At 68.3% G+C, this 56,850-nt stretch carries 48 protein-coding genes, 2 tRNA genes, 3 pseudogenes and 1 other annotated feature (2 of these 54 only partly in view); of the genes and pseudogenes, 30 read left to right on the plus strand and 23 right to left on the minus strand.

Annotation, left to right across the window (positions count from 1 at the left end; all coding sequences use genetic code 11):
* Window positions 1-1,478, plus strand: the 3' portion of a protein-coding gene (locus tag C4T42_RS03865; RefSeq protein WP_020091370.1) for an acyl-CoA dehydrogenase C-terminal domain-containing protein. The gene continues 310 nt to the left of window position 1, outside the view; 1,478 of the gene's 1,788 nt are visible here — the last part of the coding sequence; its start codon lies beyond the left edge, outside the window; its stop codon occupies window positions 1,476-1,478.
* Window positions 1,479-1,606: 128 nt separating this feature from the next.
* On the opposite strand, the gene C4T42_RS03870 is transcribed toward C4T42_RS03865, so the two are convergent.
* From C4T42_RS03870 to C4T42_RS03880, 3 genes are all read right to left on the minus strand, one after another.
* Window positions 1,607-2,887 carry an O-acetylhomoserine aminocarboxypropyltransferase gene (locus C4T42_RS03870; RefSeq protein ID WP_020091369.1) on the minus strand — a complete coding sequence of 427 codons (1,281 nt, stop codon included), beginning with the start codon at window positions 2,885-2,887 and terminating at the stop codon, window positions 1,607-1,609.
* Between the two features lie 101 nt (window positions 2,888-2,988).
* Window positions 2,989-3,204, minus strand: coding sequence for a hypothetical protein (locus tag C4T42_RS03875; RefSeq protein ID WP_056522126.1), 216 nt, complete (start codon window positions 3,202-3,204; stop codon window positions 2,989-2,991).
* Between the two features lie 34 nt (window positions 3,205-3,238).
* Window positions 3,239-3,481 (minus strand): hypothetical protein, encoded by a 243-nt coding sequence (locus tag C4T42_RS03880; protein ID WP_020091367.1) that lies wholly within the window; start codon window positions 3,479-3,481, stop codon window positions 3,239-3,241.
* A 190-nt stretch (window positions 3,482-3,671) separates the two neighbouring features.
* Here C4T42_RS03880 and C4T42_RS03885 point away from each other — a divergent pair, with 190 nt between their 5' ends.
* The 3 genes from C4T42_RS03885 (at window position 3,672) to C4T42_RS03895 (ending at window position 7,686) form a co-directional block, all read left to right on the plus strand.
* Window positions 3,672-3,872, plus strand: coding sequence for a hypothetical protein (locus C4T42_RS03885; protein WP_056522129.1), 201 nt, complete (start codon window positions 3,672-3,674; stop codon window positions 3,870-3,872).
* 290 nt (window positions 3,873-4,162) lie between these two features.
* Window positions 4,163-6,001 (plus strand): ATP-binding protein, encoded by a 1,839-nt coding sequence (locus C4T42_RS03890; protein WP_103984727.1) that lies wholly within the window; start codon window positions 4,163-4,165, stop codon window positions 5,999-6,001.
* Window positions 5,998-7,686, plus strand: a complete 1,689-nt coding sequence (locus C4T42_RS03895) for an EAL domain-containing protein (RefSeq protein ID WP_103984728.1) — start codon at window positions 5,998-6,000, stop codon at window positions 7,684-7,686. The genes C4T42_RS03890 and C4T42_RS03895 overlap by 4 nt, the downstream gene beginning before the upstream one ends.
* 27 nt (window positions 7,687-7,713) lie before the next feature.
* On the opposite strand, the gene C4T42_RS03900 is transcribed toward C4T42_RS03895, so the two are convergent.
* The 8 genes from C4T42_RS03900 to C4T42_RS03935 all read right to left on the minus strand — a co-directional run bounded on the left by C4T42_RS03900 (window position 7,714) and on the right by C4T42_RS03935 (window position 18,778).
* A complete protein-coding gene (locus tag C4T42_RS03900; protein WP_020091363.1) occupies window positions 7,714-9,588 on the minus strand; it encodes a Hint domain-containing protein in 1,875 nt (624 codons plus the stop codon).
* Window positions 9,589-10,345: 757 nt separating this feature from the next.
* Window positions 10,346-12,247, minus strand: a complete 1,902-nt coding sequence (locus tag C4T42_RS03905) for a TRAP transporter large permease subunit (RefSeq protein ID WP_103984729.1) — start codon at window positions 12,245-12,247, stop codon at window positions 10,346-10,348.
* Between the two features lie 12 nt (window positions 12,248-12,259).
* Window positions 12,260-13,276: a TRAP transporter substrate-binding protein gene (locus C4T42_RS03910; RefSeq protein ID WP_103984730.1), complete on the minus strand. Its 1,017-nt coding sequence runs from the start codon at window positions 13,274-13,276 to the stop codon at window positions 12,260-12,262.
* A gap of 303 nt (window positions 13,277-13,579) precedes the next feature.
* The gene (locus tag C4T42_RS03915) at window positions 13,580-14,602 is read right to left on the minus strand and encodes a transketolase family protein (RefSeq protein WP_091678179.1); all 1,023 of its coding nucleotides are present in this window, start codon (window positions 14,600-14,602) and stop codon (window positions 13,580-13,582) included.
* The gene (locus C4T42_RS03920) at window positions 14,599-15,450 is read right to left on the minus strand and encodes a transketolase (RefSeq protein ID WP_056522141.1); all 852 of its coding nucleotides are present in this window, start codon (window positions 15,448-15,450) and stop codon (window positions 14,599-14,601) included. Before C4T42_RS03920 ends, C4T42_RS03915 begins: the two co-directional genes overlap by 4 nt.
* Window positions 15,451-15,463: 13 nt before the next feature.
* Window positions 15,464-16,213 (minus strand): glucose 1-dehydrogenase, encoded by a 750-nt coding sequence (locus C4T42_RS03925; protein WP_056522144.1) that lies wholly within the window; start codon window positions 16,211-16,213, stop codon window positions 15,464-15,466.
* A gap of 219 nt (window positions 16,214-16,432) precedes the next feature.
* Window positions 16,433-17,329: a LysR substrate-binding domain-containing protein gene (locus C4T42_RS03930; RefSeq protein ID WP_103984731.1), complete on the minus strand. Its 897-nt coding sequence runs from the start codon at window positions 17,327-17,329 to the stop codon at window positions 16,433-16,435.
* Window positions 17,330-18,169: 840 nt separating this feature from the next.
* Window positions 18,170-18,778, minus strand: coding sequence for a PAS domain-containing protein (locus C4T42_RS03935; RefSeq protein WP_020091354.1), 609 nt, complete (start codon window positions 18,776-18,778; stop codon window positions 18,170-18,172).
* A 170-nt stretch (window positions 18,779-18,948) separates the two neighbouring features.
* Here C4T42_RS03935 and C4T42_RS03940 point away from each other — a divergent pair, with 170 nt between their 5' ends.
* A complete protein-coding gene (locus C4T42_RS03940) occupies window positions 18,949-19,257 on the plus strand; it encodes a hypothetical protein (RefSeq protein ID WP_020091353.1) in 309 nt (102 codons plus the stop codon).
* A 67-nt stretch (window positions 19,258-19,324) separates the two neighbouring features.
* Here C4T42_RS03940 and C4T42_RS03945 read toward each other — a convergent pair whose 3' ends face one another.
* Window positions 19,325-19,717 (minus strand): Ivy family c-type lysozyme inhibitor, encoded by a 393-nt coding sequence (locus C4T42_RS03945; protein ID WP_081636440.1) that lies wholly within the window; start codon window positions 19,715-19,717, stop codon window positions 19,325-19,327.
* Between the two features lie 220 nt (window positions 19,718-19,937).
* On the opposite strand from C4T42_RS03945, the pseudogene C4T42_RS03950 reads away from it, so the two are divergent.
* Together C4T42_RS03950 and C4T42_RS03955 are read left to right on the plus strand one after the other, a co-directional pair.
* Window positions 19,938-20,390: pseudogene (locus tag C4T42_RS03950) on the plus strand (IS5/IS1182 family transposase); the annotation flags it as partial.
* Window positions 20,391-20,590: 200 nt separating this feature from the next.
* The gene (locus C4T42_RS03955) at window positions 20,591-21,808 is read left to right on the plus strand and encodes a flagellin (RefSeq protein WP_103984732.1); all 1,218 of its coding nucleotides are present in this window, start codon (window positions 20,591-20,593) and stop codon (window positions 21,806-21,808) included.
* Between the two features lie 445 nt (window positions 21,809-22,253).
* Here the strand turns inward: C4T42_RS03955 and C4T42_RS32295 are convergent, their stop codons facing one another.
* Both C4T42_RS32295 and C4T42_RS03970 read right to left on the minus strand, forming a co-directional pair.
* On the minus strand, window positions 22,254-22,430 hold the full coding sequence (locus C4T42_RS32295; RefSeq protein ID WP_020096387.1) for a hypothetical protein: 177 nt from the start codon (window positions 22,428-22,430) through the stop codon (window positions 22,254-22,256).
* A 395-nt stretch (window positions 22,431-22,825) separates the two neighbouring features.
* The gene (locus tag C4T42_RS03970; RefSeq protein ID WP_103984733.1) at window positions 22,826-24,517 is read right to left on the minus strand and encodes a methyl-accepting chemotaxis protein; all 1,692 of its coding nucleotides are present in this window, start codon (window positions 24,515-24,517) and stop codon (window positions 22,826-22,828) included.
* A gap of 1,117 nt (window positions 24,518-25,634) precedes the next feature.
* Here C4T42_RS03970 and C4T42_RS03975 point away from each other — a divergent pair.
* Entirely contained in the window at window positions 25,635-26,084 is a 450-nt protein-coding gene (locus tag C4T42_RS03975) for a MucR family transcriptional regulator (RefSeq protein ID WP_042669594.1), read from the plus strand.
* 417 nt (window positions 26,085-26,501) lie between these two features.
* Here C4T42_RS03975 and C4T42_RS03985 read toward each other — a convergent pair.
* Window positions 26,502-26,591 (minus strand) — tRNA-Ser (locus C4T42_RS03985).
* Window positions 26,592-26,769: 178 nt separating this feature from the next.
* Between C4T42_RS03985 and C4T42_RS03990 the strand changes: the two genes are divergently transcribed.
* The 10 genes from C4T42_RS03990 to C4T42_RS04035 all read left to right on the plus strand — a co-directional run bounded on the left by C4T42_RS03990 (window position 26,770) and on the right by C4T42_RS04035 (window position 37,498).
* A tRNA-Gln gene (locus C4T42_RS03990) sits at window positions 26,770-26,843 on the plus strand.
* Between the two features lie 201 nt (window positions 26,844-27,044).
* On the plus strand, window positions 27,045-27,356 hold the full coding sequence (locus tag C4T42_RS03995) for a hypothetical protein (RefSeq protein ID WP_020096383.1): 312 nt from the start codon (window positions 27,045-27,047) through the stop codon (window positions 27,354-27,356).
* 39 nt (window positions 27,357-27,395) lie between these two features.
* Window positions 27,396-28,772 carry a PepSY domain-containing protein gene (locus tag C4T42_RS04000; protein ID WP_020096382.1) on the plus strand — a complete coding sequence of 459 codons (1,377 nt, stop codon included), beginning with the start codon at window positions 27,396-27,398 and terminating at the stop codon, window positions 28,770-28,772.
* A 25-nt stretch (window positions 28,773-28,797) separates the two neighbouring features.
* On the plus strand, window positions 28,798-29,190 hold the full coding sequence (locus tag C4T42_RS04005) for a DUF2946 family protein (RefSeq protein WP_234081150.1): 393 nt from the start codon (window positions 28,798-28,800) through the stop codon (window positions 29,188-29,190).
* 56 nt (window positions 29,191-29,246) lie between these two features.
* The gene (locus C4T42_RS04010; RefSeq protein ID WP_103984734.1) at window positions 29,247-31,556 is read left to right on the plus strand and encodes a TonB-dependent receptor; all 2,310 of its coding nucleotides are present in this window, start codon (window positions 29,247-29,249) and stop codon (window positions 31,554-31,556) included.
* Between the two features lie 123 nt (window positions 31,557-31,679).
* Window positions 31,680-32,657, plus strand: coding sequence for an ABC transporter substrate-binding protein (locus tag C4T42_RS04015; protein ID WP_026605450.1), 978 nt, complete (start codon window positions 31,680-31,682; stop codon window positions 32,655-32,657).
* Window positions 32,654-34,720, plus strand: a complete 2,067-nt coding sequence (locus C4T42_RS04020; protein WP_103984735.1) for an ATP-binding protein — start codon at window positions 32,654-32,656, stop codon at window positions 34,718-34,720. The genes C4T42_RS04015 and C4T42_RS04020 overlap by 4 nt, the downstream gene beginning before the upstream one ends.
* A complete protein-coding gene (locus C4T42_RS04025; protein ID WP_020096377.1) occupies window positions 34,717-35,115 on the plus strand; it encodes a response regulator in 399 nt (132 codons plus the stop codon). Before C4T42_RS04020 ends, C4T42_RS04025 begins: the two co-directional genes overlap by 4 nt.
* The gene (locus C4T42_RS04030) at window positions 35,112-36,377 is read left to right on the plus strand and encodes an adenylate/guanylate cyclase domain-containing protein (protein ID WP_103984736.1); all 1,266 of its coding nucleotides are present in this window, start codon (window positions 35,112-35,114) and stop codon (window positions 36,375-36,377) included. The genes C4T42_RS04025 and C4T42_RS04030 overlap by 4 nt, the downstream gene beginning before the upstream one ends.
* Before the next feature lie 134 nt (window positions 36,378-36,511).
* On the plus strand, window positions 36,512-37,498 hold the full coding sequence (locus C4T42_RS04035; RefSeq protein ID WP_020096375.1) for an ABC transporter substrate-binding protein: 987 nt from the start codon (window positions 36,512-36,514) through the stop codon (window positions 37,496-37,498).
* A 63-nt stretch (window positions 37,499-37,561) separates the two neighbouring features.
* Here C4T42_RS04035 and C4T42_RS04040 read toward each other — a convergent pair whose 3' ends face one another.
* The 4 genes from C4T42_RS04040 to C4T42_RS04055 form a co-directional block, all read right to left on the minus strand.
* The gene (locus C4T42_RS04040; protein ID WP_026605449.1) at window positions 37,562-38,038 is read right to left on the minus strand and encodes a YidB family protein; all 477 of its coding nucleotides are present in this window, start codon (window positions 38,036-38,038) and stop codon (window positions 37,562-37,564) included.
* A gap of 63 nt (window positions 38,039-38,101) precedes the next feature.
* Entirely contained in the window at window positions 38,102-39,517 is a 1,416-nt protein-coding gene (locus C4T42_RS04045) for a TAXI family TRAP transporter solute-binding subunit (RefSeq protein ID WP_020096373.1), read from the minus strand.
* Between the two features lie 94 nt (window positions 39,518-39,611).
* Entirely contained in the window at window positions 39,612-39,815 is a 204-nt protein-coding gene (locus tag C4T42_RS04050) for a CsbD family protein (RefSeq protein WP_020096372.1), read from the minus strand.
* 216 nt (window positions 39,816-40,031) lie between these two features.
* Window positions 40,032-41,492, minus strand: a complete 1,461-nt coding sequence (locus C4T42_RS04055) for a helix-turn-helix transcriptional regulator (protein WP_103984747.1) — start codon at window positions 41,490-41,492, stop codon at window positions 40,032-40,034.
* Between the two features lie 113 nt (window positions 41,493-41,605).
* Between C4T42_RS04055 and C4T42_RS04060 the strand changes: the two genes are divergently transcribed.
* Window positions 41,606-42,382, plus strand: a complete 777-nt coding sequence (locus tag C4T42_RS04060) for a sigma-70 family RNA polymerase sigma factor (RefSeq protein WP_244603161.1) — start codon at window positions 41,606-41,608, stop codon at window positions 42,380-42,382.
* An 89-nt stretch (window positions 42,383-42,471) separates the two neighbouring features.
* Here C4T42_RS04060 and C4T42_RS04065 read toward each other — a convergent pair whose 3' ends face one another.
* On the minus strand, window positions 42,472-42,969 hold the full coding sequence (locus C4T42_RS04065) for a hypothetical protein (RefSeq protein WP_020096367.1): 498 nt from the start codon (window positions 42,967-42,969) through the stop codon (window positions 42,472-42,474).
* 796 nt (window positions 42,970-43,765) lie between these two features.
* Here C4T42_RS04065 and C4T42_RS04070 point away from each other — a divergent pair.
* A complete protein-coding gene (locus C4T42_RS04070) occupies window positions 43,766-44,053 on the plus strand; it encodes a hypothetical protein (protein ID WP_244603162.1) in 288 nt (95 codons plus the stop codon).
* A gap of 55 nt (window positions 44,054-44,108) precedes the next feature.
* Here C4T42_RS04070 and C4T42_RS04075 read toward each other — a convergent pair whose 3' ends face one another.
* Window positions 44,109-44,306, minus strand: coding sequence for a hypothetical protein (locus C4T42_RS04075; RefSeq protein WP_020096365.1), 198 nt, complete (start codon window positions 44,304-44,306; stop codon window positions 44,109-44,111).
* Window positions 44,307-45,144: 838 nt separating this feature from the next.
* Here C4T42_RS04075 and C4T42_RS04080 point away from each other — a divergent pair.
* The 8 genes and pseudogenes from C4T42_RS04080 (at window position 45,145) to C4T42_RS04115 (ending at window position 51,969) form a co-directional block, all read left to right on the plus strand.
* On the plus strand, window positions 45,145-45,333 hold the full coding sequence (locus tag C4T42_RS04080; protein ID WP_042674851.1) for a hypothetical protein: 189 nt from the start codon (window positions 45,145-45,147) through the stop codon (window positions 45,331-45,333).
* A 338-nt stretch (window positions 45,334-45,671) separates the two neighbouring features.
* Complete coding sequence (locus C4T42_RS04085; RefSeq protein WP_042674849.1) at window positions 45,672-45,932, plus strand: hypothetical protein; 261 nt, start codon at window positions 45,672-45,674, stop codon at window positions 45,930-45,932.
* Window positions 45,929-46,129, plus strand: a complete 201-nt coding sequence (locus tag C4T42_RS04090) for a hypothetical protein (RefSeq protein WP_042674848.1) — start codon at window positions 45,929-45,931, stop codon at window positions 46,127-46,129. The genes C4T42_RS04085 and C4T42_RS04090 overlap by 4 nt, the downstream gene beginning before the upstream one ends.
* A 375-nt stretch (window positions 46,130-46,504) precedes the next feature.
* Window positions 46,505-46,879 (plus strand): response regulator, encoded by a 375-nt coding sequence (locus tag C4T42_RS04095; protein ID WP_103984738.1) that lies wholly within the window; start codon window positions 46,505-46,507, stop codon window positions 46,877-46,879.
* A 1,278-nt stretch (window positions 46,880-48,157) separates the two neighbouring features.
* Window positions 48,158-48,967, plus strand: coding sequence for an IS5 family transposase (locus C4T42_RS04100; RefSeq protein WP_103984748.1), 810 nt, complete (start codon window positions 48,158-48,160; stop codon window positions 48,965-48,967).
* Window positions 48,968-48,973: 6 nt separating this feature from the next.
* Window positions 48,974-50,503 (plus strand): annotated as a pseudogene (locus tag C4T42_RS04105) (methyl-accepting chemotaxis protein); the annotation flags it as partial.
* 7 nt (window positions 50,504-50,510) lie between these two features.
* On the plus strand, window positions 50,511-50,858 hold the full coding sequence (locus tag C4T42_RS04110; RefSeq protein WP_103984739.1) for a hypothetical protein: 348 nt from the start codon (window positions 50,511-50,513) through the stop codon (window positions 50,856-50,858).
* Window positions 50,859-50,916: 58 nt separating this feature from the next.
* Entirely contained in the window at window positions 50,917-51,969 is a 1,053-nt protein-coding gene (locus C4T42_RS04115) for an HD domain-containing phosphohydrolase (RefSeq protein ID WP_244603163.1), read from the plus strand.
* 565 nt (window positions 51,970-52,534) lie between these two features.
* On the opposite strand, the pseudogene C4T42_RS32300 reads toward C4T42_RS04115, so the two are convergent.
* Window positions 52,535-52,786, minus strand: a pseudogene (locus C4T42_RS32300) (aldo/keto reductase); the annotation flags it as partial.
* A gap of 192 nt (window positions 52,787-52,978) precedes the next feature.
* Here C4T42_RS32300 and C4T42_RS04125 point away from each other — a divergent pair.
* Window positions 52,979-54,937 carry a heavy metal translocating P-type ATPase gene (locus C4T42_RS04125; protein ID WP_103984742.1) on the plus strand — a complete coding sequence of 653 codons (1,959 nt, stop codon included), beginning with the start codon at window positions 52,979-52,981 and terminating at the stop codon, window positions 54,935-54,937.
* Window positions 54,938-54,949: 12 nt separating this feature from the next.
* A protein-coding gene (locus tag C4T42_RS04130; protein ID WP_103984743.1) for an IS3 family transposase occupies window positions 54,950-56,178 on the plus strand; the annotation gives its coding sequence in 2 pieces (ribosomal slippage) (window positions 54,950-55,238 and window positions 55,238-56,178; 1,230 coding nt in all).
* Window positions 55,231-55,347, plus strand: a sequence feature (AL1L pseudoknot). It overlaps the preceding gene by 117 nt.
* Here the strand turns inward: C4T42_RS04130 and C4T42_RS04135 are convergent.
* On the minus strand, window positions 56,148-56,850 hold the 3' portion of the coding sequence (locus C4T42_RS04135; protein ID WP_244603164.1) for a universal stress protein. The gene runs 14 nt beyond the window's last position; the window shows 703 of its 717 coding nt (coding positions 15-717); its start codon lies beyond the right edge, outside the window; it ends in the stop codon at window positions 56,148-56,150. The genes C4T42_RS04130 and C4T42_RS04135 overlap by 31 nt on opposite strands.

Genomic DNA, 56,850 nt, shown 5'->3' on the forward strand with positions numbered 1-56,850 from the left:
GCCTGCCGCACACCCTGAACACGGCGATCCAGGAATTCGCCTCGGGCGCGAACCTCGCCTTCGGCATGTATCCCGGCCTGACGCAGGGCGCGATGGCCGCATTGCTGGTCCACGGCTCGGAGGAGCAGAAGGCGCTGTACCTGCCCAAGATGGTCGAGGGCGCCTGGACCGGGACCATGAACCTGACCGAGCCGCATTGCGGCACGGATCTCGGGCTTCTCAAGACCAAGGCCGTGCCGAACGGCGACGGCTCGTACAGCATCACCGGCACCAAGATCTTCATCTCGGCCGGCGAGCACGACCTCGCCGAGAACATCGTGCACCTCGTCATCGCGCGGATCGAGGGCGCGCCCGCCGGCACAAAGGGCATCTCGCTGTTCGTGGTGCCGAAATTCCTGGTGAACGCCGACGGGTCCCTCGGGGCGCGCAACGGCGTGTCCTGCGGCTCCCTCGAGCACAAGATGGGCATCCACGGCAACGCCACCTGCGTGATGAACTACGACGGGGCTACGGGCTGGCTCGTGGGCCAGGAGAATCGCGGCCTCAACGCCATGTTCGTGATGATGAACGAGGCGCGGCTCGCCGTCGGCGTCCAGGGCCTCGGCCAGTCCGAGGTCGCCTACCAGAACGCCGCCGCCTACGCGAAGGACCGGCTCCAGGGCCGCGCCCTGACCGGCGCCAAGGCGCCCGAGAAGGCCGCCGACCCGATCATCGTCCATCCGGACGTGCGCCGCACGCTGATGCAGATCCGCGCCTTCAACGAGGCGGCCCGGGCCCTCATGCTCTGGACCGCGCTCCAGGCCGACATCCTGCACCGCTCCGAGGATGCCAAGGAGCGGCAGGCCGCCGACGACCATCTCGGCCTGATGACCCCGGTGGTGAAGGGCGTATTCACCGACCGCGGCTTCGCCAACGCGGTCGAGGCCCAGCAGCTCCTCGGCGGCCACGGCTACATCGAGGAATGGGGCATGTCGCAGTTCGTGCGCGATGCCCGCATCGCCATGATCTACGAGGGCGCCAACGGCATCCAGGCCATGGACCTGATCGGCCGCAAGCTGCCGAAGGACGGCGGCCGGGCGATGATGACGTTCCTGGGCGAGGTCCAGACCTTCCTTAAGGACCACGGCGAGGATCCCGCCATGGCGCCGTTCACCAAGCCACTCCAGGCCGGGCTGAACGACCTCCAGGGTGCCGTGATGTGGCTGATGCAGAACGCGTTCAGCAAGCCCGACAATGCCGGCGCCGGCGCGACCGACTTCATGCACCTCTTCGGCCTCGTGGCCCTCGGCTACATGTGGGCGAAGATCGCAAAGGCCGCCCAGGCCAAGCACGCCGAGGCCCCCTCCCCCCGCTGGGAGTCGAAGCTGACGAGCGGCCGGTTCTTCATGGAGCGGATGCTGCCGGAGACCGCCCTGCGCCTCAACCGGATCAAGGCCGGGGCCGAGAGCACCATGGCGCTGGAGGCGGAGGCGTTCTGAGCAGCCCGCCGGCTGTGCGCCTCGCGCCAGCCGGCGGCTTCTGGTCAGATCGCTGGAAGCACCGCCGTCCTTGCGAGCGGAGCGAAGCAATCCAGGATCGCTTCACCGCGCTCGCGATGACGCCGGGCTCACGCACCGAGTGCCGCGTCCAGATCCTCGATCAGGTCGGCCGGATCCTCCAGGCCGATCGACAACCGCACCACGTCGGGTCCCGCGCCCGCGGCAGTCTTCTGCGCGTCGGTGAGCTGGCGGTGGGTCGTCGAGGCCGGGTGAATGATCAGGGAGCGCGTGTCGCCGATATTGGCGAGGTGCGAGAACAGCTGCAGGCTCGACACCAGCTTGACGCCCGCGTCGTAGCCGCCCTTGAGCCCGAAGGTGAAGACGGCCCCCGCGCCGTTCGGCGTGTAGCGCCGGGCGAGCTGATGGTACCGGTCGGTCTCCAGGCCGGGATAGCTGACCCACGACACCGCCGGATGCGTCGACAGGTGCTTGGCCACCGTCAGCGCGTTGTCGGAGTGGCGCTGCATGCGCAGCGGCAGCGTCTCGATCCCGTTCAGGATCAGGAACGCGTTGAACGGCGACAGCGCCGGCCCGAGATCGCGCAGGCCCAGCACCCGGCAGGCGATGGCGAAGCCGAAATTGCCGAAGGTCTCGGCCAGAACCATGCCGGAATATTCCGGCCGCGGCTGGCTCATCATCGGGTAGCGCGCGTCGCCGGCCCACTGGAACGAGCCGCCGTCGACGATCAGGCCGCCGATCGAATTGCCGTGGCCGCCGAGGAACTTGGTCGCCGAGTGCACCACGATGTCGGCGCCGTGCTCGAACGGCCGGATCAGGTACGGCGTCGCCATGGTGTTGTCGACGACGAGCGGGATGTTGTGCTTCTTGGCGATCTGCGACAGCGCTGCCAAGTCGGTGATGACGCCGCCGGGATTGGCGATCGACTCGCAGAAGATCGCCTTGGTGCGCGGCGTGATCGCCGCCTCGAAGGAGGCGGGGTCGTCGTTGTCGGCCCAGGCCACCGACCAGCCGAAGTTCTTGTACGAGTGGTTGAACTGGTTGATCGAGCCGCCGTAGAGCTTGTTGGAGGCCACGAACTCGTCGCCCGGCTGCATCAGGGCGTGCATGGTCAGGAACTCGGCCGCGTGGCCGGAGGCCACCGCCAGGGCTGCGGTCCCACCTTCGAGCGCCGCGATGCGCTCCTCGAGGACAGCGTTCGTCGGATTGGTGATCCGCGTGTAGATGTTGCCGAAGGCCTGGAGCCCGAACAGCGACGCGGCGTGGTCGACGTCGTCGAACACGAAGCTGGTGGTCTGGTAGATCGGCGTCGCCCGCGCGCCGGTGGCCGCGTCGGGGGCGGCGCCCGCGTGGATCGCCAGCGTGTTGAAGCCGGGCATGCGGTCGGACATCGTCGGGTCTCCTCAGAGCACCCGAGCCTGTACGCACGCCTGGGAGTGCGGCGCAAGACTCGGGCGCGAAGACTCGGGCGCGACCGAGCGCTTCGCAATCCCTAGGCGTCCGGCCGGTGGCCGATGTCGATATGCGGCTGGCCCGCATCGACCAGGGCACGGTCCACGGCCTCGATGGCGAGCAGGGTCCGGGTCAGGTCCTCGGCCATGGAGATCGGCGCCAGGTCGAGGCCGCCCAGGCGCCGCGCGATGGCGTTCCGCTGGCGGGCCAGGGCGGCGCGCGCCCGGTTCAGATCCTCGATCTCGTCGGCGGTCATCCGCGCTCCTTCTCGTCGGGGTGCCTCGCCGCGCTCAGGCGCCCGGCGTCCAGTCGATGTTCGGGCGCTGGGCCAGCATGCGCTCGAAGTAGTTGGCGACGGCCTGCGCCCCGTCCGTGTGCATCATCGCGACCGGATGCGCGAGGTAGGCGCGGGCAAGATCGACCGGAATCCGGCCGCCCTGGAGCGCGCTCAGCACCTCGTCGATGAAGGCGTCGTTGGCCTCGTTGAAGTCGTTCGACAGCTTCTTGCGGTCGTTGAGGGCCTTGATCGGCATGCAGCATCCTTGTCGCGCGGAGCCGGGTCGCGCCCGGCCGGAGGGCTCGGCCCGAACCGGGCCGCGGTGGGGAAGGTTCCGGCCATGGAACCTGACGGACAGGTCCAACTGGCGTGCGCGCCCACACCGCTCGGTAACCTTCCACACACGATCCGTGGAGCGGAGTCCCGCGCTCGAGCGTTTACCGGTCATGACGACCGAAATCACGCGCTCTCATACCGTCGAGATCGTCCCGTGCCTGGACGATCCGCGATGTTTTCGCTGGATCATCCGCAGCCGCGGCGGCGCAGTTGTGGAGCACTCGCCCTACGCGTTCGTGACACAGAACGGAGCGCGGATCTCCGGAGAGTGCTGGATGCGCGAGCATTTCGGCGACGGTCAGGTCGCGTAGGCTGCGGCCGCGACCGGCAGGGGCGGACACGACCTTCCATGTGGAATCTGCGCGGGTGTTTCCGCGCCGCGCCGGCATGTCGATGGCAGACGATCCCGCTGGATCATGCGCCGACCGGTCCGCGTCCTCCCGCGCGACCGTCGCGGCGGCCATCAAATACAACCTTGACGATGCTCACGAGCCGTAAGGCATCGGTTAAGCATTGTTTCGCTGGCCATATTTCTTTGTCAGAACTTTAATCACGCCCGACCAGTATCGCGCCGATTCTGTTTCTGACCAGGGTGCGAACGATGCTGAGCGGCGACGGAACGGTCCGGCACGACGATGCCGCGTCGCCCATGGGCGCGGTGACGTCGATCGAGGGATCCAAGGTCCATCTCGAACTCATCGTGCAGGGCGGCCGGCCCAGGGTGCGCGTCACCGTCGGCAATCTGGTTCGGATCCGTGCCGGAGAGGCGATCCTCGTCGGCATCGTCACCACGCTGTCCTCGGGCAGCGAGCGCGGGCACCGGCCGGGCGCCTACGCGAGCCTCGACCTGCTCGGCGAGATCCACGCGGCGCAGGGCGCGCACCGCTTCAGCCGCGGCGTTAGCTGCTACCCGGCGATCGGCGACGATGTGGAACTCCTGTCCGCCACCGACCTCCGGATCGTCCATCAGGTCTCGGCGACCGGCACGGCGGCCGTGGGCGCGCTCTACCAGGATCCCGAGACCCCGGCCTGCATCAAGATCGACGACCTGCTCTCCAAGCACTTCGCGGTGCTCGGCGCGACCGGTGTCGGGAAGTCAAGCGGCGTCACCGTCATCCTCGATGAGGTGATGCGGGCGCGGCCGGCCGTGCGCGTCTTCCTACTGGACGTGCACAACGAGTACGCCGCCAGCTTCGGCGACCGCGCGAGCGTCATCAGCCCGCGGACCCTCAAGCTGCCGTTCTGGCTGTTCAACCTCGAGGAGATCGCCGACGTCATCTACGGCGGCCGGCCGGCCGTGGACGAGGAGATCGAGATCCTGGCCGAGGTGATCCCCCTCGCGAAGAGCAAGTACGGGCAGTACAAGGAGGCGAGCGACCGCCAGATCGTGAAGCGGCCCTTCGGCAAGGGCGCCGGCTACACGGTCGACACGCCGGTCCCCTACATGCTGCAGGATCTGCTCGCGCTCATCGACGAGCGGATGGGTCGGCTCGAGAACCGCGTCTCCCGGATGCACTATCACCGGCTGATCACCCGGATCGAGGCGATCCGGAACGATCCCCGGCACGGTTTCATGTTCGACAACGCCAATGTCGGCGGCGACATGATGGGCGAGATTTTGGCGCACCTGTTCCGGCTCGATCCCGACGGGCGGCCGATGACGATCATGCAGCTCGCCGGTCTGCCGATGGAGGTCGTCGACGCCGTCGTGTGCGTGCTGTGCCGCCTCGCCTTCGAGTTCGGCATCTGGAGCGAGGGCGCCGTCCCGCTGCTGTTCGTCTGCGAGGAGGCCCACCGCTTCGCCTCGGCCGACCGGTCGGTGGGCTTCACGCCGACGCGGCGCGCCCTGGCGCGGATCGCCCGCGAGGGCCGCAAGCACGGCGTCCATCTCGGGCTGGTCACCCAGCGCCCGGCCGAGCTCGACGCGACGATCATGTCGCAATGCAGCACCCTGTTCGCCATGCGCATGACCAACGCGCGCGACCAGGCCTTCCTGGCCGCGGCCGTTTCGGACGCCGCCAACCTCCTCACCTTCGTGCCGTCGCTGGGGACCGGCGAGGTCATCGCCTTCGGCGAGGGCGTGCCGATCCCGGCGCGGATGACCTTCCGGCCGCTGCCGTCGGCCCGTCACCCGCGCAACGACGCGAGCGGCAGGGCCGCCGAGGACGACGCGACTGTCGCCGGCGCGGCCTTCGTCGGCGCCGTCGTCGAGCGCTGGCGCGGCGCCACCATGAACAAGGTCGCCGGGTACGACGGCGATCCGGCCGCGGCGGCGCGCCTCGCGCGCGAGGCGGGCTCGGACGGCCCGCACGGCGCCGCCCTCGAGCAGGTGCATCGCCGTCTCCTCCGCCGCCCCCTGGAGGGCGGCGACCAAGCTCAGACCGGCGCCCCGGCCGGCGCCCAGGCTGCCAAGCCCCTGTGGCAGCAGGGCGGGGCATGAGCGAGCCCGCTTTCCCGGAGCGTCGAACCCTGCTCGAGGCCGCCATCCAGGCGCTACCCGTCGGGGTCGTGGTCCATGACGGCCAGGGTCACTGCGTCCTCGCCAACGCCGCCGCGCGCGCCCTCGGGGACAGGGCCGTCCAGGCGCTTCCCGCCGCGGCGGCCGGCGCCCGGGACGCCGGGACCGTCGAGGCAGTCGACGACCGGATGCTCGAGGTGCGGACGCGGCCGGTCGCCGAGGACCGGGACGGTTTCACGCTGACGACCCTGATCGACGTCACGCAACATCACCGGATCCAGCGGGAGCTGATCACCAAGGCCTTCATCGACGCCCTGACCGGCCTGCCAAACCGGACGATGTTCGAGCAGAGCATCGCGGATGTCCTGGCGGGGTCCGCGCCGGGGGACCGGTTCGCCCTGGCCTTCATCGATCTCGACAACTTCAAGCACATCAACGACTACTACAGCCACGCCGCGGGCGATGCCCTGCTGCGCAAGGTGTCCGACCGGATCGGCGGCGCGCTGCGCCCGAGCGACCTCCTGGCGCGGATCGGCGGCGACGAGTTCGTGCTGCTCCTCGCTCCCGTCACCGACGGGGACGCGGCGCTGGCCGCCGTGCGCGCCATCTCGGAGCGCCTGAAGCAGCCGTTCTTCATCGACGGGCACGAGATCTTCGCTTCCGCCTCCATCGGCGTCAGCCTCTTCCCGGAGCACGGCGACAGCTACGAAACCCTCGCCCGGCAGGCCGACAACGCGATGTACCGGGTGAAGGGCGAGCTGAAAGGCGGCGTCAGCGTCTTCGACGACGCGATGAGCCAGGCCGCCACGGCCCGCATGGCCGTGGAGCAGCGCCTCCGGCTGGCGATCCGCGACCGCTGCTTCTGCTGCGCCTTCCAGCCCAAGGTCGACATGCGCTCCCACGCGGTCACGGGCGTCGAGGTGCTCCTGCGCTGGCGCGACGAGGTCGGCATGATCCAGGCGCCCGGCGACTTCATCGCCCTCGCCATCGAGCTCGGGCTGATCAACGAGATCACCCTGCAGCTCCTGGCCGAGACGGTGCGGGCGATGCCCGACATCGACGAGGTTTTCGGACCCGACGTCACCGTGAGCCTTAACATCGCCGCCAAACAGGCCTGCGACGTGCCGTTCATGACCGCCTTCTGCGCGGCGCTCGGCGAGACGGGACTCGCCGAGCGCTTCGTGCTCGAACTGACCGAGGAGGCCTTCTTCACGACGGGCCGCTTCCAGCGCGAGGTCCTGCCGAAGATCCGGGCGATCGGCGCGCGCGTCTCGATCGACGATTTCGGCGTCGGCTACTCGTCCCTCGCGGCCCTAGCGGACATCACCGCGGACGAGTTGAAGATCGATCGCTCGTTCATCACCGACATCGACAAGCGGCCGCGCAGCCAGATCGTCCTGAAGGCGATCGAGTCGCTCGGTGCGGCGCTGGGCATGACGGTGGTGGCCGAAGGCGTCGAGACCTTCGAGGAGGTCGCCTACCTGCTCGGCGCCACGCAGATCCGCTGCGCCCAGGGCTACTACTTCGCGCGCCCGCTGCTGCTCGACCAGATCCGGCAGGCCGAGCCGCCGCGCATGTCCGGGGCTCGCGGTCCGGCCGCGCGCGGCCGCGCGTCGGACCTGCGCGCGTCGGACCTCCGCGCGTCCAGCCTGATGCGGCGCGCCTGACGTCCGCCGCGCGGCCGCGGTGGCGCGTCAGGCGGCCAGCAGGGGCCGCCACACGCCCGCCGCGTCCGCGGCCATGGCGCAGATGACCGCCTCGTCGATCGAGCGACGCACCTCGACCACGTGCGGCACACCGGGAGCGAGGGGCGCCTCGACGCCGAGGTCGAATCCGTGCCGGCCGTCGCCCACGCCCGCCGCCGCGATGTCGGCGCGGTACTCCGCCGCCACCGTCACCGCCACGATCGTCCCGTCGACCACGATGTCCAAGCATACGGGGGCGTCGGGCTGCGCGGCGTCGTGGGCCCAGCCGGCCACGCGCAGCGCGCCGTCCGCGCGCAGCGCGCAGCGATCCAGCCACGCCCGCACGGCGCCCGGACGCGACGTCGCGCCGGCCCGACGGATCAGCCGCCTGCGCAGGGCGGCGAGCTGGGGACCGAGCGCGGTGCGCGGCGCGTAGGCCTGCGGACCGATCGCGCTGTCGTCCGGATCGCGGCCGTCGAAGAGCCGCCGGAGGCCGGGAGCGGGCAGGAAGCTCTCGGCCGGCGCGCCCTCCGCCAGCAACAGGTCGTGGCTGTCGAGCTCGATATGCCAGTAGGTGAGATCGATCACGCGCTCACCGCGGGTGATGCTGGTTCCGTTGACGAGGTGGCCGGCGGCGACGAACAGCCCGTCCAGCCAGACGGCGTGGTCCGGCGAGACGAGCAGGTCGCGGGCGGGGACACCGTCGTCGAGCGCGCCGGCCCGGATGCGCACGGGCCGCTCGGTCGGCGGGGCCGACGATCCGGGATAGGTGCGGCGACCGATCCACCGGATCGGCCGATGCAGGCCCGCGGCCGTGACGACCCTGTCGCCCACCGCGAGCCGCTCGACAGCGACGTCGCCGCGGTCGGTCCTGATGGACGTGCCGGTGCAGTAGCACGGGGCGTTTCCCGGCGCCGCGGTCCCTTGAGCCGTCCCCGAGGACGATTGAGAAGATCCATTCGACCCGTTGGCGCCCGATGCAGGCGCCGTCGAACCGGAGTTCGACCCGGCCGCGCCCGGCTGCGCTCCGGCCGCGCCGGCGCCCGACCGGAGACCGGCCGTTGCCCCGTACAGACCCGGGTCTCGGCCATCCGGCGACGACACGCGGTCCTGCGGCACCGCGACCGCGTTGGGGTTGTTCGAGTAGACGCGGATATAGTCGATGCTCGAGCTGAAGCGGGTGCCCGTCGTCGCCGTGCTCTGCACGGCCAGGTTGGCCAGCAGATACATGGGGCTGTGCAGGTCGGACGGCGTCGCCTGCGAACCGACGAGCTGACCGTCCACGTAGAAGCTGATGCGATCGGCCTGCCAGTTCATGCCGTAGGTGTGATACCCGTTGGGATTGGGCATCTCGCTGTAGACTTGGCGGGTCTGCTGCCAGGTCGTTCCGGGCGGCTGCGGGTCGGTCGTGTGGATCGTGCTGTAGACGCCGCGGTCGTTGTTTCCGTAATGCTCGACGACGTCGAGCTCCTGGTGCCCGTTGGCGCTGCTCGACTGCGGGCTCTGCTGATTCGGCAGCAGCCAGAAGGCGTCCCAGGCATCGGGATTGTTGGAGAAATCCGCGCGGATCTCGAAGTAGCCGTAAGTCTGCGAGAAGTTGCCCTGCGTGCTGATGAGGCCGGACTGCCAGCTCCCCGGATAGCCGGACGCGCTCGTCCCGGGCGGCGCCGCCGTGATCGTCAGAACACCGTTCTGGACGCTGAAGGGATCGTAACCGGACCCGGAATCGAGGAACGACGACCGACCGAAGCCGATGTCGGAGTTGGCGTCGTACCGCCACTCGGCGCGAATATCGCGGTAGGTCGTCCCGACGCCGTTCTGCGAGATGCTGCGCGCGTTGAACTCGTCGTCGTAGGTCAGGCGATAGCCCGTCAGATCAAGCATCGACGCCGTCTCATCACCATTCTGGTTCGCCGGACGTGGCGCGCTGTCAAATCAAGATTGCCAACAAGCAATCCGCGAATAGTTAATAATGTCCTGCGTGTCGCGCGGACGAAGTGAGCATCGGCCGCGACAGGCCGTGGCCTGAACGCCCGCCGGTCGCGTCGCGCCATCGAGCAGGGAAAGACGACACGGTTAAGGCTGACTAACCGTATCGGCCACGTGGCGCAAATCAGTCACGGCGCCGCGCGGCTGCGGCCGTACTGGCTGACGGTCAATCGAGGCGCTGCGCGGAACGGCCGTGACGGGCTGGAGGGCCGGTGACGGCGGGGGCCTCTACCGCGTCATCGCGGCCAGCGGATCGGAACGCTGGGTGATGGTCGACCGGATGCTCGGACGTCGCCGCTCGATGAGGCTCGGGTCCGCCCCTGCTGTCGCCGTAGAGGCTGTTCAGGCAGGCGATCGATGCCGGCCCGCAAGCCATTGCAGCTCCGATCTTCCGGGCCAGAACGCGCGTGCATTGGAAGGAGCCGGCGCAGTCGCACGCGATCGCGGGGGCAAGCGGCGATCCGATCCAGCACGTGGCCTTGTCCTGGGCGACCGATGAGCGACAGGCCGCGCTCGCCGCCCTCTTCGGTCGGGCCGTGCGGCCTCGCGGGTCGGCGGCACCTCCCAGGATGCACTGATCGGACAGTCCCCCGACGAGGAAGCGACTGCATTCCGTTGGATGCAGCCGCTTCCTGGATCGCGTTGCAGCGCCTCAGAGGAAGCCGATCGAGAACCAGGGGACGAGGATGATGGCGAGCAGCCCGACCAGCAGGGCCAGGATGTAGCCGACGATCGGGCGCATCCCGGCGTCGGGGTTGATCCGGCTGATGGCGCAGGCCGCGTAATAGCCGACGCCGAAGGGTGGGGCGAACAGGCCGATGCCCATCGCGAGGATGACCACCATCGAATAGTGCACCTCGTGGACCCCGACTGCCCGCGCGATCGGGAACAGCAGCGGCCCGAACAGCACGATCGCCGGTATGCCCTCCAGCACCGAGCCCAGGATGATGAAGGCGAAGGCCGAGACGAACAGGAACCCGAGCGCGCCGCCCGGGAGGCCCTTCATCACGACGGCGAGCGTCTCCGAGAAGCCCGACTGCGTGAGCGCCCAGGCCATCCCGGTGGCCGCGCCGATGATCAGCAGGATCGCGCCGGACAGCGCGGCGGTGGTCACCAGCATCGGGTAGAGCCGCCGCCACTCGAACTGGCGGTAGATCAGCAGGCCGGCCAGCGCCGCGTAGACGATGCCGATGGTCGAGACCTCGGTGGCGGTGGCGATGCCCTCGACCACGGCGAAGCGGATCACGAACGGCAGCGCCAGCGCCGGGATCGCCACCAGGAAGGCGCGACCGATGACCCGGCCGGACGGCCGGGCGACGTGGCTCAGGTCTTCGCGGCGGTAGCGCCACCAGACCAGCGCGCAGAGCGTCGCGGCGAGGACGAGGCCCGGCATCAGGCCGCCGGTGAACAGCGCGGTGATCGACACGCCGGTGACCGAGCCGATGGTGATCAGCACGATCGAGGGCGGGATCGTCTCGGTCTGCGCGCCGGTGGTGGCGAGCAGGGCCACGAGGTCGCCCTCCTTGGCACCGCGGGCCTTCATCTCGGGGAACAGCACGGGGGCCACGGCGGCCATGTCGGCGGCCTTGGAGCCGGAGATGCCCGAGACGAGGTACATGGCCCCGACCAGCACGTAATGCAGGCCGCCGCGGACGTGGCCGAGCAGCGAGGCCAGGAAGCCGACCATGGCCTTGGCCATGCCGGTCATCTCGATCAGCAGGCCGAGGAATACGAACAGCGGCACGGCGAGCAGGATGAGGTGGCTCATGCCCTCGTCCATGCGGCCGACCACCACCATCGACGGGGCGTTGGTGGTCAGCGTGATGTAGGCGAAGGTCGACAGGCCGAACGCGAAGGCGATCGGCACGCCGGAGAAGACCAGCGCGCCGACGCCGAGGACGAAGAACAGCAGCAGGTTGAGGTTGCCCAGCCCCGCCAGCCAAGGCTGGAGGGCGGCGAGCCCACCCGCGACCGCAACGCCGAGCCCCAGTGCGCCGGCCGTCATCCGCCAATCGGCCGTTTCGAAGAGGCGGATGACGGCGACCAGCAGCATCAGGCCGAGGCCGATCGGCAAGGCAGCGGCGCGCCACGCATTGTTGAGATCGAGGGCCGGCGTCTGGACGTAGATTTCCTCGGCCGCGAACTCGTAGGCCGGGTGCAGGACGAGGCTCACGAAGATCAGGCCGGCCACCAGCGCGACTGTTTCCAGAAAGGCGCGGGTGCGGGGTCCGGTCATCGCGACGATCGCCGTCATGCGCATGTGCTCGGCGCGGCGGAAGGCGACCACGGCGCCCAGCATGGCGAGCCACAGGAACAGGATGCCGGCGAGTTCGTCCGACCAGACGAGCGGCTCATGGAAGACGTAGCGGCTCACGACGCCGGCGAGCAGCACCCCGATCTCGGCCAGCACCAGCAGGGCGGCCGGGATCTCGACGAGATGACCGAGGAACCGATCGGCGGTCCCGAGCCATGGGTGACCGCTCAGCGGGGGCCCGTGCAGGCCGTGACTGGGCGTTGCCTCGACAGAGGCGGCGGCGGCGATATCGACGTGCATGACACCCCACCCTCAACCGAGCTTGCCGGATACGGCTTCGAGGTGGCTCCAGCCGATTTCACCGAACTTCGCCTTCCAGTCCTTGTAGAAATTCGTCTTGGCGAGAGCGGCACGGAAAGGCTCGCGGTCGACATCGATGAACCTGATCCCTTTCTCTGACAGGGTCGTGCGCAGAGAGTCGCTGAGCCTGGCCACGTCCGCACGCTGATCCTGACCCGAGCGGTCGAACTCCCTGGTCACGATCGCGCGCAGGTCCTCGGGCAGCTTCTGCCAAGCGCGCTTGTTTCCGAGGATCCAGTAGCCGTCCCAGACGTGGCCGGTCAGGCTGCAGGACTTCTGCACCTCGTAGAGGCGCGTCGTGGCGATGATCGGCAGCGGGTTCTCTTCGCCCTCCACGACCTTGGTTTGGAGCGCCGAGTACAGCTCGTTGAAATTGATGGGCGCGGCCCCGGCGTCGAGGGCCTTGAAGAGCGAGGTCAACATCGGTGCTTGGGGCACGCGAATCTTGAAGCCCTTCAGATCCTCGGGCGTCCTGATCTCACGGGTCGAGGAGGTGATCTGACGGAAGCCGTTGTCCCAGCTCTTGCAGATGGTCGTGATCGGCGTCTTGGTGATCTCGGCGCGGACATAGTCGCCGAGCGCCCCGTCCATGGCCTTCCAGACGGCATCGTAATCCTTGAAGGCGAAGCCGGTGTTGGGCAGGCTGGACGCCGGCACGAAGGTCGACAGGATCGAGTGTGAGAGGTTGAAGAACTCGACCGAGCCGTTCCGCACCTGCGACAGCAGGTCGGTGTCCGAGCCGAGTTGATTGGCCGGGAACAACTTGATGTCGACGCGCCCGCTCGTCGCCTCGCGGATCCGGTCGCACGCTTCCTGCGCCCGGACGTTGACCGGATGGGTCGGGTCCTGCCCGGTGGCGAGCTTGTAGCCGAATTCGGCGGCCTCGCCCCGGCGCGTGATGATGCCGAAGATCGGGACGGCCGCGGCGCCGGCAAGAAGTGTCCGACGGCTTATGTTGAGCGTGCTCACGATGTCACTCCCTGATGATGCTCGGTGGCGCGATCCCGCCTGCTACGGTCTTTGAGATCGCCGGCCTCTGCCCATTCGTGCAGGTCGCCCTTTTGCTGAGCGTTTTTATTGTTTTGATCGATTATTGAAGTCTTTAATTGTTTTCAGGCGCGCATCATCGCCCGGAGCGCGCGATGCGACCGAATGAATAGAGAAATCTTTCTACGGCACAGCATGATCGCGGACGCGGAGACCCGCGATCATCTCAATTCAGCTCAGTTATGGGTGCGATCAGTCGCTTGTTGTCGCGAGCGACGGCTGCGCCTACAGCCAACCGCGGATGCTTCGGGCCATCGCCTCGGTCGAGATGCCGTAGCGGTCGTGAAGGGTCGGCAGCGCTCCGGCGTCGAGGAACTCGTCCGGCAGGCCGACTTGACGGAAGCCGCGCTCCGGCAGGGTACCGTCGCGCATCAACAATCCCGCCACCGCCTCGCCGAGGCCGCCGACCACCGAGTGGTTCTCGGCGACGACCACGAGGCGCCCACCGCGACGGGCCTCGGCCAGGATCGTCGCCGCGTCGAGCGGCTTGATCGTCGGCACGTGCAGCACCGCCACGTCGACCCGATCCTCGCGCAGGGCCTCGGCCACCTCCAGGGCGCGCATCGTCATCAGGCCCGACGAGATCACCAGCACGTCGCGGCCATCGCGGATCGTCTTGGCCTTGCCCCACTCGAACCGGTAGCCGTACTCGTCGAGCACCAGCGGGACGTTGCCGCGCAGCAGCCGCAGGTAGACCGGGCCCTGGTGGGCGACCATCGCAGGGACCATCTGCTCGATCTCGTGCGCGTCGCACGGGTCGAGGATCGTCATGTTCGGCATGCCGCGGAAGATCGCGACATCCTCGGTCGCCTGATGGCTGGGCCCGTAGCCGGTGGTCAGGCCGGGCAGCGCGCAGGCGATCTTGACGTTGAGGTTCTCCTCCGCGATCGCGAGGCAGATGAAGTCGTAGGCGCGCCGCGCCGCGAACACCGCGTAGGTGGTGGCGACCGAGACGAACCCCTCGCGGGCGAGGCCGGCGGCCGCGCTCATCAGGAGCTGCTCGGCCATCCCCATCTGGTAGAACCGGTCAGGGTGGGCCTGCGCGAAGATGTGCAGATCCGTGTACTTGGCCAGATCCGCCGAGAGGCCGACGATGTCGGGCCGGGTCTTGGCGAGCTCCACGAGGGCGTGGCCGAAAGGGGCGGGCTTCGTGCGCTGCCCCGGGGCGGCCAGCGAGGCGATCATCGCCGAGGTCTTGGCGCCGCCGCCGACGCGCGGCGCGGGCCTCTCATATTTCGAGCGTCTCACTGCACCCTCCCCTCGTCCAGGATCTCCAGCGCCTGCGTCCACTCGGCCGGCTCGACCCGCAGGAAGTGGTTGCGCTCGCGCTCCTCGAGGAACGGCACGCCCTTGGCCATCTTCGTGTCGCAGATGATCACCCGGGGTTCGGGACCCGGATGGTGCCGGGCGGCATCGAAGGCCTTCACGAGCGCGTCGAGGTCGTTGCCGTCGACCCGCTGAACGAACCAGTTGAACGCCTCGAACTTCGGCGCCAGCGGCTCGAAGTTGAGAACCCCGTGCGAGGGGCCGTCCGCCTGCATGCCGTTCACGTCGACGATGCCGATCAGGTTGTCGAGCTTGAACGACCCGGCCGACATGGCGGCCTCCCAGGTCGAGCCCTCGTCGAGCTCGCCGTCGGAGAACAGGTTGTAGACGAAGCTCTTCGCGTTCTTCCGCTTCAGCCCCAGCGCCATGCCGACCGCGATCCCGAGCCCGTGGCCGAGCGACCCGCCGGTGATCTCCATGCCGGGCGTGTAGGCGGCCATGCCGGACATCGGCAGGCGGCTGTCGTCGCCGCCGTAGCTCGTCAGCTCGTCCTCCGGGATGATCCCGGCCTCGATCAGCGCCGCGTAGAGGGCGATGGCGTAGTGGCCGATGGAGAGGCAGAAGCGGTCGCGGCCCTCCCATTCCGGATCCTCCGGACGGTAGGTCATCGCGTGGAAGTAGCTCACCGCCAGCACATCGGAGATGCCGAGCGCCTGGGCGATGTAGCCCTGTCCCTGGACCTCGCCCATCAGCAGGGCGTGGCGGCGGATATTGTAGGCCCGGTCGGCCAGCGAGATGTTCGAACCCTCGTGGGGCCGTTCAGTTGACATGAGGTCCTCCCTCTCAGTGGATCAGCATGCCGCCATTCACGTCGATCACCGCGCCGGTGATGTACGCGGACAGGTCGGAGGCCAGGAACAGGCAGGCATTGGCGATGTCGTCGGCGACGCCGAGGCGGCCGAGCGGGATGCCCTTGGCGATCTCGACCTTCAGCTCGGGGGTGAGCTTGTCGCCGGTGATGTCGGTCTGGATCAGACCGGGGGTGACGGAATTGACCCGGATGCTGTCAGCGCCCAGCTCGCGGGCCATGGCCTTCTGCAGGCCGAGGACGCCGGCCTTCGCCGCGGAATAGTGCGGGCCGCCGAAGATGCCGCCGCCGCGCTGGGCCGAGACCGACGACATGCAGACGATCGAGCCGGATTTCTGCTTCCGCATCTGCGGGACCACGGCCTGGCTCATGTAGAGCGTGCCGCGCAGGTTGACGTCGGTGACCGCGTCGTAGTTCTCCGGTCCCACATCCATCAGCTTGAGCGGCTGGGTGATGCCGGCGTTGTTGATCAGCACGTCGATCGAGCCGAGGCGGGCGATCGTCTCATCGGCGGCAGCTTGGCATGCACCCCGGTCGGTGACGTTGCAGGCGAGGCCGAGATGGCCGTCACCGAGGTCGCGGGCGGCCGCCTCGGCCTGGCCGGCGTCGAGGTCGAGGATGACGACGCGGGCGCCCTGCTTCGCGAAGAGCCGCGCGGTGGCCTTGCCGATGCCGCGGGCGGAGGCCGCCCCGGTGATCACGCAGACCTTGTTCTCGAGAAGCATGTAGACCCTCCCTGCAAACCGGCCGAACCCGGCTTCTTCTGCGATGGGAGGCGGAGAAAGCGTGGCATGAAGCCAGCTCACTCTCTCGGGCCGCGCTCTGACGGGCGTCAGCGTCCGAGCCGTTTCCTCGCGTCCTATCGTTGACGCCCTTATGGCTGCCCGAGAGGCAATGAACAAACGCGAAGATTGCATTCAAACATGAATGAAATTCATTAAACGCTATTCCAGCTCCGAGCTCGGCGATACAGACAGTTCTTTAGCGAGCCAGCGCGCGAAGATCCTCAGAGGTTCGCGCCGTCGCGATGATGGCGGAAAGACGAGATGGTGACCGGTGTAGTGGATATCCACTGAACGACCTGCAAGCGGCGCCACGAGGCGTCCGATCGTCATTTCCCGTTCCGCGAGACGTGTCGACTCCAGGGCGACGCCGAGGCCGTCGGCCGCTCCGGTCAATGCCAGGAAGCTGCGGTCGAAGCGCAGGGCTGCGGATGCCGGCGCCGTGAGGCCATTCTTGTCGAACCAGTGCGGCCAGCGCACCAGTTTCGTGTCACTCTGGATCAAGGGATGCCGGAACAGATCGGACGGCTTCTTGATCTGCTCTGCTCGCAACGGGTCGCAGAGCGGCGTCACCGTTTCAACGCCGAGAGGCATGCGCAGCAAGCCCTCGCCGCGCGGGGGGCCGTAGACGATATCGGCATCGAACTCGTCGTTGGTGAAGCGCGCGTAGTCCATGCCTGCGGCCAGTCGCACCTCCATCCCAGGATGGTCGCGCAGAAAACCCGCCAGCCTGGGCGTCAGCCACTGTGCGGCAAAGCTCGGGGCGCAATGCAGGCGCAGCAATTGCGAGCCGCGGGTCGAGATCATGTCGAGCCCGCGATGCAGCTCGGCGAAAGCCCGGCTGACGTGGTCGAGGAGCGCCTCTCCCGCTGTCGTTGGCGCGATACCCTGCCCGACGCGCTCGAAGAGAGGCACGCCGAGCGACTCCTCGAGCTTGCTCATGGCGTGGCTGACAGCGCTGGCCGAGAGGTTCAGCTCGCCGGCAGCCTCCTTGAAAGAGCGACGTCGCGCCGCTGCCTCGAAGATGCGGAACGCGGACAAAGGAAGATCCGAAGCCATGACGCTATCTTGAAGTCCCCCATTTTACGAGAGTATCACATCGCCTATATGCGAGCAGTTTCCTCACGATGCTTGATCTTATTGCGCTGACTGCATCCGCGACAATGAATAACGCGTCACGATGCCCTACTCGCCTTATGACCGGTCGCCTTCCGGGTTGAGGGTCTAGGCATTCCATAGGGGCACCTCCCGCATGAGATGATGCGCCAGTGTCTGGTCGAAGCAACACCTATCGGACCGCTTCCCCTTCTGTCCGCGCCGGGAACCAGCGCGTATCGGTCCAATCAGCAGGATCGAACCGGAGGCAGCACGTCCGCTTCGAGACGAAAGCGCGACATCCGATTGCCATCCTGAGCGGACAATCAGGACCGGCTCCGGCAGCCCGACACGGTCGTCGCGTTCCTCGCACGCCCACTTTTCTGGACGCGCTTCGGATCCGGGGACCGGTCGCGCGAAAATCCATGAGGCCGTACAAGCTGGACGAGGATAGACCGGGCTGCCCCTCGAACTCGGCTCGACTGGTATCGGTGACGCTGTACTCGACGTTCTCGAGATCAGTCGACCCGGTGGCGACGACCAAGCCGACCACCTACAGGCCACACAGGTAACCGCTCACCTGATAGAAGCGGCGTCGGTCTGAGCGAGCGTGCGGAGCCGGCAGAGGCTTGCAGGCGAGATCCGGCACATCGGCCGCGAGTCTATCGATCGTCAGCTCACCCGTCAGTGGAGATGGCGTGGTAGCCGCCGGCCATCCTGCCGATGAGCGGCCTCGCGTCGCGGCTCACACGCTGGTGACGTCGGGCGCGCTTCCGCGTCGTGAGGGGGCAAGAGCGCCCTCGATCAGTTCATCTTCCGGCGCCGGTCCTGCACCTCTTGCTGCGCAAGCTTCCGGCCCAGCGATATCAAGAGCGCGTCGGCCAGCGCTTTCAGAGCCGGATCTCGCAACTCCACAATCGCCTGCTGTGCGGCGATGGCGCGATCGGCGGCCCGGTCGAGCGCGGTTTCATCGGGGCGGCGCGTGCCCTCCGCGAAAGTGCCCTCGCTCATCCGCAGTGAGGTGATGTCCACGAGGATGCCGCCACCACCGACCGGTCGCCCCTGATGATCAGCGGTGAAGCGGCCTCGCGCCAGAACCCAGCGGGTCTGACGGTCGACCGAGATGACCCTGTACTCGGTCAGGAAGGTGCTACCTTCGCCGGCGCTGCGCCGGATCAGATCGAGAACCCGCACCCGATCCTCGGGGTGTATGGCTTCGACGTATTGGGTCAGTGGAACGCCCGCCTCCGCCTGCTGCGGGTCGACATCGAAGAGCAGCGCCACGAAGGCGTCCGAGCGCGCGCAGTCCGTCGCCGCGTCCCACTCCCACTGGCCGATGACGTCGAGTTCATCGAGCGCCGACTGAAATGCCTTCGGACACGTCTGACCGCCAAGGGATCGGGGCTTCGGCACGCCGTACCTGCTCTCGCTGTTCGCTCACACCCATGTGACCTGTCGCACGACACAACCACAAAGGGCAAGCTTTGCGCTAGCACAACCGTTGCGCTTCACACGCATTCAAATAGAATTTGAAACGGTATAACAGTGTACACGGCGCGTGCGGGACGCCGAGACGGAGGCCTATGAGCAGCAAGACGCCGCCCCCCAGCGCCCTTCATCATGAGGAGGAATGCTGGGTCTCGACGCTTCGGCAACAGAGAACGGAACGGCTCCTGAGTCGTATCGCGGAAGCGGTGCAGGTGCCGCCCTCTGCGTTCTACAGGCCACCGAACGCCGTCGATGCGGGAGCGTCCGCCGCGGCAATTCCGGTGGCCCCGGTCGCCAGCGACGCTGAGTGCGCGGAGTTGCTGGCCGCTTTCAATTTAGTCCGTGATCCTGAGGATCGACGCAGGCTCCTGGAGCTGATGCAGAAGACGGCCGAGCGCGCCTGAGGCTGAACAGCCGGCCCTCCGCCCGGTGAGCCGATCGGGACGTCGCGACGTGGAATATGCGACCGCCTCAGAATCCGATCCGATCGGCCGCCTTCCTGAGCGCCGGCGATGGGCTGCCTATCCAGCTGGTGCGGCCGTTCTCATACAGCCGGCCCCACGCGCGCCGCCCGCCCGGCGCGAATATCACCTGAAGTTTATGGTCGAGGCAGTCGTGGACCTTGCACACGTCAGCGAGCAGGTAGGTTTCGCCATCCGCTTTTACTTCTCTGGAAGGTTGGGACGGTCCGTTCGACGTGCGGCTATAGGCCGTCACCCACTTCGGCACTGAAGGACCACTTCTCAGCATCGCGTTGTAGGCGCGCTCGTAGTCGGGTCGGCGCAGCAGATCGAACAGGTAGACATCCGCAGCAGCGGCCGGTCCGACAGCGACGAGACTGAGTACAGCGAAGACTGTGTGCATAAGAATGAGAATAGCTCAGCCGCCGGCGCCGGCAACTGCTGGACCCAAGACATCAGCCTTAGCAATATGGTCCGCGGTATGCGACACCCGTCTGGTTCTTCCAGACCATTATCTCCGGCCCCGCCGACACCGCCGCGCGGGGCTATTGTGCATTCTGCTCTTCAGACGCGCTCTCAGGCTGTTAGGGTCCTGATTGGGGCTGATGCTCGGGTGGGTGGGGATGAGCCCTGCCCGCGAGCCGTATCTGCCCGACGTTTCCGATGAGGAACGGGCGCCGGTCGCGCACGAACTGACGCTGCTGCGCGAGGATGCCGGTCAGCGCGAGCATGCGTTGCGGGAGGTGTTCAGCGCGCTGCGCCACATCGTCAGGACCGGCTGCCTGTGGCGGCTGAGGCCGCACGACCTGCCGCCCTGGTTTGCCGTGTATCGGCAGGCGCAGCGCGGACTATCAGGTGGCTGCTTCGAGCAACGGGCCGAGGATCCGCGCGCGGTGCTGCACCTCGCCGCGGGTCGGGCGCCGGAGCCGACCGCAACCATGCTCGACGGCCGGACCTCGCGCTCCTCGCCCGAGAGCGGCGAACGAGCGGGCTACAATGGGGCCAAGCGCGAGAAGGGCTCGATGCTGCGCATGGCGGTGGAAACCCTCGGCCCTCTCCTGACGCGGCACGTCACTTCAGAATCAACCCTTGGGCGACTCGACGTGTCTCAGTTCCATGAAAAGTATAGTCGCCGGCAACGCGCGTCGTTATATTTCTGTTCACTTCGGTAATTTAATTTCTGCATTGTTTCCGAGTCGAGCTTGATCAATTTCGAGCGCCGTTGTCCATGAGCCCGCCGAAAAAGCGGCGCGTTGAGTCAGAAAGATAGCGATCCATGTCTTCGATCACCCTGTCGGCCGCGACGCGTCAGAACCTGCTCTCGCTGCAGGACACCGCCCAGCTGATGTCGACCACCCAGAACCGGCTCGCGACCGGCAAGACCGTCAACTCCGCCCTCGACAACCCGACCAACTTCTTCACCTCCCAGGCCCTCGACGGACGCTCCTCGAGCCTGAACTCCCTCCTCGACGGCATCTCCAACGGCATCCAGTCGATCCAGGCCGCCAACCAGGGCATCACCTCGATCCAGAAGCTCGTGGACCAGGCCAAGTCGATCGCCAGCCAGGCGCTCTCGACCCAGCTCTCCACCACCGGCACCGCCGCCAACGCCTACAGCGCCAGCACCGCCTCCTCGACCGTGCTCCTGACCATCAACGGCAGCTCGGTCTCGGCCACGGTCGCCGCCTCCTCGAGCATCAACGCCACCGTCGCCGCCCTCAACGCCGCGGTCAGCTCGGCCTCGACCGCGTCGAGCGGCGCCTTCGGCGCCGGCGCGATCTTCTCGGCCGACAGCACCGGCACCAAGATCGTCCTGAACGCCCAGGCGGACGTGGAATTCCAGAACTCCGGCAGCCAGACGGCGCTCGGCTTCACCGCCTCGGCCACCACCGCCTCGACCTACGGCACCGCCGCCAGCACCGTGATGTCCAGCGACCTGTCGATCTCGGGCGTGACGCAGCGCGCCTCGCTGGCCAACCAGTACAACAACCTGCTCAACCAGATCACGCAGCTCGCCAGCGACGCCAGCTACAACGGCGTCAACCTCATTGCCGGCAAGGGCAATGACATGAACATCAAGTTCAACGACACCGGCAGCTCGAACCTGAACGTCGCCTCGGTCGACGCGACCTCCAGCGGCCTGGGCCTGTCGTCGATCACCAACTCGAACAGCTCGACCAGCCAGAACGGCCTCGGCAACTTCCTGCTGAACGCGGACGTCAACAAGACCTTGTCGACCCTGACCAAAGCCGACGCGACCTTGAATTCCGCGGCGAGCGCGCTGGGCTCGAACCTGTCGGTGGTTCAGAACCGCCAGGACTTCTCCAAGCAGCTGATCAACGTGCTGCAGACGGGCTCGGCCAACCTGACCAACGCCGACCTGAACCAGGAGGCGGCGAACTCGCAGGCGCTGTCGACCCGCCAGTCGATGGGCATCTCGGCCCTGTCGCTGGCCAACTCCGCCCAGCAGGGCGTCCTCCAGCTCCTGCGGTAAACCTCACCCTGAGCGTCTACACCACGCCCGGAGCTCGGCTCCGGGCGAACGCATTCCAAGGTATGGATGGTGGCTCCCGGCTACCGGCGATCGATTGCCGGGCGCCGAAAGCTCGCAGAAGCGAGACGATTACAGCGCTACTGCCCGGAACGTAGGGGAATCGTAGATCTGGAAGCAGCCTGCCGAGTGCAGGGCCAGAGATGCTCCAGTGCCCTATGTTGAGGAACCTCAATTCATTCTGAGCCGATGTCGATGACTGACTGGCGGATGGCTGCTTTCGGGATCAGCCAGACAGCTGTCCACAAAGCGGTATGGGTCGGCACCAGTCCGTTCGGTCCTGGAGCCGGTCGATCCGATCCAGCAGCCGCTCGAGCACGGACAGGGCCGGGAGGATGTCGGTCGGAGCGAGGAGCCGGGCCTGGGCCTCGGCGCGGGCAGCGTTGCCTCAGGTGAGAAACAGAAACAGGGCGCCGGTCGCGCGCAGCGGCTCCGAAGTCAGCCCGGCGACGTCGCCGACGATGAGGTCCGGCAGCTCCGCCGGCGCGATGTCGTCATACAGGTCGTGGACGGTGCAACGCCGCGCGGGGCCGAGGGAACGTGCGAGGCGCCCGGTCCGGATCATCAGAGATCAGCAACAGCCCGCCCAAGGCGGCCTCCGTGCGACGACGGGGCGGTGCAGCGTCCAGCTTCGATTGGCGGCCACAGTCACAGAGTGGGCGGAAACCGCTGCGTCGAGTTGGCGAGCTCCTCTGCCGCGCTCACGAAGCTTCGCAAGGCTTCGATCGTGGCAGCATCCTGCAGCCCAAGCTCATGGAGCGAGAGATCCATATCCTTGATCGGGTGCTCCAACGCGCGGCTCAGTTGGAGCAGCCTTTCGCCGCCGGCCTAGATGTGCGGCGCGCGCGCCGAGATCCTCGCCCCGCGCGTACGCGGCAGCGAGATTTGCGTGCAGCCGGTCGGACTGGTCTGAGCCGTTCGGCCGGGCCGGGACGACGCGGATCTCGGCCGTGGCCACCCTCAGGCGGCGCGCACGGTTGCGAGGAAGCGGGCGACCTCGGCGCCGAGATGCTCGGATTGCCGCGACAGCTCGGAGGCCGCCGAGAGGACCTGACCGGCGGCCGCGCCCGTCTCCTCCGACGCCTGCGCCACGCCGGCGATGTTGCCCGTCACCGCGTGCGTCCCCGCCGAGGCCTGCGCCACGTTGCGGACGATCTCCTGGGTCGCCGCGCCCTGCTCCTCGACGGCGGCCGCGATCGAGGTCGCCACGCTGTCGATCTCCTGGATGCGGCCCGTGATCCCGCCGATCGCCGTCACCGCCTGCGCGGTCACCCCCTGGACCTCGCCGATCTGGCGCGCGATCTCCTCGGTCGCCTTGGCGGTCTGCTCGGCCAGCGCCTTCACCTCGGAGGCCACGACCGCGAAGCCCCGCCCGGCCGCGCCGGCGCGGGCCGCCTCGATGGTGGCGTTGAGCGCCAGCAGGTTGGTCTGGCCGGCGATGCCGGAGATCATCCCGACCATGTCGCCGATCCGCGCGGCGTTCTGGCTGAGCGCCTGGACGAGGTGGGCGGTCTGGTCGGCCTCGCCGACCGCGGCCTGGGCGAGGTGGGCCGAGCCGGTCACCTGCCGGCCGATCTCCTGCACGGAGGAGCCGAGCTCCTCGGCCGCGGCAGCCACCGTGTTGACGTTGGTCGACGCCTCCTCGGCGGCGGCGGCCACGGTGGTCGACTGGGATGCGGTCTCCTGGGCGGTGGCGGTCATCTGCTGGGCGGTGGCCTGGAGTTCGGTGGCCGAGGACGAGACCAGGCCGACGATCCCGCCGACGGCGCGCTCGAAGCCGTCGGCGAGCTCGATCATGGTACGCTTGCGCTCGGCAGCCGCGGCCTCATCGGCGCGGCGTTTCACCTCGGCCTCCTCGGCGGCCTTGCGGGCGACCATGGTCTTGATGCCCTCGACGGCCTGGCCGACGGCCCCGATCTCGTCGCCGCGGGCGGCCTCGCGGATCTCGGCGTCGACCGCGCCCTTGGCCATCCGCTGCAGGACGCCCACAAGGCTGCCCAGCGGCCGGGTGATGCCGAAGATCACGATCAGCGCGGAGAGCGCGACGGCGCTGACGAGGCCAGCCACGGAGGCGCCGATCAGCACGGTTTTAGCCGTGGTGACGGCCTGCTCGGAGTCATCGCGGGCTTGGCGCAGCTCGGCGTTCAGCCGCGTGACGCGACCTTGAACAAAATCCCGCATCTTGGTGCGCGCGGCAGAAGCGTCAGTCAGAAGGACCTTAGCAGCAGCTTCATTGTCATTCTTGAGGCCGAGCGCGTTGGATTTATCCAGAGCAGAGTAGAACTCCTTGAGAATACTCTGGAGAGTTTCGTTGGTGACCTTCCGATCGGGCGTGTCCGCCATCGCGATCAAGGTGTTCGCAGCATCGAGTGACGTCTTTACAGCCGCATCGTACCGCACTTTATAGCCGGCCATCTCCTGCTCGCGGGTTTCGAGAATGAGGTTGCGCGCCTGGATCGCTGCATCGTTGGTGTTGACCTGAACAGCCAAGATCCGTTCGAGGCGGACTGCCTGCGTGTCGACGATCTCGCGCATTTGCCCTGCGAGTAGATTGAGCTCTCCGATGGCGTAATGAACCAGGCCGGCGGCGACTGCGGCCATGATCAGCAGCGGAACAGACGCCTTGATCAGGATACTGGAGTTTCGCAGCATAGAGGCACCACTTTATACTTCTTTAAGTGACACAAAGTAATCTGCATTACTTAAAATAATATTAAAATACATTGATTATGCAGATCATGCAACAGAGATTTCAATATAATATTCGATAATAGAATGATGGAGCAGATTACGAGTGTGCACCTGAATATCGTTATCTGGAGATACGACAACGCAATCAATCGATGCTTAATGGCGAATATCGGTATCCAGGATGCATTCGCGAGACAGGTCACGCTCGATGGCTGGCTGCCTTGGCATCATCATCGGTGTAGCAGATTTGATCGCGGTCACCGCCGCCTTATGGCGCACCGCATGCCTGATCCTTAACATTCAGCGTCGGGGTAAGCTCCAAGACAGCCGACGCCCTCTTAAGCCTCATGGCAGTTGACGTATCTGACCCGTCAACGGTCCGAGGCGTGACGCGATCGCGGCCAGGCGATCGGCGATTGCCGAAAACTTGCAGCTTCATCCCGGCTACCGGGATATCCTCTGGAAGAAGCCCGCACCCGAGGGTCCGACGGTCTCTATAGAGATCCAGAAGACTTGCCCCACGGCAATCGCGTTCCGGGATGTGAGACCGCACTCAATCGATGGAGTCCGACGATCCGTGGAAGGCCGCATTCAGGAACCGTCAGCTCCGTTCCGGCCGTCTGGGTTGGGTCGCGATTGGCCGTGAGCATAGTCACGCTGACAGGGCCCTGTTCCGAGCAGACAAAATCCGGCGCTGGAGCGCTGTTATGCGACCGGCCGCGGGCGTCGGGAAGGGATCCAGACTCGTCAGGGCGGAAACGCGGTGAGCGATTCTGATGGCCTCGTGACGAGTCGAGCCGCCTGCAAGACGCGGCCTGCTGTGAGGCGCGTCATGCGCTCGACGCCACCCTGCGTTGAATCACGATAAGCGCATTGTCCTAAGCACGCGATTCCGAGTGCCTCGAAGCGCTGTATCGCCCGGATATCAACCACCGATAGCCAGATCAACGCGAGTGCCTTTACCTAAAGTAGTCATTATGAATACATTACATTAATGTGGATTAGATTTCATATGCGCCGCGTCTTTCTAAGACGTATAGACAATTTTCGACCGAAATGTGCGGGAGTAGACAGAGAAATGAATAATGATGCGGCCAACGCATGCAACGTCTCCCTCGATTACAGCGCAATGACGGCGAACCTCGTGGCGGCCTACGTGTCTCACAATCGCGTCGCAGCCTCGGAGATGCCGGCGCTGATCGCGACGGCGGCCGCTGCCCTGACCGGCCTTCAGCCCACCGATCCGTCGACCGCGGATGGAGACAGGAAAGCGACACCGAAGATGGTCCGGGCGTCGATCACACGCGAGGCACTGATCAGCTTCGAGGATGGTAAGCGGTACAAGACGATCAAGCGGCATCTGACCGCCTGTGGTTTGACGCCGGAGACGTACCGGGCGAAGTGGGGCCTGCCGAACGACTACCCGATGGTCGCTCCTGCCTACGCGGCGAAGCGATCCAGGATCGCCAGGAGCTTGGCGCAGGGTCGGTCCCAGCGCGATCCCGGTCCGGAAACTGCAGCCGGATAGCTGGCGCATTCCGAAGCTTCGTGCCCAGTCATGAAGTTCGCAAGATATTCGAAAGGTGATGGCTGGCCAGAGTAGTTCTGCCCCGGTCCGCTTTCAGGGGGCAGAGGCATCGGAGCGGACATCGCCATTCGGCCCGCTGCCGGTCCTTAACCGATCTGAAGCCGGTGCGATCCCCTTCCGTGATCGGGCGAATAACCCGGCAGGGCACGCCTGCGGCGACGATATTCGGCGGTATGTTCTTCGTGACGAGGCTGCCCGCCCGGACGATGCCGTGATCGCCTGATCCGTGATCTCGGCGGCCTCGCGCAGTCCGGAGACGGTCGCGGGTCCCTGAGCCAACGAGTCCCGTCAGCTGGTGGGGCAGACGGTGGGGTGGACCGCCAAACGGCGGGAAGCTTGTCCACGATCCAGGCCTGCTGGCGGAAGGGGTGGGATTCGAACCCACGGTGGAGTTGCCCCCACGGCGGTTTTCAAGACCGCTGCCTTAAACCACTCGGCCACCCTTCCTGGCAGCATCCGCGACCTCACGGTTACGGCCGCGGCCGAGGTGGCGTCAACAGCAGAACAACCGGTTGACCTCCCGAACCATTCCGCCTATCTCACCGCCCACGCCCGGAGCCGCTCGATGCGCTGCGGGCTCTGCCCCGCCATCTTCGAAACCGGATGCGCAGGGCTCACGGCTGATTGGGGGATAGTTTAACGGTAGAACGGTGGACTCTGACTCCTCTAGTCCTGGTTCGAATCCAGGTCCCCCAGCCACCGCGCCGGCCCGCCCGATCTCCGATCCGGCGGGTTTTTTCTTGCCCGGAGCCCGGCGCATCCTCCTATGATCCTCAGCGAGGTGTGGGTCTGGCACGGACCGAACAGCGGTCGGCCGTTGACGCGCCGCGGCGCGGCCGCCTAGATCGGTCCATGCGCCGGTGCCAGCCTCTCACGGTTCGAGGGCGCGCGATCATCGGCTTGGTCGCGCTCTACGCGCTGCTGCTCCAAGCCTTCCTCGGCTTCGCCACCCCGGCACAGGCCTGGGTCGATTCGGACGCGGCGATCTGCGCCGGTCACGCCTCGGGCGACCCCGCCGGCCCGGTGGCGCACGCTCATCCGTGCTGCACGCTCGTGCAGGCCGGCGCGCTGGTCCTGCCGACCGTCGACCCGACCGCGACCGGCTGGCCCGTCGCCGCCGAGACGCGCCGCGCGTGGCGCCCCGAATCCGAGATCCCGACGACCGGCCCGCCGGCCTCGACGGGCACCGCGCGAGGTCCACCCAAGGCCTGACGATCCCGCTCCCGATCGTTCAGGCCCGGACCTCCCATCATGTCGATTGTTCTCCACGGCGACGCCCCCGCGTACGGGGCGGCGGCAACGCGGCGACTGTCCCGCGACGCCGTCTATCGGGCCGTCTGGCGGTGGCACTTCTACGCCGGCCTGCTCTGCCTGCCCTTCCTGATCGGCCTCTCGGCCACCGGCGCGCTCTACCTGTTCAAGGACGAGATCAATGGCAGCCTGTTCGCGTACCGGACCCGGGTCGCGCCGCAGGCGACGGCGCCGATCGGCCCGGACCGGCTGATCTTCAACGCGCTGCAGGCCGTGCCCGACGGCGCGCCCGTCACCTACATCGACCCGGCCGCGCCGGACGCCGCGGCGCGAGTGACGCTCGCTTCCGGCGACCGCCGGATCCACGTCTACCTAAACCCCTATACCGGCGACGTGCTCGACCGCGTCGACCGTGACCGCGAGCTCATGGCGGTGATCCGCGGACTGCACAGCCTCGCCCTGGTCGGGCCCCTCGCGAACGCCGTCATCGAGATCGTCGCCGGTTTCGCGATCGTCCTAGTGTTGACCGGCGCGTATCTCTGGTGGCCCCGCGGCCGCGCGGGCGGCGTCGTCACGGTGCGCGGCGGCCCGCGCCGGCGCGTGTGGTGGCGCGACCTTCACGCCGTCACCGGGTTCGTGGCCGGCGGCGGGCTGCTCTTCCTGGCACTCACGGGCCTGCCCTGGTCGATCTGGTGGGGGCAGGAACTGCGCGCGTGGTCGAACGCCGCCGGCCTCGGGCAACCGGCCGCGCTCTGGGCGAATCGGCCGGTCTCGACGGTGCCGCTGCGCGACCGGCTGGAGGATGCCGGGTGGACCCTGCAGGACGCGCCGGTGCCGCGCTCCGTGCCGGCCGCGGCCGCGAGCGTCGGGATCGACGACGCCGTGGCGATCCTTCGACATCTGGGGATGCCCCCCGGCTTCGAGCTGGCGCTGCCCGTCGGCGCGGACGGCGTCTACGCCGCCGCGATCTACCCGCGCGACGTCACGCGGCAGCGGGTCATCACCCTCGACCAGTATTCCGGCCGGCCGCTGGTGGACGTCCGTTTCACCGATCTCGGACCGGTCGGCCGGGCGATCCAGTACGGGATCGGCATCCACAAGGGCGAGCACTGGGGCCGCGCGAACCAGATGGCGATGCTGGGCTTCTGCCTCGCCACATTCCTGCTCGCCGTCACCGCCGGGACGATGTGGTGGAAGCGGCGCCCGGCCGGCGGCCTCGGCGTGCCGCCCTGGCCGGCGGATCGGCGGGTGGCTGCGACCGTGACCGCGATCATCCTCGGGCTCGGGGCGCTCTTCCCGCTGACCGGGCTCGCCATCGCCGCCATGGTCGGTCTCGACCTCGCCGCGGGCCGACTGCGAAGACGGTGGGCGCGCTGAGCCGGTGCGGGCGGGCGCCGTGCCCGTGCACACGTCTCCGCGCCTGAGACGCGGGCGCCCGGGCCTCCCGGGCGCGGTGCTGATCGCGCTCGCGCTCTGGATCCAGGCGCTCGCGCCGGCCGTCGCGCTCCGGATGGCGCAGGCGGATCGGGGCGCGCTGCCCGGCCAGATCCTGTGCGGGCACGCGCCGGATCAGGCCGGTGACACGGCGGTCGGCCCGGGCGCGCCGGCACCGGGGTCCTGCGCCCTCTGCGGGCTGTGTCGGGCCGGTGCCGTCCCGCCGCTGCTCCCGCACGCGCCCGGCCTCGCGCGCCGCCTGCGCTGGACGGCGGTGGCGTGGCCGATCCCGCCCCCCGTCCGGACCGCGTCGGTCCCCGCCTTCATCGGCCAGCCCCGCGGGCCGCCCCGCTGTGCCTGATCGCCCGTCCTCCGGGCGGCGCCGCCGCTCGCCCCATCGATCAGACGAGACCTCCGATGACCTCCGACTCCCCCGTCCTGCGCGGCGGCGCCCTCGCGCTCCTGCTCGCCGGAAGCCCCCTCCCCGCCCTCGGCCAGACCGCCGTCACCCTCGAGGAACTCTCAGTGGAGGGCGAGGCCGCGCCCGTTGCGGGCCGGCCCGCCGCGCCGGCCTTCGGCGTGGCGGCGCCGCCGGGCTCGGCGCCCGCGGTGATCGAGCACCCGGTCGGCGAGATCGTCACCGGCATCGGCCGCGATGACACGATCGCGAACCGGCCGGCGACCAGCATCGGCTCGGTCCTGGTGAACAGCCCCGGCGTGACCGTGCGGCAGGGGAACGGCGGCCGCGACGTGGTCATCTCGATCCGCGGCAACAACGCCCGCTCCACCGGCGTGATCAAGAACACCGTCGTCCTGGAGGACGGCTTCATCCTCACCCAGCCGGACGGGGCGGCGCGCTTCGACCTCACGGACCCCCGCGCCTACGGCCGGATCGACGTGTTCCGCGGGCCGCAATCGCCGCTCTTCGGCAACTACGCCACCGGGGGCACCATCGCGTTCCGGACACGCACCGGGCGGGAGATCGACGGCTACGAGATCGGGGTGGATGCCGGCAGCTTCGGCTACCTCAGCAACTATTTCACCGTCGGCGGCGTCAGCGGCCCGTTCGAGATCAGTCTGTTCGCCAGCGATGTCCGCGCGAACGGCTACCAAGACCACGCGAGCTACGACACGCAGACCATCAACCTGCTCGCGAGCTACACCCCGACGCCGGACAATCGCTTCACCCTGAAGGTGATCAACAACACCCTCGACGCCAACCTGCCCGCCCGTGCGTCCCTGGCCCAGTACCGGATCAACCCGTACCAGCGCGGCTGCGCCGCGGCCGCGAACGCGGCTCCGGGCTGCACCACCTTCAACCTGTTCCGGAACGGGGCGTTCGGCGCGACCGTGCCGGTGACGGCCGACGAGGGCAGCTTCGGGCGCAACGACCGCCGGACCATCGTGGCCGTCCGCTGGGAGCACGACCTCGACGCGTTCACCACGTGGCGCACGCAGCTCGGCTTCGACGAGCGCAACTTCGACCAGCCGTTCTACACGACCGCGTCGCGGGGCTCCTACCCGTCCTGGAACTTCCTGACCGACCTGACCCGGCAGGGCGACGTGTTCGGCCTGCCGGCGACGGGCTACGTCGCGCTCGCCTACAACACGATCGACAACCACATCACCACCTTCAACCGGGCCCCCTACGTCGGCCCGCGCCTGGGGGCGCTGATCGGCGATCAGACGGCGGTGCAGTCCAATCTCGGCGGCCGGGCGCGGCTGGAGCTGGGGCTGTTGGACCAGTGGACCGGCATCCTCGGCCTGAGCGCCGAGACCACGGCGATCACCGGGCGCAACGTCGCCTACGCGTACGCGGCGAGCGGCACGACGCGGACGGTGGCGGACGCGAACCGGTCCTTCCTCAACGTCGCCCCCGAACTGGCCCTGGTCTACCGGCCGGACGCGGCCTGGGCGCTGCGCGGCCGGGTCGCCACCGGCTACACCACGCCGGCCGCCAGCAACCTGTTCATCATCCCGGCCGGGCTGCCCGGCAACAACACGCAGCTCCGGACGCAGGAGAACCTCGGCTTCGATCTCGGCGCCGAGTGGAGCCCGGTGACCGATCTCCGCCTGAGCGTGACCGGGTTCTACGAGTTCTTCCGCAACGAGCTGGTCTCGCAATCGCCGGGGGCCGGCCTCCTCGCCTACACGTTCAACGCGCCGGCCTCGGAGCATCGCGGCATCGAGGTCGGCGCCGACTGGGCCTTCGCGCCCGGCTGGCGCGGAACGCTGGCCTACACGTTCGACGACCAGATCTACACCCGCTACGCCGAGCAGCTCAGCGCCGGCAGCCTGAGCCGGTCCTTCGACCGGGCCGGGAACCGGATCCCCGGGGTTCCGGCCCACCAGATCCTCGCCCGCCTCGGCTACGACGTGCCGAGCGGCCCGCTCGCGGGTCTCGGCGCCTTCGTGGAGACGGTCGTCCAGGGCGATTTCTACCTCGACAACGCCAACCTGCTGAAGGCGCCGGGCTACGCGGTGGTCAACGCCAACCTGCACTACGCCACGGAGCTGACGGGCGGCTACGCGAAGCGGCTGAGCCTGTACGTCGAGGTGCGCAACCTGTTCGACACGACCTACGTCGCCTCCGCGCAGAACCTCGCCAACAGCATCAGCGGCACGACCGGACTCCAGAACGGCGCCGCCGTGCTGGCGACCACCACGGGATCGGTCTTCGCGGGTGCTCCGCGAAACATCGTCGGCGGCATGCGGCTGGCATTTTGATAACTGCGCGGCGGCTCGCGCGTGGTGTCGCAGTCGAGCGTACACTATGCTTCGGCAGTCGATCGCAGGGCGGGGCCTGAGCGCGCGGCGGGGCCGTGGGCGGGGATGTGGCGCGATGGTCCGATGAGGCGGCGAACCGTACTCGCTGGGTTGCCCCTGGCGCTCGCCGGGTGGCCGCGCACCGTGCTGGCGCAGGGTCAGGCCCATGTCGCGGCCCTCTGGCCGTTCGCGGAGGGCGATCCCGAGGGCCGGGTGCTGGCGGAATCGTTTCATGCCGGCCTGCGCGACCACGGTCATCCCGATCAGCGGGTCGACGATCGCTGGACCGGGGCCGACCGCGAGCGCACGCGTCTCCTCGCGACCGAACTCGTGGCCGCACAGCCGCAGGTGATCTTCGCCTACCTCAGCGCGCAGCTCACGGCCGTGGCGGCTCTGACGAAGCAGATCCCGATCGTGTTCGTCGGCGCCTCGAACCCGGTCCGCTTCGGGTACGTGGAGAGTCTCCAGCGCCCGGGCGGCAACATCACCGGCTTCACGCTCTACGAGGCGCCGCTGGGCGGGAAATGGGTGGCGGCCCTCAAGGAGGCTGTTCCGAGCCTCAGGCACGTCACGCTCCTGTCCAATCCGAGCACCGAGATCCGCGGCGAGAACCTCTACGCCGAGCCGTTCCGCGCCACCGCGGCCGCGCTCAGGATCGAGCCGGTGGTGGTGAAGATCGACAAGGCGGCCGAGATCGAGCCGGTGATCGCCGCGCTCGCGCGGCGGGGCGACGGGGGCCTGATCGTCGCCCCCGGCACGTTCAGCGAGGCCAACGGCGACCACATCGTCGCGCTCACCACGAGTCTCCGGGTCCCCGCGGTCTTCGCGATCCGGCGTTTCGCCTATCGGGGCGGCCTGATGTCGTACGGACCGGATCCGGTGGAGACGGTCCGCCGGGCGGCCGCTTATGTCGGCCGCATCCTGCGCGGCGAGAACCCCGCGACCCTGCCGGTCCAGGCGCCGACGAAGTTCGACTTCATCGTGAATCTCAAGACGGCCCGCAGCATGGGCGTGACGATCTCGTCGGCGCTCCTCGCCCAGGCGGACGAGATCGTCGAATGACGGCGCCGCGCCCGACAGCCTCCCCGCCGGCCGCGACAGCGCCGCCGCGCTGGTTCCGCCTGCCGCTCGCGGGGAAGTTCGCGGTGGCCTTCGTGGGCCTGGTCAGCCTCGTGCTGCTCATCAACGGCGCCGTCGACCTGACGCTAAACTACCAGGACGCCAAGCGGACCGCGATCGAGACGCAGCGCACCAAGGCGCGCGCGGCCGCCGAGCGCGTCGACGCCTTCCTGTCCTCGATCGAGGGCCAGATCGGCTGGACGACGCGCGCCGAGTGGCGGCGCGTCTCCCCCGAGCAGCAGCGCTACGACTTCATCCGCCTGCTGCGCCAGGCGCCGGCCATCACGGAGGTGGCGTACCTCGATCCGGCCGGCAAGGAGCAACTGCGCGTCTCCCGGCTGGAGCCGGACGCCGTCGCCAGCGGCAAGGATTTCTCGACCTCGCCGCGCTTCACCCAGGCGCTCGCCCAGAAGACGTGGTTCGGCCCGGTCTATTTCCGGCGCGGCTCCGAGCCGTACATGACCGTCTCGGTGGCCCATGCCGGCCGCGACCCGGGCGTGACCGTCGCGGAAGTCAATCTCAAGCTGATCTGGGACGTCGTCAGCGCGATCAACGTCGGCGAGCACGGCTACGCCTTCGTGACGACGGCGACCGGTCGCCTGATCGCGCACCCGGACCTCAGTCTCGTCCTGCGCGACACCGACCTCTCCGGCCTGCCCGAGGTCGCGGCGGCCCTGCCCGGCTCCCGCATGGCGGGTCAGGACTACGAGATCACGACCGGCCTCGACGGCGGCTGGGTGCTGGCGGCCCACGCCACCATCCCGCGGGTCGACTGGATCGTCTTCGTGCAGGAATCGCTGCGCGACGCCATGGGGCCGGCGCTCGAATCCGTGATCCAGACCACGTCGCTGATGGGTCTCGGCGTCCTGCTGGCGGCGGTGGCGGGCACCTTCCTGGCGCGGCGCATGGTCGTGCCCATCCGCGAGCTCGAGGACGGGGCGGAGCGGTTCGGCGCGGGCGACCTGTCCGAGCGGATCGTGATCCGCACCGGCGACGAGATCGAGACCCTCGCGCACCGGTTCAACACGATGGCGAGCCGGGTCCAGGATTCCTACGAGACGCTCGAGGCCAAGGTCGAGGAGCGGACCCGCGACCTCAACCGGTCGCTCGACGATCTCCAGCGGGCGCAGAGCCGGCTCGTCCAGTCCGAGAAGCTCGCCTCGCTGGGTCAGCTCACCGCCGGCATCGCCCACGAGATCAAGAACCCGCTGAACTTCGTCAACAACTTCGCGTCGCTCTCGAACGAGCTGGTGGACGAGCTGCGGGAGGTGCTCGAACCGACGACCCTCGACCCGGACACGCGCGCGGAGGTCGAGGAGCTCGCCGGCCTGCTCAAGGGCAATCTCGAGAAGGTCGTCCAGCACGGCAAGCGCGCGGACTCGATCGTCAAGAACATGCTGCTCCACTCGCGCACCGGGTCCGGCGAGCATCGCCCGGTCGAGGTCAACGCGCTGGTCGAGGAGAGCCTGAATCTTGCCTATCACGGGGCCCGTGCGGCGAAACCCGGCTTCAACGTGACCCTCGTGCGCGATTACGATCCGGCGGCCGGCCTCGCCGACCTGTACCCTCAGGAGATCACGCGGGTCCTGCTGAACCTGATGTCGAACGGATTCTACGCCACCGAGAAGCGGGCCGCCGACGGCGAATCCGGCTATGCACCCACGCTCTCGGTCGCCACCCGGGACCGGGGCGACGGCGTCGAGATCCGGGTGCGCGACAACGGCACCGGCATCCCGGACAGCGTCAAGGCCAAGATGTTCGACCCGTTCTTCACCACCAAGCCGGCCGGCGAGGGAACGGGGCTCGGCCTGTCGCTGAGCCACGACATCCTCGTCAAGCAGCACGGCGGAACGGTTGACGTCGCCACGGAACCGGGTGCCTTCACGGAATTCATCATCACCCTGCCGCGGCAGAGTGTTACGCCGGACGCGCCGCCTCGGCCACAGACCGTGGCGGCGACCGAGCCGGCGACCGAGGCGGCGACCGAGACTGAGAGCCAGCCATGAACGTCCTGATCCTCGTCGTCGATGACGAACCCGACGTGACAGACCTGTTCCGGCAGCAGTTTCGCCGCGAGCTGCGCGCCGGACGCTTCGCCATGGCCTTCGCGCACTCGGCCGCGGAGGCCCTGGAGCGGATCAACGGCTCGAACGAGCCGAGCCTGATCCTGATGCTGTCGGACATCAACATGCCCGGGATGACCGGCCTCGAATTGCTGCCGCTGGTGCGCGCGGCCCGGCCCGACGTGCCGGTGATCATGATCACGGCCTACGGCGACGCTGAGACGCGCGAGAAGGTCCGCGCCGCCGGCGCCGTGGGCCTGATCACCAAGCCGATCGACTTCGCCGTTCTGAAGGCCGAGATCGATCGCCGTCTGTCCGCCTTCGCGGGGACCGAATGACGCCCGGCGCCCCGAGCGCCAAGATCCTCGTCGTCGACGACGAGCCGGATCTCGAGGCGCTGATCACCCAGAAGTTCCGCCGCCAGATCCGGCAGGGCCTCGTCACGTTCCTGTTCGCCCACGACGGGCAGGAGGCGCTGGACCGCCTGGCCGAGAGCCGCGACGTCGATCTGGTCGTTTCCGACATCAACATGCCGCGGATGGACGGGCTGACCCTGCTCGCCAAGCTGCAGGAGCTGGCCGAGCGCCCCTCGATCATCATCGTCTCGGCCTACGGCGACATGGCGAACATCCGCACGGCAATGAACCGGGGCGCCTTCGACTTCCTGACGAAGCCGATCGACTTCGCCGACCTCGAGACGACGATCGAGCGGACGCTGCGCCACGTCGAGGACCTGCGCGAGGGGCGGCGGCGGCAATCGCTCGCCGAGCGGGCCCACGCCTCCCTGGCCCGGTACTTCTCGCCGAACCTCGCCGAGCGGCTCGCGGGGGACGCGTCGGGCCTCGAACTCGGCGGCCACCGCCGCGACGTGGCCTCCCTGTTCACCGACATCGCGGGCTTCACCAGCCTGGTGGAGAGCCTCGACCCCGCGCAGCTCGCCGAGATCCTCAACGGCTACTTCGCCGAGATGACCGACGTGGTCTTCGCCCACGAGGGGACGGTGGCCAAGATCGTCGGCGACGCCCTGCACGTCCTGTTCGGCGCGCCGGGGGATCAGCCGGACCACGCGGCGCGGGCGGTGGCCTGCGCCCTCGCCCTGGACGAGGCGGCCGAGAGCTTCCGCAATCGCTGGCGCGAGCGGGGGATCGAGATCGGCGTGACGCGGATCGGCGTTCATGCCGGCCCGGCGATCGTGGGCAATTTCGGTGGCGGCCGCTACTTCGACTACACGGCCTACGGCGACACCATCAACACGGCCGCCCGTCTGGAGAACGCCAACAAGGCCTTCGGCACGCGGATCTGCGTCAGCGACGCCGTCGTGATCCGCGCCGGACAGTTCCGCGGCCGCCCCCTCGGCGACCTCCTCCTGCGCGGCAAGCAGACGGCCCTGCGCGCCTACGAACCCCTGACGGAAGCGGCCTACGGCGACGCGCTGCTCGCCCAGTACCAGGACGCCTACGCCAAGCTCGATACCGGGGAGGCCGGCGCGCTGGCCGCCTTCGCGGCCCTGGTCGGTCTGCGCCCCGACGACGGGGTGGCGGCCTTCCACCTGAAGCGGCTGCTGAACGGCGGCAGCGGCAGTCGGGTCGAGGTCCGCTGAGTCGCGCGCGGCTTCCCCGTCGCCCGCCCCGATAGCCCCGCCTTAAGGCAGCGCCTATTACCGTCCGAGGGCGTGCGATCGGAATCCCTCCCGATCGGCGATGCTCGGAACGGGTTCGGACGGGAGACCGGCGGATGAGACGGCGCGACGTCATCGCGGCCCTCGGCGGCGCGGCCGCGTGGCCGGCCCTCGCCGCCGCGCCGGCGAAGGGTCAGCGTCGCCTGGGGATCCTGCTGGTCTACGGCGAGGCGCATCCCGACAGTCCCGTCATCGTCGAGACGCTGAAGGAGAGCCTGAAGCGGGCCGGCTGGATCTGGGGTGAGAACCTGACGGTCGACCTGCAGTACGGCAACGGCGACGCCGAGCGGATGCGCGTCCAGGCGGAGGAGATCGTCGCGCGCGCGCCCGACGCGGTGCTCGCGCAGGGCGTCGTCGGCGCGACCGCGCTCCAGCGGGCGACCACGACGGTTCCGATCGTCTTCATGATGCTTCAGGACCCGGTCGGCGGCGGCTTCGTGACGAACCTGTCGCGGCCCGGCGGGAACCTCACCGGCTTCACCAACTTCGACTTCGTCCTCGTCGGCAAGTGGCTGCAGCTCCTGAAGGAACTCAGCCCCGGCGTGACGCGGGCGCTCGCCCTCATCAACCCCGATTACCGGGCGCGCTTGGCGGGCTACACGGCCGAGATGGCCCGCATCGGCCCAGCACTCGGGATCGACGCCCGGATCGCGGGCGTGCACGACGCGGCCGAGATCGAGGCGGCGATCGCCGGCTTCGCCGGACAACCGGAGGGCGGCCTCATCGCGCTGCCGGACGCGGTGACCGGGGTGTACGGCCAGCTGATCGTCGATCTGGCGGCGACCCACCGCCTGCCGGCCGTGTACGCCTACGCGGCGCCGGTCCACCTCGGCGGCCTCGCCGCCTACACGACCAGCGTCGAGCAGGACGTGCAGCGGGCGGCGGGCTACATCGATCGGATCCTGCGCGGCGCAGTGGTCGGCGACCTGCCGGTGCAGGCGAGCGAGCGCTTCATCACCCTGCTCAACCTGACGACGGCCGCCTCCCTGGGATTGACCATCTCGCCCTCGCTGATGGCGAAGGTGGACGAGCTGGTCGAGTAGCGGCCGCCGGAACCGGTGCCGGTCGTCGCGGCGGCACCGCCGCGACGACCGCGACGGAGCGGATCAGCTGAAAGCCGGCAGGCGTCCGTCGGGCGAGTAGCGGTCGATGGCCGAGGGCAGGTCGCGCGAGAGGCGCGCCAGCAGCTCGCTCTTGCTCAGGCCGGTGCGCTGCTCCAGGGCCGCCAGCGTGTCCGGTCCGATGGCGCGCTCCAGATCCGCGGTCGGGATGTCGCGGTTCGGCCCGTGATTGATCCAGGACTGGGCCGTCTCGGCGTGGCCGCCCTTGGTGAAATGGTCGACCAGCTCGGTCAGGCCCCCGGCGATGAGGCCGCCGACGCCGCCCGCGCTGGCGCCGCCGAGGAGCCGATCCAGGTTCGCCGGGATGGTCGAACCCGTCGCGGGCGGGACCTGCGGCGCCGGCGACCGGGACGCGTCCTTGGCGTGGCCGCCGAGCCACTCGGCGATCCGGTCGCGGTTCTGGTAACCGGCCACGGCCAGCAGGCCCAGCAGGGCGGTCATCGAAGGGTATCCCTTGCTCATCGCGTCGTCCTCTTGAGGCGGGCCCTCGGCCCGGGTGGTACGGCGGTCATCCGCCGCAATGGGTCAGGCCCCGCTCGGGCCCGCGTCGCTCGCGACCGTCCGGCCAGCCAACGCGGACCCGTCCTCCGCGCTCCGGCCGGTCGTGATGGCGCGCTTGACGGTCGAGCGGGCGGCGTCGATGGCGATGGCCGCGGCCGACATGGTCCGCGCCTCGGTCGGTCGCTCGAGGGCGTGCTTGGCGATGTCGCCCGCGAGATCGTCGATCTCCCGGGCGAGGCTCTCGAGACGCGCCGGGTCGGTCGTCTCCTGCGCCTCCTGGCGGATCCTCAGCAGGCGGTCCGTCGCTTCCTCGACGCGCTCCCGGCGCAGGCGCGACAGGCGCTGGCCGATCCAGGCGAGCGCGGAGCCGATACCGCCGCCGAGGAAGGCGAGCAGGTAGATCCAGGTCTCGTAGCGCTCGATGAAGCTCTGCTGCTCGCGCTCGTAATAGTCGACAGCGCCGGGATGGATCGGCAGCCGGGCGCTCGTCGCGCCGACGGTCCCGTCATAGGCGGGCGCCTGAAAATAGTCGGCCGCGGGCGTGACGTTGGCCATGGCGCTGCGCAGCTCGAACAGGTGCTGGGTGACGTCGGCCGCCACCGACCGGGCGAGGTTCGCGCGCGCCATCAGGCGGTACGAGGCGCCGACCGTGTGAACCTCCTCGTCGGGCACCTTGGGGCTGCCGCCGAAGGTCTCGGCCGGCATGGTGACGACCTGCAGCCGCGGTAGACGGGCAACGATCGCCTCGGCGTTCTCGACATCCACGAAGGAGATCTTGCGATCGCGGCTGGCCGCCTGGACGAGGCCGACGATCCGCTGCGCCGTCGGCGCGGTCGGCGCGATGACCGAGATCACCGCGTCGACCCGCTTCCGGGCGAAGGCCGCGCCCAGGTCGCTCTCGGCCATCTCGACCAGGGCGACGTGGCGCGGCGGCAGCGCGCCTGCCGGCTCGGTGGTCACCAGCGTCAGACCGTAATGCTCCAGCATGGCGCGGATGAGCGCCTCGTCGGCGTCCCTGTGGGCCAGGATCGCCAGGCGCTTGCGGTCGAGATCGGGGAAGCGGGCGATCCCGGCGGATTCCGGCGACGCGATGATCATCGCCTGATCGCGCAGGATCGCCAGCGTCAGGCCGTTATCCGGAAGCTCCACATCCGGCCGCACGATCGCCAGATCGGCGCGGCCGTCGCCCAGCGCCTCGGCGCTGTCGCGCACGTCGTCGAAGGGCAGGATCTTGAGGCGGATCTCCTTGTGGCGCTTGGCCAGAGCGTCCGCGTAGGCCTGGATCAGGGCCGGCTCGGTTCCGTCCTTCGGGGCGACAGCGATCGTCAGGACGGTGGCCCGCGACGCCCAGTAGGCCACGCCCGCGCCGACACTCAGCAGGATGGCCAGCATCAGGAAGACGAATTCCTGACGCAGGAAGAGGCTGGCGAAGCGCCGCATCGGCTCTGCTCTCGCGCATCGAGCGGCCAGGCCCGGCACCGTGCCGGGCGAGGGCCTGAGGGCGGCGCCGAGGGGACGGCGCCGCGGGACGGGCTCAGTGCTTGCCGATGATCTTGTCGGCGACGGACTTGGCGCCGTCCTTGACGTCGCCGACGGTCTTCTGCGCCTCGCCCTTCAGCTCCTGCGCCTTGCCCTCGGCCACCAGCTTGTCGTTGCCCGTCGCCTTGCCGGCCGCCTGCTTGACGTTGCCCACCGCCTCGTTGGCCAGGCCCTCGATCTTGTCGGTCGTGCTGCTCATCGCGTGCGCTCCTTCACGGTCGTGGTGGCGGTCGTACTCGTCGGTCGAGAGGTCCGGTCGGGCGCGCGGCCCACCGGGATAGACGGCCTCCGCATGCACGCGGGGGCCGAGGGGATCACCGGGTGACCGGAGAACGGTCCGCCGACGGTGAGATGGCGGTCAGATGATGGCGACGTCTGGTGGATCAATAGTTCCAAATTACCAGTATAATGAAATTCAGCCACCGGGTCCCTGGAGTGGAAATCCGTTCTCCCGGCCCCAAACAACCGCTTCGGTCCGGCGATGGACTCCGAGCTTCCGGTACAGTGCGGCGCCGTGATTGCGCACCGTGTTGCGCGACAGCCCGAGCTTGCGCGCGATCGCGTCGTCGCTGAGCCCCGAGCAGATCAGGTTGAGGATCTGGCGCTCGCGCACGGTCAGGTTCGGCGCCGCCGCGTCGCCGCCCTCCCGGCCAGGCCGGCGCAGGTTCGCCAGCTTCTCGATCAGCCCGCGGCTGAACCACGACGTGTCGGCCATCACTGTCTCGATCGCGTCGAACAGCTCCCGCTCGGAGTGCTTGCGCTCGGTGATGTCCTGCAGCACCAGCAGAAGGAAATCGGCGTCGTTGATCGTGATCCGCTCGGCCGAGACCAGGCAGTCGAGGTTCGCGCCGCTCTCGTGGCGCAGGCAGACCTCAGTACCCAGTACGTAGCCCTCGCTCACCAGCCTCTTCTCGAAGGCCTCCCGCTGAGACGACGTCACCCACAGGCCGGCCTCCTCCAGCGAGCGGCCGACGACGCGGTCCTCGCCCAGGCCGAAGGCCCGGCTGAACGCCTCGTTCACGCCCGTGACCTGGCCGTCCTCGGCCCGCACCAGCACGGTCGGGATCGGCGTCAGCCTGAACGCCTTGGCGAAGCGCTCCTCGCTCTGGCGCAGGGCGGCCTCGGCCTTCCGGCGCAGCTCCAGGTCCGCGAAGGTGAACAGCATGCAGGGCTCATCGCCCATCTCGATCGGCTGCCCGGCGACGATCACGAAGCGACGCCCGCCGTCGGGCAGGTCGAGGCAGGCCTCCATCTGCGGGATCGTGCCGCCCGCATTGAGCCGCGCGACGGCGAGGTCGCGGTTGCGCGCGCCGGCCAGGACGTCGACCTCGTAGACGCTGCGGCCGATGACGGCGTCGCGGGTGTGGCCGGTCATCTCCAGGAAGCCGAGATTGACCCTGACGTGGCGCAGGTCGGACAGCCGCGTGATCACCGCCGGGGCCGGGTTGGCGTTGAAGGTGCGCTCGAACCGCTCCTCGGCCTCGAACTGGTCGGAGACGTCCTTCAGGATCAGCGCGAGGCAGCTCGGGTTGCCGTCGCGGTCGGTGGCGACCAAGCCTCTGAGGGAGTGAACGAACTCGACACCGGGCCGGTCTGTCCGCGTGACCTCGACCACCACGTCGTGGAAGCGCTCGCCAGCGATCACGCGCTCGATCGGGTAGTTCTCCGGCTCGTGATTGTTGCGGTAGCGGAGGCAGAAGCGGTCGCGATAGGCGTCGACGGTTGGGCCGAGCTCGTCGAGGCTCTCGGCACCGTGCATCGCCAGGGCGGCCGCGTTGGCGTAGGCGATGGTCTGGTCGGGCTCGACCAGGATCACGCCCTCGCTCAGGCCGGCGATGATCTGCCGGAGCTCATGCCTGTCGACACCCGCCGTCACGATCCGTCCGGTCCCCGCCGCCTCGACGCCGCGCCCCTCGCAGCGGGGCACAAACGGGTTGCGCGCAAGCAGGTTCCGCCCGATCCGCAATTTTCACTGGTATACCTGCATCATTGACGTCGTCGAGATCAACCAGAGATAAGTTCGCAGCCCTCCCGCGAGATGTCGTGCCCGTCGCGACGCTGTCTCCACCCCATCGAGCCCAGAGCTTCACCGTGAAGCCCGCTGTCGAAGAGCGCGATCCGGCCGGCGCGTCCGATCCCGTCATCTCGTATATCCAGGCGCAACTCGGTCATCGGCTGCGCCAGTACTATTCAGAAGTTGCACCGATCGAGATGAGCTCACGGCTGGCCGGCGTGCTGGGCCGCCTGTCCGCGGCCCTGGATGCCGCCGAGTCCGAACGGCAGGTTCCCGGTGCGTTCAAGGACGATCTGATCGCCCTGGTGCCGCGCCTGCGCCGCTACGCCCTGTCGCTGACGTTCGACGGTGTCGAGGCCGACGATCTCGTGCAGTTCACGCTGCTCAAGGCGTGGGAGCACCGGCAGCGCTTCCAGCCCGGCACGAGCCTGGTGGCCTGGCTGTTCACGATCTTGCGCAACGGCTTCATCAACGGACGACGCAAGCGACGCTTCGAGGTCCCCGATCCCGACGGCGCGCACGCCGTCACCCTCTTCGAACCGGCCGCCCAGGAGCACAGCATGGGCCTGAAGGAGGTCCGGGCCGCGATCGATCGGCTCGACCCGGCCTATCGCGAGGCGCTGATCCTCGTGGCCGTCGACGGTCTTGCCTACGAGGCCGCGGCCTCCGTAATCGGGTGCCCGCCGGGCACGGTGAAGAGCCGGGTCAGCCGCGCCCGCGACCGCCTGCTTCACGAGCTGGGCGAGCGCTGACACACGCGCGACTCCGGTGGCCGGCGCAGGATGCTGGGCCATCGTCGCGAGCCAGCAATCGCGGGGACGCGAACGCCGCACCCGATCGATCAGGCGGAGCGGCGGTCGGGCCGTGTCTGCGCGGGCGTCCGCTCGATGGGCAGGCGCGCGACCGAAGCCCCTCTGGCATCGCGCACCACCAGCACCCAGTCCTCCGCGTAGCCCTCGTCGGCGAGCTCCTGGACCATGTCCCGGATCACGCTCCGGGCGTCGTCGAGCGCCTGGTCGATGCTCGTGGCCTCGATGCCGATCTCGTCCTTGATGATCTCGCGACCGTGCTCGATGTCGAAGTAGAGGCGGCGCGGAACGAGCCGAAAGTCGCTGCGGTCGCCGCTCGTGAGCCTGTCGATGTCGAAGATCTTCGCCGGATCCTGCGAAGTCCGGGACCTCGCGACCTTCAGGAGCGCGAGTCCGCCACCCACCAGTACGGCGGCTGCACTGGCGACACAGGACGCGAGTATTATCGTGTAGAAGCCGAACGTTTGCCAGCCAAAGGCAAGCACAGGCAATCCGCCGCACAGGGCGGCTAAGATGACAACCAGCGGCATCCCCCCAGCCCTCGATCGCGCGTTGGCTCTCCGATGTGGGGTATACGGCAAAACTCCGGTCCGCAAGAACGTCCTGACAATCGGTGCGCGTTCGACGGGACGGGCTGAAATTAACGCTACTCGCGCGACCGACGGATCGAGTATCCCGCGTGAAGAGCGAACACAGGGCGCCGAAATCCGTCTCGCGCGGTCGCTGGTCGATGGTTCATCCAGCGATCGGAACGCGGTCGAGCGCTCGGATCGCGAGATCTGGCGCACGCGGAGAGGCACAATCTCGTGAGCCTGCACGTGTCGACTGACGGGACCTCGCGCGCCACGCACCGCGCAGTCTGATCGAAAGCCTATCGGAACTCACCGGCGCCTCTGTCCACGCCTTGCCATCACCGTGGGCGGCAAAATCATCGTATGTCGCCAGGACGGCCCTGAACTTGGCGACGAGCGGGCTGTCGACCGGGTCCGCCAGCTGGCCGAGACTCGCGACGCTGCCGCTAGGAAGGGTCGCCGCCGCATTCGCCTCGGATCGCGCGTCGCTCGAATTGCGCCACTGTCTGCCATTCTCGGCAGGACGAGGCCGCTCCGGTTCGTGCGTGGGAGGAGCCGTTCGCGCATCCAGGGCCCATGCGTGAGCTGCATTCAGCGCGAGGCACAGAGCGATGAGGTGACCGCGGCGCATAGTCCAGATCCCGTTTCCCGCGTGTTTCCCGCGCGACGCCACGCGCCGCGTGGCGGGGCCCGCCTGTGCCAGGGCGGAGCCGTCCGTGATACGATGGCATACGACTGCGCGATGAGGACAGGGATGCGCGTGCGCGGCGTCGACAACCGAGAGCTTAGGCAATGGTTCTACGACAGCCGACCAATGGTCTTCGGCTTCTGCTTGACGGCGTTCGTCGCGATCTTCTGGCAGGTCAGCCGGATCGAGGGCTTTCAGCCGATCTTCTCCTGCGCCCGCACGACGGACGTGGACCGTCAATTGCTGCGCCTGGGAATGGATGCCTGCATGGGCAACGCGCGCACCCAGTCGGATCGCGAGGGATGCATGCGGACCGTCCATCTGCTCGCTTGCATGAAGGAGCGCTGGCGCTGATCGACCGCGGCCGCGGCGCGAGAACCCGCAGCGGGGTTGCAGCGGACGCGATCACCTACAGCAGGCCGCTCGACGCGCCCCCGTTCAGCGAGCGGCTGGCGCGCGCGACCAGCTTCGCGAAGGCCAGAGCCGCCGCCGAGGCCTGCGTCCGGGAGGGAAACGACCGGTCGGATTCGGCCACCGTCATCTCGGTCTCGTCGAGGAGCACCCAGGTCCAGAGATGCTGTCCGGTGGCTTGGATCCTGAAATGCATCGCGAACTCGCAGGCTGAGGCATCGTGCGATCATGCCCGGCGGAAAGTCGCGCCGTGTTAATGGGTTGCGCCGCGCAACATCTTATGTCGGTGGGATCGCGTTCCATCCCCGATATCCCCGCCGATCACAGGCTGCGACGCTCGGCAGCGATCGATCGGAGATTCGCACGACGCGCTGAGCCGGCAATCCGATCGGCGCGAAGGCATCTTTTGATGAGGACAGCGACGCCGGATGTTGGTCGTAAGGCACCGTTGTCGCCGACCGCATCCACGGGGCCCCGAGCGCCCCGGGCGAGCAGCCTTCGGGCATGCGTTCGGCCGGAGATGCTTCCGCCTCGCTGATGGATCAGATCGCCCCCGCTCGTACCGGCCGCACCCGCAGGAGGCCTCATCCGGCCCTTGTCGTGGCGTCTGTCGCCCTCGCCATCGGCCTCTGGTTCGTCATCTACGCGGTGGCCGGACGCGCCATCTGGTTCTGGTGAGGCGGGACACCCGGCCCCGTCCCGCCGGAGCTTCCTAGCCCTCAAGAGGTCGCGACTGGGCCGGCGCAAACCATCGCCAGTAAAGAAGCTCAGCGGCTGGACGACGCGCGTGCCTCGAGGGCGCGGAGCGCCCACGGAACGAGCCGGGCTTTCCGCGCAATCAGGTTTCTTGGAGAAAGTTCGCAGATTCTGGTGACTGCCAGCGTGCTGGCGCTCCCAAGGGGACCGCGCCGAGGCTGATGCATCAATGCTTTAGGCCGAAGTGGGACCCGATAACCGCCCACGGGATCATTGGGCTTTTTGCCCCTGAGGTCCCACCGTTTGGCGCCCTCCCCTGCCCGCGGTAGCCTCGCCTTATGAGCGAGGGCCACGATCCAATTCTCGAAGCCGTTGCGGCGCTCCGTCTGCGCGGTCACGTCGTCGAACCCTGGAGCCGGCGCTACCCGCTCTGGCTCGTCGACGGCGAGACGCTGACGGACGGCGATCTCCTCGCCCTCGCTGTGCGGGTCAGCCTCATGGACTCCACATCGACCAAGCTGCATTGACGGGCGCAGGCCCGTCCGGCCGCCAAAGCACGACGTACTGCCCTACCAAGGCCGCTGGCATCCATTCTGATCGCAGACGTAGATCCCCGTATCAGCCTGTAGGGTGCAAGGCTTTTTCAGCGGATCGCGGAGCGCAACGTCTCGGTCCTTCGTCCACTCTTTGGCGAACCGCTCGGAACAGGCGGGCGGGAACTTCCTGGGCTCAGCCCAAGCAGGTGCGGTGAGCAAGGTCGAGATCGCGAGTGTCAGCACGGCGCTGGCCGTGGACACAGCTCGGAGTGATGTAAGGGACATCGGCTCGCATAGACGGACGTAGCCGCCCGCGCTAGGCCGTCGCCATGGCGAGAGAACCCCCGACCGTTTCCGAGCTGTGCAAGGCCGCAGAGGTCACTGATCAGGAGATCGACGCCGCGGTCGACGCGGTGCTCGCCGACCTCGCCACCGAATCGTACCCGCTGGCGAAGGGCTGGACCCTCGACCTCGTCGAGACACTCCGCACGAATACCCGCGCCGCCGAGGCGCTGAGCACCGACAAGGCCGCCTGGAAGCGCAACATGGTCCAGACCGCGATCCTGCTGGCGCACCCGGTGAAGGGATGAGCGGCGACACCGATCCCGACCGCACGGCGACCGTCGATCGTCTGATGGAGCGGCTGAGCGGCTTCGCGCAGGGAATCGGGATAAGCGGCATCGAGGCGCGCCAGATAATCAAGCGCGTGATCGCGTCCGACCCGTCAGCGGGCGACGGCGACCTGATGGCCAAGGCGCGCACGTGGATGCTGATCGCTCTGGGGTAGCGGCATGAGCGAAGAGGCCGACCCAAGTCCATCAAATGTATGATGGCTTGGCCTCCCGCTCGGGCTACCCGGCGTTCATGACCGACGACACTGACCCGGTTCTCGAAGCCATCGCCGGGCTGCCGGCGTCGCGGTGACGCCGATCGGCGACGAGCTTGAATGCTGGCAGATCGGCGACTTCCTATTTTCGGACGCGGACCTGTGGCGCCTCGCCGCCAGCCGCGGACTCGTCGAGGATGGGCGACCTTGAGATCTGCCGGCGGCAGAGCTACCCCGAAACAGGCGTCAGAGCGAGCGGCTCAAAACATCTTTTGATGGCGATGCAAGCGGTGTCGGCAATTTAATCTCGCCGATCAATCGCGTGAGAAGCAGCCAATGGCTAAAGATTTCCTCGCCGGTCATCGCGTTCTCGTCGTCGAGGATGACTATTTTATCGCCAGCGACCTAAAAGGAGAACTGGTTGCTGCTGGCGCGACGGTTATTGGACCTGATCCATCGGTAGAGGCCGCGCTTGATCTTCTCGAAGAGGACAGGCCCGACGCTGCGATCCTTGACGTGAACTTGCTCGATGAAAAGGTCTTTCCGGTGGCGGATGCTTTGACATCGGACGGTGTACCGTTCTGCTTCATGAGCGGCTACGATCGACGAGGTATGCCCGAACGATACGCTACGGCGTGCTGGCTACAGAAGCCGCTCGGGCGACCGAAGTTGATGTCGGAACTCCGGCGCCTCCTTGATAGGGCGGCGTAATCGCGAGCCGAAGACTGGCCGAGGAGGGCGACTCGCGGTAGCCCGGTGCCATGCCGAAAGCCCCATCGCCTCGAGGCGGCCGGCCGCGCCAGGATCTCCGCCCGCGCGTGCTGGCGGCGCTGAAGTCTGAGACGGCGACCGCCGGCGCGCTGCTCCGAAGACCGATCATCCTGAAGGCTCCTCAAGACACCCGCGAGCTGAAAAGTGACGATCAAGGGGCTCCCTCGATCACTTCGCCGGAGCATGGCTTGAGACGTATTGGCTCGCACAGCTCCTTGCGAGAGACGCGTTAAGTTGAGCGAGCCTACAGTCGCGACCCCGATTTTGGCCTGAAACGGGGCATCTTCAAGCCGCTCCAGCTCGATTAGCAGACTGCGATCGCAGAGCGTTTCGCGCCAGATCTTAAAACTGTCTTGTCTATGCATTCCTTCTGTTGAAAACAGGGTCTGCATCTCGGTTGTCCGGGGCGGCGCCATCAAATCAGGTGATTTGAGAAAGACTCATTACAGGCAAGCGCGTCAAGCAATATTTGGCGCCGGTCGTCAAATGCATTGAACACCGTGATCGCAGGAAGAAGGCTTTCAACGGGGCCGCCTAGGCAGCAGGATTGCAGATTTCTTTTTTATTCACCAGCTCCCGATCCGGAGCTCTCGGTCCACGGCCATGCCGGTCGCCGCGGCGGACCACCCCAACTGCCTCAAACTCATGAGTCGCGCGCCCCACGGGCGCACTGGCTGTTATCTCGGCAGATTTGCCGACATGCTTGAATTGCAGATCTTCCACGCGGCGTCTCAGGAAGTTGCTTTGGTGCACAATGGGGTGCCCAGGGAGGAAGCCGCCTGCATAGCCCCTGGGGTATCGAGTTGAATCGCCATCCAATCCGAATGAAACCCATTCTTCGCAGCCCGCTCGCGGCACATATTGTCGCACCAGACCAAAGTTTTTTCGGGCCTCAATGACCGATTTCGTGTCATAAACGGGAGCCGTTCTATATTGATTTTAATTATCTCTTAGTCCCTACATCGGTAGATGTTCACTGGTTTCGTTATGTCGCCCGGTGTCACATCATGCTTCGCAGCACCAAGGTTCTCTTTAAGTCGATCGCTCCTATCCTATTGATGGCGGCAGTGGCCGCCGCTCTGATTGTCTACGCCACTGCCAATCTTGACGCCCTCGCAAGACAGACGCGGGAGATTGTCGACCTTCAAGCAGTTCGGCTCGAGAAGATCCTAGAGGCTGTTATGGACCTGGGTGGGTCTGATGCTCAGATGGGTGGGGATGAGCCCTGCCCGGAAGCCGTATCCGTCCGACGTTTCCGATGAGGAGTGGGCGCTGGTCGCGCCCTACCTGACGCTGCTGCGCGCGGATGCCGGTCAGCGCGAGCATGCGTTGCGGGAGGTGTTCAACGGGCTGCGCTACATCGTCAGGAGCGGCTGCCCGTGGCGGCTGATGCCGCATGATCTGCCGCCTTGGTTTGCCGTGTATCAGCAGGCCCAGCGCTGGCTATCGGCCGGCTGCTTCGAGCAACTGGCCGAGGATCTGCGCGCGGTGCTGCGCCTCGCCGCGGGTCGGGCGCCGGAGCCGACGGCGGCCGTGCTCGACAGCCGGACTTTGCGCTCCTCGCCCGAGAGCGGCGAGCGGGCCGGCTACGATGGGGCCAAGCGCAAGAAGGGCTCGAAGCTGCACATGGCGGTGGACACCCTCGGCCACCTCTTGGCGCTGCACGTCACGCCCGCCGATGCCGATGATCGGGCCCAGGTGGGCCGGCTCGCCAAGGCCGTGCAGGCGGCGACCGGTGAGAGCGTCGAGGTCGCCTTCGTCGATCAGGGCTATACCGGTGAGAAACCGGCCACGGCAGCCCGCGAGCATGGCATTGCACTGGAGGTGGTGAAGCTGCCCGAGGCTAAGCGCGGCTTCGTGCTGCTCCCACGCCGTTGGGTCGTGGAGCGCTCCTTTGCCTGGGCGACCCGCTTCCGCAGGCTCGTCAAAGATTACGAGCGCTATGCCAGCACCCTGGCAGACCTGCACCTCGTCGCTTTCGTCTGCCTCATGCTCAGACAGGCCGCTCAACTCGCCACAGGTTCATAACAGCCTCTAGGCGTCCGGGTCAGTGTGAACGAGGCCGCAGTCCAGGCCCGAAATATCATCATAGAGACACGCCAGGACGAAATGGCCAAATACCGGGAACGCTATAACGATGCGGTTAAGGCGACCCTCGATGATGTGAACACGCTGATCGCGCTGGCTGAGTCCCCCGATCGCAAGGCAACGAACCAGTCGCTCAAGGGCTTGCTCGAGAACTTCTTCGCCGCGTTGGACAAGTCGAATGCCCTCGGTCTCAGCAACGATAACGACGCTGCCATCCGCGTCCTATTGACCGATGGGGGCGTGGCCCGCGGCAAGGTCCGGGACTTCGTTCAAGGGCGCATCGATCGCTTGACGGCCGAGTTGCGGCAGGCGCGCGACAATGCCGAGCAGGCGGCGGCAACGACGATGGTGGTCCTGATTGCCGCTGCTGCGGTTGGTCTTCTCGGTACGGTCGCCCTGTCTGCCCTGATCGTCGTATTCGGTATCACGCGCCCGCTCGCCAGCCTCGTCGGTGTTCTGCAGCGCATGGCCCGCGGCGAGGTCGACGCCGAGATCCGGGAGGCCGCCCGCGGCGACGAGATCGGCGCCGTCGGCAAGGCGGTCGAGGGCATCAAGGCCATGGTCGCCCGCAAGGCCGCCGAGGAGGCCGAGGTCAAGCGCCGCGCCGACGCGGCCGCCGCCGCCGAGCGCCGCCGCACCATGGTCGAGCTCGCCGACGGCTTCGAGCGCGCCGTCGGCGGGATCGTCGGCATGGTCTCGTCCTCGGCCACCGAGCTCCAGGCCACCGCCCAGCAGATGACCGCCACCGCCCAGGAGACGGCGAGCCAGTCGACCACCGTCGCGGCCGCCGCAGAGGAGGCCGCCACCAACGTCAACACAGTCGCGGCCGCGGCCGAAGAGCTCGGCTCCTCCGTCCAGGAGATCGGCCGGCAGGTGACCGGCTCGGCCCATCTCGCCCAGGCCGCCGTGGGCGCGGCCGATGAGACCGCCCACCTCGTCCAGGCGCTCAGCCAGACCGCCGCGCGGATCGGCGACATGGTCGGGATGATCTCCGGCATCGCCGGCCAGACCAACTTGCTGGCGCTCAACGCCACCATCGAGGCGGCGCGCGCGGGCGCGGCGGGGCGGGGCTTCGCGGTGGTGGCCACCGAGGTGAAGGCGCTGGCCGAGCAGACCGCCAAGGCGACCGAGGAGATCGCGCGCCAGATCGGCGAGGTTCAGGGTGTGACCGCGCGGGCGGTGACGGCGATCGGCGGGATCACCGGGCGGATCCGGGAGATCGACAGCGTGGCGACGTCGATCGCGGCCGCCGTCGAGCAGCAGGGCGCGGCGACCCAGGAGATCGTGCGCAACGTCAGCCAGGCGGCGGCAGGCGCCAGCGAGGTTACGGGCAACATCGCGGGCGTAGCGCAGGCTTCGGAGGAGACGGGGGCGGCCGCCGGCTAGGTCCTGTCGGCGGCCTCGGAGCTGTCGCGGCAATTCGAGCATCTCGGCGCTGAAGTCAGCCGCTTCCTCGCCACCGTCCGCGCCGCCTGAGGTCACCATGCCCGAGATCCGCGTCCTCCCGGTCCGAACCCGCCGCCCGGACCAGTCCGACCGACTGCACGCGGAACTCGCTGCCGCGTACGCGCGTGGCACGGATCTCGGCCCCCGAGCCCCCCACATCCAGGCTGGTGGCGACACGCTGCTCGAACTGACCCGCGCCTTTCAACGCGCGATCGGAGACCTGGATCTCACGTTGATTGAGCCCGGTCTCCAGGATCCGGACATGCATGAAGCCCTGCGAGGCTTCGTCGTCAAGGCGGAGGGCCTCGCCAACACCGCACAGAGCTTCGCGAGCAGCGCACAGGGCCTCGCCAACACGGCCCATCGATTTCCGGCCGCGCTCTGACTGCGCCCACGACTTGGGACCGAGCACAGGACCGGGCAATCATCCGATGGAGGCCGGCTTGGGCAGGCTGTTGTTGATCTCTGACGACTTGGCCCGGACCGGCCGCCTTGCGCGGTCCCTCGGCCCAACCCGGCGCTGTACCGTCCAGGACCTGTACGATGACAGCCTGCCGTCGGTGCAGCCGGATCTAATCGTCGGCGACGTCGCCCAACTCACCTCCGAGGCGATTCTGCGCCTGCGGCGGATGCTGGAGCCGCTGCGGGCGGCTGGCGCCCCTTTCCTGTTCCTGACCCACGGCAACGCCGCCCGCGCCGAGGCCCAGGCTCGACTCCTCGCTCCCACCGACATCCTCCCGGCCCTGACCATGCTCGAGCGTCTGCTGACTCGGATCGACCGCCTTCTGGAGGTCGGTGGCTCCGCCGTCGCTGCCCGGATGGCGGACGAGGCCCGGCAGTTCTTCGACAGGACATTCTTCTCCGGCCAGATGGTCACGCCCGAGCTCGCGAGCACCGGCACTGGCCTGATCGCCAGATCCGTGCAGCATTGTGGCATCCGCGACTGGATCGGGGCGGTACAGCGCTTCGACGAGGCCACGCACCGGCACTGCCTGATCGTCACTGGTCTCGCCGCCGCCTTCGCGACCAAGCTCGGCTTTGTCGAGCTGGACAGCTACCGTCTGACCAAGGCGGCGCTGCTGCACGACGTCGGCAAGACCCGGATCTCGACCGCGATCCTGAACAAGCCCGGGCGGCTCACCGACGAAGAGATGGCGGTGATGCGCACGCACGCGGCGCTCGGCTACGACATGCTGGTGGATAGCGGCTTCTCGCCGGAGATGCTGCAGGTGGTCCGCTCGCATCATGAGATGCTCGACGGTTCGGGCTACCCGGACGGGCTGCGGGCATCCGAGATCCCGGACCTCGTCCGACTGGTGACGATCTGCGACATCTACGGCGCGCTGATCGAGCGGAGGCCCTACCGGGCACCGATGCCGGGCGTGGAGGCCTTCGGGATCGTGCAGTCTATGACAGGCCAGCTCGACCCTGATCTGGTCATGGCATTCCGCCCAGTGATGACCACGTTTGATCCGGCCGGCACTGCTGCAGCCTAGGATCGGAATGAAGTGGGACAGCGACGTCCGCTTCGATGCGCTTGCTGCTCCAGAGCGGACCGCCGGCTTTCCACCCACCCCAGTCATTCCGATGGCCTACCGGTTAGACCGACGCTGGCCGAGAGCGGAAAGACCGCTTTCAGCATCAGAAACGAAGAAGCAGACCTTTGTTGCGGCCCAGGGCCTCGTCTCAGTGTGCCTCGTTCCGAACCTTCCACCCTGCGGCTATTAATGTTTGCTTGGAAGGCGAAGCGGCTCTGAATGCGGTGGCCAAGACATCAGCATGTACGAGCCTATTAAGCGGCCTTCCCCAGGACGCCGACCTCGATGACGAGGACGCCCCCGCAGAAAAACAGGCCGCTGGCACGCGGGACGTGCCCGACCGCCAGCATCACTCGGTGCACCATGCGTCGCCACCGGTCATTCCCCCACCGTCACGAGACTTGTCGCGGAACCGAAGACAGGCGTAACGCCCCGGGTGCGGGACGACGGCGATAGCCTCGCCCGATCCGTCCACCATGCCAAGGCGAACGGGACCGGGAAAGTCCGGCACGCGACGGCCGAGGGCGCGGCGGATGCTCGCGACGCCTGCCCCAGACGGGCCGAAGTGGCCCACCTTGCCCTCGGCGGTCAGATCCCGCACGGTCCTGGCCACGTCCTCGACCGGCACGGCGGGGTCGATCCGGTGCTGGTAGAACAGGTCGATAAGGTGTGTGCGCAGGCGCTTGAGCGATGCCTCGGCTACGGCGCGGATGCGCTCGGGCCGGCTACCGGAGCCGGCCGGGGGCGAGCCGTCCTTGAAGCCGAACTTGATGGCCCAGCTCGCGGCGGTGGTTCGCCGATCCTGTCGTTGGCCAACTCGATGGACGGGTTGGGACTCCGCCGTTTCGAGACGATCAGCCCCATGACAACGGACGTCTACTACGTGGTCACACGGCAAGGTTGATCCAGCGCAAGGCCCACCAAGCCGGACCGGCCCCATCTCGGGGGTCCGAACGGGAGGGGGGACATGACGACAGCGGCAGTGGGTTCGCCCGAGACGAATCGACCAGCGGTCGCCGGATGGATGCCGGGCCTACGCGGATGGCTTGCAGCCCTGCCGCTGGCCGGTCTCTCCGCCGGCTTGGCGGCGCAGGCCGTCGGTCGAGCGGACATAGCGGCGGCGGCCTGGACCGTCGCGACCCTGGCGGTCCTCGGAGCCCTCCTGATCCAGGTCGTGACGAGCTTGGCGAAGGGGGACGTCGGGCTCGACCTCGTCGCCCTGCTCTCGATGGGCGGTGCGCTCGCCCTGTCGCAGCCGCTGGCCGGCGCCGTCATCGCCCTGATGTACGCCGGCGGCCAGTCGCTGGAGGCGTACGCGTCCGGCCGCGCCGGCAGCGCCATGACTGCGCTGATCGCGCGCCAGCCGCGCACCGCCCTGCGCGAGGAAGACGGCGCGTTGACGGAGGTTCCCCTGGCGGCCCTGGTCCCGGGCGACCGCATCCTGGTGCGCGTCGGCGACGTCCTGCCGGTGGACGGCCGGGTCGCCTCGGGACGCGCCGTGCTCGACCGGTCGAGCCTCACCGGCGAGGCGCTACCGGTCAGCTTCGGCGCGAACGAGCTGGTGCTCAGCGGCACGGTGAACGCGGGCGAGCCGTTCACCTTGGTAGCGGAGCGGCCTGCAGCCGAGAGCACGTATGCCGGCATCGTCCGGCTCGTCGAGGCGGCGAGGTCCCAAAAGGCACCGATGGCGCGCCTGGCCGACCGTTACGGGCTCGCCTTCCTAAGCCTCACGCTCCTGCTGGCCGGAGGCGCCTGGCTCGCGACCGGCGACCCTCTTCGGGCGCTGTCCGTGCTGGTCGTCGCCACGCCGTGCCCGCTGATCCTGGCTGTGCCCGTGGCCCTGGTCTCCGGCCTCTCTCGCGCGGCCGGGATCGGCGTCCTGATCAAGGGGGGCGGGGCCCTGGAGCTGCTGGCCAGGATCCGTGTCGTGGTGGTCGACAAGACCGGCACCCTGACCCACGGCACCGCTCGCCTCGTCTCCGTGCAGACCCTCGCCGCGTTGGACGAAGCCGAGATCCTGCGCCTCGCGGCGTCCCTCGACCAAGCCTCGGGCCACCCGGTGGCGCGGGCCCTGGTCGAGGAGGCCCGCAGGCGAGGCATGCCCCTCGCGCAGCCCACCATGGTCACGGAGTCCCCCGGCGACGGCGTGACCGGCGTGGTGGAAGGGCGACACCTTCTCGTCGGGGGGCCCCGCCTGATGCGGATGAACGACGTCCGCTTCCTGCCGGCGGATGGGCCTCGACACGCCGCGGCCGCCGCGGCGACAGTGCTGGTGGCAATCGACGGCACGCCCGCCGCCATCCTGGAATTCGCCGACCCGTTGCGGGCGGACGGCGGGAACGCACTCGCGGAACTGCGCGCGTGCGGCATCGAGCGGGTGGTGCTCGCGACCGGGGACCGGCGCGCCGTCGCCGAGGCGCTCGTCAACGGCCTTTCCGTCGATGCCGTCGCGGCCGACCTCGACCCGGCGGCCAAGACCGACACCGTGATGGCCGAGCGGCGGAACGGCCCCGTCGTGATGATGGTGGGCGACGGGGTCAACGATGCGCCGGCGCTGGCAGCCGCCGACCTCGGCGTGGCGCTCGGTGCCCGAGGCGCCGCGGCGGCGGCCGAGGCGGCGGACGTCGTCCTGCTGGTCGACAGCCTGGCGCCGCTGCCCCGCGCCATCCGTATCGCCCGGCGTGCCCGCGCCATCGCGCTCCAGAGCGTCTGGGTCGGCCTCGGGCTCTCGCTCGCCGGCATGGTCGCGGCGGCGCTGGGATATCTCTCACCCCTCCAAGGGGCCTTGCTGCAGGAAGCCATCGACGTCGCCGTGATCCTCAACGCCATGCGCGCGCTCGGCGGCCCACAGGTTGGACGCAAGCCCGAGGCACGCGGCGTTCCGCGACTGAACCGCCCCGGGATTTTCGGAGGCTCCAACTCTTGAGAGACTGGAGCCATGACGAAGCATACCCCACCCTTTTCCCCTGAGGTTCGCGAGCGGGCAGTCCGGCTGGCCCGGGAGCATGAGAGCGAGCACGGTTCGCAATGGGCCGCGATCCAGTCCATCGCGGCCAAAATCGGTTGCTCTGGCGAGACGCTGCGCAAGTGGGTCCGCCAGGCCGAGCGCGACCGGGGCGTGCGGGCCGGACCGACCACGGATGAGCGCGAGCGGATCAAGGCGCTGGAGCGGGAGGTGCGCGAGCTCCGGCAGGCCAACGAGATCCTCAGGAAGGCGAGCGCGTATTTTGCCCAGGCGGAGCTCGACCGCCGGTTCCGGTCATGATCGCCTTCATCGACGAGCATCGCGCCACCTACGGGGTCGAGCCGATCTGCAAGGTTCTGCCGATCGCCCCGTCGACGTACCACGCCCATGCTGCGCGACGAGCCGATCCCGAGAGGCTGCCGGCCCGGGCCAAGCGGGACGCGGCACTCATGACCGAGATCCGGCGCGTGTACGAGGCCAATTTCCGGGTCTACGGCGTGCGCAAAGTCTGGCGGCAACTCGCCCGCGAAGGGATCGTTGTGGCGCGCTGCACGGTGGCCCGACTGATGCGCAGCATGAACTTGGCCGGCGTTGTCCGGGGGCGCCGGGTCCGCACCACTGTTCCCGATCCGGCTGCGGCCTGCCCCCTCGACCGGGTCAATCGGCAGTTCAAGGCAGAGTGCCCGAACAGACTGTGGGTGGCGGATTTCACCTACGTGGCGACCTGGAGCGGCTTCGTCTATGCGGCCTTCGTGATCGACGTCTTCGCCCGCCGGATCGTGGGCTGGCGTGTCTCACGACAGGCCCGGGCGGACTTCGTGCTCGATGCTCTGGAGCAGGCTCTGCACGAGCGCCGCCCCTTCGCCGGCAGCGGCCTCGTCTGCCATTCCGACCGCGGATCGCAATACGTGAGCATCCGCTACACCGAGCGCCTCGCCGAGGCAGGCATCGAACCCTCCGTCGGCAGCGTCGGGGATTCCTACGATAACGCTCTGGCCGAGACGGTGATCGGCCTGTTCAAGGCGGAGGTGATCCATCGACGCGGGCCGTGGCGCTCGTTCGAGGCGGTCGAGTACGCCACCCTCGAATGGGTGGATTGGTTCAATCACCGTCGGCTGCTCGAACCGATCGGCCACATCCCTCCCGCCGAGGCGGAGGCGCGCTATTATGCTCAGGCCGAGGTCGAAGCCTTGGCCGCCTGACCCAAACCAAACGGCCTCCGGGAAACCCGGCGCGGTTCAGGCGCGAACTCGGCGCCAGGCACCTCGGCATGGATCTCGGCCTCGTCGCCAACGGAGACGATCTCGACCGCCTCGGCCACGCGCAGGAATGGCAACGCGTCGTTGGCGGCCCGGGCGGCCTGTGCGCTGCCGTCCCAGGCGACAACGATCCGCCGCGCCGCGAAGGCATCGTACCCCGGGGGCACGGCGATGACCGGACGGCCGCTATGGAACAGCGCCTTCTCGATCATCTCACGGTCGAGGTCATAGGTCCGCGGGCCGATGTCCAGCACCGTCAGGTCGTGCAAGCGGGCCCGGGTGGCCAAGCGGCTCACGATCTCCGGGTACGGGAGGCTCGGCGCCTCCGTCGTGCACACCACCCCGGCCTGGGTCGCGTCCCCGGCCGAACGTTCCGCGATGGAGCGGGCGAGGTCGTCGAGGCGGCGGTCGATGGCCGCGACGCCCTCGTAGTCGAAGTCGCCGAGCCAGGCGTCGTCACCCGACAACCGCCACGAGGCCGACTGCACCGTCAGGTGGGCGCCGGCGGCCTTGGCGAGCGTCAGGCCGTAGCCGATGGCCGAGGAGGCTTCCTCGCGCTCGCCCTCCACGGCGGTGCCGACGAGGACATCGCGGATGCCTGCGAGCGGGCATGGG

The sequence above is a fragment of the Methylobacterium sp. 190mf genome (assembly GCF_900107945.1).
Taxonomy (GTDB): Bacteria; Pseudomonadota; Alphaproteobacteria; order Rhizobiales; family Beijerinckiaceae; genus Methylobacterium.

Coding starts and splice junctions, on each gene's coding strand:
- C4T42_RS04025 (WP_020096377.1), top strand. CDS start 34,717: ATGAACGTCCTGATCCTCGTCGTCGATGACGAACCCGACGTGACAGAC.
- C4T42_RS04080 (WP_042674851.1), top strand. CDS start 45,145: ATGAGCGAGGGCCACGATCCAATTCTCGAAGCCGTTGCGGCGCTCCGT.
- C4T42_RS03890 (WP_103984727.1), top strand. CDS start 4,163: ATGCTGAGCGGCGACGGAACGGTCCGGCACGACGATGCCGCGTCGCCC.
- C4T42_RS03875 (WP_056522126.1), bottom strand. CDS start 3,204: ATGACCGCCGACGAGATCGAGGATCTGAACCGGGCGCGCGCCGCCCTG.
- C4T42_RS04050 (WP_020096372.1), bottom strand. CDS start 39,815: ATGAGCAGCACGACCGACAAGATCGAGGGCCTGGCCAACGAGGCGGTG.
- C4T42_RS04000 (WP_020096382.1), top strand. CDS start 27,396: ATGTCGATTGTTCTCCACGGCGACGCCCCCGCGTACGGGGCGGCGGCA.
- C4T42_RS04070 (WP_244603162.1), top strand. CDS start 43,766: ATGCGCGTGCGCGGCGTCGACAACCGAGAGCTTAGGCAATGGTTCTAC.
- C4T42_RS04075 (WP_020096365.1), bottom strand. CDS start 44,306: ATGCATTTCAGGATCCAAGCCACCGGACAGCATCTCTGGACCTGGGTG.
- C4T42_RS04110 (WP_103984739.1), top strand. CDS start 50,511: ATGCCCGAGATCCGCGTCCTCCCGGTCCGAACCCGCCGCCCGGACCAG.
- C4T42_RS04035 (WP_020096375.1), top strand. CDS start 36,512: ATGAGACGGCGCGACGTCATCGCGGCCCTCGGCGGCGCGGCCGCGTGG.
- C4T42_RS04085 (WP_042674849.1), top strand. CDS start 45,672: ATGGCGAGAGAACCCCCGACCGTTTCCGAGCTGTGCAAGGCCGCAGAG.
- C4T42_RS04010 (WP_103984734.1), top strand. CDS start 29,247: ATGACCTCCGACTCCCCCGTCCTGCGCGGCGGCGCCCTCGCGCTCCTG.
- C4T42_RS03970 (WP_103984733.1), bottom strand. CDS start 24,517: ATGCTGCGAAACTCCAGTATCCTGATCAAGGCGTCTGTTCCGCTGCTG.
- C4T42_RS04090 (WP_042674848.1), top strand. CDS start 45,929: ATGAGCGGCGACACCGATCCCGACCGCACGGCGACCGTCGATCGTCTG.
- C4T42_RS04030 (WP_103984736.1), top strand. CDS start 35,112: ATGACGCCCGGCGCCCCGAGCGCCAAGATCCTCGTCGTCGACGACGAG.
- C4T42_RS03895 (WP_103984728.1), top strand. CDS start 5,998: ATGAGCGAGCCCGCTTTCCCGGAGCGTCGAACCCTGCTCGAGGCCGCC.
- C4T42_RS03900 (WP_020091363.1), bottom strand. CDS start 9,588: ATGCTTGATCTGACGGGCTATCGCCTGACCTACGACGACGAGTTCAAC.
- C4T42_RS04095 (WP_103984738.1), top strand. CDS start 46,505: ATGGCTAAAGATTTCCTCGCCGGTCATCGCGTTCTCGTCGTCGAGGAT.
- C4T42_RS03870 (WP_020091369.1), bottom strand. CDS start 2,887: ATGTCCGACCGCATGCCCGGCTTCAACACGCTGGCGATCCACGCGGGC.
- C4T42_RS04065 (WP_020096367.1), bottom strand. CDS start 42,969: ATGCCGCTGGTTGTCATCTTAGCCGCCCTGTGCGGCGGATTGCCTGTG.
- C4T42_RS32295 (WP_020096387.1), bottom strand. CDS start 22,430: ATGATCCGGACCGGGCGCCTCGCACGTTCCCTCGGCCCCGCGCGGCGT.
- C4T42_RS04040 (WP_026605449.1), bottom strand. CDS start 38,038: ATGAGCAAGGGATACCCTTCGATGACCGCCCTGCTGGGCCTGCTGGCC.
- C4T42_RS03975 (WP_042669594.1), top strand. CDS start 25,635: ATGAATAATGATGCGGCCAACGCATGCAACGTCTCCCTCGATTACAGC.
- C4T42_RS03905 (WP_103984729.1), bottom strand. CDS start 12,247: ATGCACGTCGATATCGCCGCCGCCGCCTCTGTCGAGGCAACGCCCAGT.
- C4T42_RS04015 (WP_026605450.1), top strand. CDS start 31,680: ATGAGGCGGCGAACCGTACTCGCTGGGTTGCCCCTGGCGCTCGCCGGG.
- C4T42_RS04045 (WP_020096373.1), bottom strand. CDS start 39,517: ATGCGGCGCTTCGCCAGCCTCTTCCTGCGTCAGGAATTCGTCTTCCTG.
- C4T42_RS03880 (WP_020091367.1), bottom strand. CDS start 3,481: ATGCCGATCAAGGCCCTCAACGACCGCAAGAAGCTGTCGAACGACTTC.
- C4T42_RS03955 (WP_103984732.1), top strand. CDS start 20,591: ATGTCTTCGATCACCCTGTCGGCCGCGACGCGTCAGAACCTGCTCTCG.
- C4T42_RS04020 (WP_103984735.1), top strand. CDS start 32,654: ATGACGGCGCCGCGCCCGACAGCCTCCCCGCCGGCCGCGACAGCGCCG.
- C4T42_RS03885 (WP_056522129.1), top strand. CDS start 3,672: ATGACGACCGAAATCACGCGCTCTCATACCGTCGAGATCGTCCCGTGC.
- C4T42_RS03925 (WP_056522144.1), bottom strand. CDS start 16,213: ATGCTTCTCGAGAACAAGGTCTGCGTGATCACCGGGGCGGCCTCCGCC.
- C4T42_RS03945 (WP_081636440.1), bottom strand. CDS start 19,717: ATGCACACAGTCTTCGCTGTACTCAGTCTCGTCGCTGTCGGACCGGCC.
- C4T42_RS04125 (WP_103984742.1), top strand. CDS start 52,979: ATGACGACAGCGGCAGTGGGTTCGCCCGAGACGAATCGACCAGCGGTC.
- C4T42_RS03940 (WP_020091353.1), top strand. CDS start 18,949: ATGAGCAGCAAGACGCCGCCCCCCAGCGCCCTTCATCATGAGGAGGAA.
- C4T42_RS03930 (WP_103984731.1), bottom strand. CDS start 17,329: ATGGCTTCGGATCTTCCTTTGTCCGCGTTCCGCATCTTCGAGGCAGCG.
- C4T42_RS04100 (WP_103984748.1), top strand. CDS start 48,158: ATGAGCCCTGCCCGGAAGCCGTATCCGTCCGACGTTTCCGATGAGGAG.
- C4T42_RS03920 (WP_056522141.1), bottom strand. CDS start 15,450: ATGTCAACTGAACGGCCCCACGAGGGTTCGAACATCTCGCTGGCCGAC.